The sequence below is a fragment of the Dactylosporangium sp. NPDC000521 genome (genome assembly GCF_042898305.1).
Classification (GTDB): Bacteria; Actinomycetota; Actinomycetes; order Mycobacteriales; family Micromonosporaceae; genus Dactylosporangium.
This window is the reverse complement of sequence record NZ_JBIAYW010000012.1, coordinates 1-57,135: the sequence shown is the minus strand read 5'-3', so window position 1 is coordinate 57,135 and position 57,135 is coordinate 1. Positions and strand designations below refer to the sequence as shown.

Below are 57,135 nucleotides of genomic sequence, written 5' to 3'. Positions count from 1 at the left end.
CGCACTTCGGCGCGGCGGTCACGTTCGACTACTACAAGAACGTCCACGGCCGCAACGGCATCTTCGGCAACGGCGCCGGCGTGCCGTCGCGCGTGCACTACGGCAACGCGTACGTCAACGCGTTCTGGGACGGCGCGCAGATGACCTACGGCGACGGCTCCGGCAACAGCCGGCCGCTCGTCGCGCTGGACGTCGCGGGCCACGAGATGAGCCACGGCGTCACGGAGGCGCTCGCCGGCCTGGTGTACTCCGGTGAGTCCGGCGGTCTCAACGAGGCCACCAGCGACATCTTCGGCTCGATGGTCGAGTTCTACGCGAACAACGCCAGCGACCCGGGCGACTACCAGATCGGTGAGAAGATCAACATCAACGGCAACAACACGCCGTTGCGCTACATGTACAACCCGACCCTGGACGGCTCGTCGCACGGCTGCTGGTCCACCACGACCAAGAACGTCGACGTGCACTACTCGTCGGGCCCGGCGAACCACTTCTTCTTCAACCTCGCCGAGGGCACCGGGGCCACCGCCTACGGCACCTCGCCGGTCTGCGGCTCCGCGCCCGCCGTCGTCGGCATCGGCCGGGCCAAGGCGGAGAAGATCTGGTACCGCGCGCTCGACGTCTACTTCACCTCGAACACCAGCTACGTGAACACCAGCAACCCGGGCAACACGGCCCGGGCGTACTCGCTGAGCGCCGCGACCGACCTCTACGGCACCTGCTCCGTGGAGTACAAGGCCGTCCAGGCCGCGTGGACCGCGGTGAACGTGGCCGGCAACGACGCCGCCTGCCCGACCGGCAACGACTTCTCCCTCGCCGCCGCGCCGGCGAGCGGCTCGGTCAACCCGGGCAGCTCGGCGACCAGCACGATCACCGCGACGCTCACCAACGGCTCGGCTCAGACCGTGGCGCTGACCGCGTCCGGCCTGCCGTCGGGCGCGACCGCCAGCTTCAGCCCGGCCTCGATCAACTCGGCCGGCGGCACGTCCACGCTGACGATCGCCACCTCCGCGTCGACCCCGTCCGGGACCTACGCGGTGACCATCACGGGCACGGGCGCCAGCTCGACCCGGACCACCACGTTCAGCCTGACCGTCAACGGCGCGCCGGGCTGCACCGGGACCAACGGCAACGACGTCGCGATCCCCGACAACACCACGGTGACCAGCACGATCACCATCAGTGGCTGCAACCGCAACGCCTCGGCCACCAGCTCGGTGAACGTGGCGATCTACCACACCTACCGTGGTGACCTGGTCGTCGACGTCGTCGCCCCCGACGGCTCGGTCTACAACCTGTCGAACCGGTCGGGCGGCAGCGCCGACAACATCATCCAGAACTTCACCGTCAACCTGTCCACCGAGGCCGCGAACGGCACCTGGACCCTGCGGGTCCGCGACGCCGCGAGCCTCGACACCGGCAGGATCGACACGTGGACGCTCACCCTGTAATACTGATTCGCCATCGTCGGTGACACAGCGTGGTCGACAGTGACGGAAACGCCCACAACGGCGCAGGCGGGCATTCATTGGTCCGCCTGCGCCAATGTGAGACCGGGCCGTGATCGATTCGATATGGGTACGGGGCAGCGCTAACGCTCCGTGACCTGTAGAAAATCCGCATGTCCAAGGTTGTTAGATTTGGCGTCTCCATCGTTGTGCTCGTCGTCCTGGCCGGGATCGGTTGGTACCTCAACCGCGACTCCGCCGAGAAGGCCAACGTCGGTGACTGCATGCACAAGGTCTCGGCCAACGAGCTGAAGATCGTCAAGTGCGGCGGCAGCGACGCGGACTTCAGCGTCATCGGCAAGGTCGCCGACAAGAAGGAGTCGGACGCGATGTCCGACGACACGACGGTCTGCGACCCCTTCCCGGGGACCACCACCCTGTACTGGTGGGGCGAGGCCGGCAAGAACGGCGACGTGCTCTGCCTGAAGGACCTCAAGGCCGCCTGATCCGCTGATCGGCCGCGGTGGCAAGGTCCGGCACGACCGCCCCGCCGCGCACGGCCTCATTTCAGCTTTGCCGCTCGTCCCCCCACCCCTTGCGACCCCGGCCCGGAGTTCCGGTGCCGGGGTCGCGCTATGCATGGGCGAGCCGCCGGTTCAGTACCCCGGGAAGACGGCGCGGAGGTCGTCGAGGGCGATCGGGCCGGTGATCTTCACGTCGGACGGGGTGTACTGGGGACCGAGACGGCCGGCGGCCAGGCGCAGGAACGCCTCCAGGGTCAGGCTCAGTTCGCCGTCCGGCGACGCCGGGGCGGGGCCCAGGGTCACCGGGTCGGCCAGGCGCAGGCCACGCTGCTCGCCGAGGTCGGTCAGCGTGACGAGCAGGTCGGCGGTGCGGCCGTCGAGGTACGCCGGCTTCGCGATCCAGCCGAACAGCCCCTCCACCCGCTCGTCGATGAGCGCCGCCGCCTCCGGCGCCAGGGTCGCCGACGGGTCGAGCGCGACCCGGACGTCCCAGTCGTGGTAGCCGAACTCGGTCAGCCGCAGCACCGCCGACGTCGCCACGTCGACGGGCTCGGGCATCCAGCCCACGTCGATGCGGTGCGAGGCGCGCTGCTCGGCGTCGAGGGCCTCGTAGGCCTCGACCAGTCGCTCGTTCGCAACCGGGAACTCGACAGCCCGCTCGGCCGGGGTCATCCCGTCCCACCGGGCCCACACGCCCTTGTTGAACTCGAACTCCGGGGCGGGGCGGCCCTCGAGGGAGGCGCGCACCACCTCCAGGTTGATCTCGGCCCCGCTGCCCAGGTGGCTGATCACCTGGGAGATGTCCCACTCGCTCGCCGCCGAAGGGCTGGTGAGCTGCTCAGACGTGAGCCCGCGGACGACGGTGGTGAGATCCTCGTGCCCCTTGCGCAGGGCGGCGATCGCCTGGTCGGCTCGGCTGCTCATCGTGCTCCTTCGATCTTTGGACATCGACAATTTCCTTGAAGCATAAACAAGTTTGTGACGCACAACATGACGAGGACTGCCCGATCGGCAATATTGCCAGGTTGGCAACATCAGGTACGTTGTCGATCGTGAACACGGGGCCCGGGTTGCGTGAACGGGACAACGCCGCCACGCGAACCACGTCCCAGCCGCGGACGCGGGTGCGTCCCCGTGCCTGGGCCGAGCTGCTGCTCATCGCCGGACTCTTCCTCGCGTACAAGATGGGCCGGCTACTCGTCGACGGGCGGGTCGGGGAGTCATACGCCAACGCGAAGCTGGTCTGGCACGCCGAGCGGGCGCTGTGGCTACCCGGTGAGGCGGACGTGCAGCACCTGCTGCTCACCTCCGACGTCGTCATCCGCGCCGCCAACGTCTACTACGCCGTCGTGCACTTCCCGGCGACCATCGCGTTCCTGCTCTTCATGTACATCTTCCGCCCCGAACACTACCTGCGGTTCCGGCGGATCCTCGCGTGGCTGACCGCGGCGGGGCTGGTCATGCACCTCGGGTTCCCGCTCGCGCCGCCGCGGATGCTGGCCGGCATCGGGATGATCGACACCGCCGCGAAGTTCGGTCCGTCGGTGTACGGGCCGCCGCAGACCGACACGCTCAGCAACCAGTACGCGGCGATGCCGTCGCTGCACGTCGGCTGGGCGCTCGTCATCGCGCTCGGGCTCATCACGGCGACCGGCAGCCGGTGGCGGTGGCTGTGGCTGGCCCACCCGGTGATCACGATGCTGGTCGTCGTCGGCACCGCCAACCACTACTGGCTCGACGGGATCATCGCCTCGATCCTGGTGGGCGCGCTGATGCTGGTCGTGGGGCGCACCAGGAAGCAGACCGGCAGCCGGCCCGGGAAGCGCGCCGCGAAGCGGGCCGGGACGTCGGCGGGCGAACCGGTGCGGGCCCCGGCGCCGGTCGCGGTCCCCGCGCAGCTGCGGCGCAACCTGGACTACCTCGCCGCCGGCGAGGCCGCCTACCTGGCCACCTTCGGCGACACGATCACCGACGCCGGGCATCCGCAGACCGTAGGAAAGCCGACCTGACCGACGCGGGACCGACCCGCCTGCGGTACGAATAGCGCGTGGACTGGAATCTACGCACCTGCGCGCGGCGCGGGCACGTCACCTACGCCCCGGACGAGGCGCCCTTCCGGGAGCGGCTGCACGCCACGACCCCCGTCGGCGCGGCGTGGCGCTGCCTGCGGTGCGGCGACTTCGTCATCGGCGAGCCGCAGGCGCAGGGCCCCGCCGAGGACGCCCCGATCGTGCTGCGGGGCCGGGCGCTGCGGGACGCGCTCGTGCTGCGACTGCTGTCGATCGAGCGGTTCGCGAAGGGCATCGTGGTGCTGCTCGCCGGCTACGGTGTGTACCGCTTCCGCACCCACCGTGACGGCGTCGAGCGGGCGTTCAACGAGGACCTGCCGCTGCTGCGCCCGTTCACGGACCGGATCGGCTGGGAGTTCGAGGACTCCGCGATGATCCACACGATCCGGACCGTCATCGAGGCGGAGTCCAGGACCCTGCTGTGGGTCGCGATCGGCCTGATGGTCTACGGCGTCCTGCAGGTCGTCGAGGGCATCGGCCTGTGGATGCTGAAGCGCTGGGGCGAGTACTTCGCCGTCGTCGCCACGTCGCTCGGCCTGCCGGTGGAGATCTACGAGCTGTCGGAGAAGGTCACCTGGCTGCGCATCGGCGCGCTCGTGGTGAACATCGTCGCCGTGCTCTACATCCTGCTGTCGAAGCGGCTCTTCGGGCTGCGCGGCGGGCACGCCGCCTACGCCGCCGAGCGGCACGAGACCAGCCTGATCGAGGTGGAGATCGCCGCCAGCGAGCCGACCCTGCCGAAGGGCCTGCGCAACCCGAAACCGCCGATCGAGCTGGGTGACGACCACTCGACAGAATTGCCCACTGGCGGGAAACGTGCGGGCGTCGTATAGTTGAACGCGAGACCGGCATCTTCCCCCGTGGATGCCGGTCTTCTTATTTGTCCCGACCGGCCCTGATCGCCCGGATGGTGTTGAGGTTGTGCTCGCGGGCGCAGGCCTCCAGCACGCACGCGTCGTCCTCGCCCCGCTCGAGCCGGTCCAGCAGCTCGTCGTGCTCGTCGACCGCGGCCCGCACCCGCAGCCGGGGGTACAGCGACGCCAGGACCCGCGACGCGTCGATGCGGTCCCAGATCCATTCGAGGGCCTCGATCACGTGCCGGTTGCCGCAGCAGCCGTAGATCGTGCGGTGGAACTCCCGGTGCAGCGCCATGACCCGCTCGTTCGTCTGCTCCAGGCGCAGCTGGGCGTTGAGGTCCCGGGCGGTCCCGATCCGCTCGCCGGACATCTGCGGCGCCGCGGCCGCGAACGCATAGCCGTCCAGCAACGCCAGCATCTCGACCAGCTGCACCCAGTCGTCGTCGCCGAGCGTGGCGACCCGGGCGCCGACGTTGCGCTCGAAGCTGACGAGGCCTTCCGCCTCCAGTCGCCGGATCGCCTCCCGCACCGGCACAGGGCTGACGTCCAGCTCTCTCGCCAGGGTGCTGAGCACGAGGCGATGCCCCGGCCGGTACCGGCCGTCGAGGATCCGCTGGCGGATGCGGCGGTACGCGAGCTCGTGCTTCGAGGGTGCGGACGGCGCGTCATGGTTCGCGGGCCCGGACGGCCCGGTGCTGCTGTGCTCAGGCTGCACGTGCGAGTTCCGCTCTTGACAGGGGCCGGGCGCCCACACGATCATATACGATCGGATGGAGGGCAGAGTAATCCTCACATTCCCGCAGCTGGTTCGCCATCGGCGGTGCGGCTGATGCGAGACGGGGGCGGCCGCACCCGCCGGTGGCGCACTGGTGCGGCGCACGACCAGGATTCTCTGCGTACGCTGGTCGGGTGGGTGAGGCGGCCTGGTCGATGTCCGACGAGTCCGAGGTGAGTCGCGACCTCGGCGCGGTCGACTGGGCAGCGACCCCCCTGGGTGAGCCCGCGGGCTGGCCGCAGAGCCTGCGCTCGGTCGTGCGGATCCTGCTCGGCTCCCGGTTCGCGATGTGGATGGCGTGGGGCCCCGAGCTCACGTTCCTGTGCAACGACGCCTACCGGCGCGACACCCTCGGCAAGAAGTACCCGTGGGCCCTGGGCAAGCCGGCCCGCGACGTGTGGGCCGAGATCTGGCCCGTGATCGGCCCGCGGATCGCCGCGGTCATGCAGACCGGCAACGCCACCTGGGACGAGGCGCTGCGCCTGTTCCTCAGCCGCAGCGGCTACACCGAGGAGACCTACCACACCTTCTCCTACAGCCCGCTCACCGACGACGACGGTGTCATCGCCGGGATGCTCTGCGTGGTCAGTGAGGACACCGACCGCGTCGTCAGCGAGCGCCGCATGACGACCCTGCGCGACCTCGGCGCCGACACGGCCGGCGACAGCGAGGAGGACCTCTTCCGCGCCGTGACCCGGCACCTCGGGGCCCGCGCCGACGATCTGCCGTTCACCCTCACGTACCTCTTCGACGATGCCGCCGCCACCGCCCACCTCGCCTGCAGCACCGGCGTGCGACCCGGCGCGCCGGCGGCACCCGCGGTGCTCGACCCTGACGCCGAGCCGTTCTGGCCCGTGGCGGAGCTCGCCCGGGGCGGCGCGCTGACCCTCGGCGGCTACACCGACCTGCCGACCGGTTCGTGGGACGAGCCGCCGACCGAGGTGCGCCTCGTCCCGCTGCCGAAGCCCGGCGGCGGACGCCCCTACGGCTTCCTGGTCGTCGGGCTCAACCGCTACCGGCCGTTCGACTCCGCATACGCCGGCTTCATCGACCTCATCGCCGGGCAGCTCGCGGCGAGGATCGGCACCGCCCGCGCCTACGCGGCCGAGCGCCACCGCGCCGAGTCCCTCGCCGAGCTGGACCGGGCGAAGACGACGTTCTTCACCAACGTCAGCCACGAGCTCCGCACGCCGCTGACGCTGCTGCTGGGCCCGGCCGAGGACGCCCTCACTGACCAGGTCACGCCGCTGCCGCCGGGCCAGCGCGAGCGGGTCGAGGTCGTGCACCGCAACGCCGAGCGGCTGCTGAAGCTCGTCAACACCCTGCTGGACTTCTCGCAACTGGAGTCGGGCCAGGTCGAGCCGCGCTTCGAGCCGCTCGACCTGGCCGCCGTCACCGCCGAGCTGGCCAGCATGTTCGACGCCGCCGCCCAGCGCGCCGGCCTGCGCCTCGTCGTCGACTGCCCGCCGCTGTCCCGCCCCGTCCTCGCCGACCCCGAGATGTGGGCGAAGATCACGCTGAACCTGCTGTCCAACGCGCTGAAGTTCACGTTCGACGGCTCGATCACCATCCGTATCGCCGAGGTCGACGGCGCCGCCGAGCTCAGCGTCACCGACACGGGCGTCGGCATCGACCCCGCCGACCAGGCCAACCTCTTCGACCGCTTCCACCGCGTCATGGGCACGCCCTCCCGCACCCACGAGGGCTCCGGCATCGGTCTCGCCCTGGTCGCCGAGCTCGCCGCCCTGCACGGCGGCACCGCAGACGTCCGCAGCGCCCCCGGCGCCGGCAGCACGTTCACCGTCAGGCTGCCGTTCGCCCCCGCGCCCGCCTCCGGCAGCGCGTCGGACACAGCCACCGGGCCCGCCGCCCGCACGGCTGCCGGCGCCGGTGCTCTCGACAGCGTCGCCGGCGGTGCGGTCGATGCGGTCGACCGGAAGACCGCGGCGGACCGGGTCGTGCCCGGGTTCCTGGCGGAGGTCGAGCGGTGGATGGTCCCCGCGCCGCCGGCCGTCACGCCGGTGCACTCGACGGCGCCGACGGTCATGGTCGTCGACGACAACACCGACATGCGGGACTACATCCGCGGCATCCTCGAGGCCGACTACCAGATCGTCGAGGCGGCCGACGGCATGGCCGCGCTGCGCCTGCTGCGCGAGACCCAGCCAGACCTCGTCCTCACCGACGTCATGATGCCCGAGCTCGACGGCTTCGGCCTCGTCGCGGCCCTGCGCGCCGACAGCACCGCGGCGCTCCTGCCGGTCGTCATGCTGTCGGCGCGGGCCGGCGACGAGGCGACCGTCGAAGGCTTCGACGCGGGCGCCGACGACTACCTCATCAAGCCGTTCTCGCCGCGGGAGCTGCGGGCCAGGGTCCGGGCCAACCTCGAGTTCGACCGGGTCCGGCGCACCCGCGACGAGCTGCAGCGCAGCCGCGAGCTGCTGGACCAGGCGCAGCGCCTCGCAGCCGTCGGCAGCTGGGAGCTCGACCTCGCCACCGGCGACATCCGCGGCTCGGAGGAGTTCCAGCGGCAGATGGGCATGACCGCCGCCGAGCTGCTCGACCCCGCCGCCCGCGAGGCGTCCACCGCCCTCCTGCACCCCGACGACCGCGCCCGCGTCGACGCCGCGATGGCCGCCGCGATCGCCGGCGAGCCGCTGGACTACGAGGCCCGGGTGTATCAGCCCGACGGCACGCTGCGCGTCTTCCGCACCATCGGCGAGCTCGAGTGCGACGCCACCGGCGCCCCGGTCCGGCTGCGCGGATCCAACCAGGACATCACCGAGCAGCGCCGCGCCGAGCAGGCCCTCGCCGCCGCCAGCGGCCTGCAGGAGGCCGCTGCCCGCGAGCACCGCATCGCCGACGAGCTGCAGCGCAGCCTCATGCCACCGCTCACGTTCGACCCCGAGCACCTCGAGGTGGCCACCTACTACCGGCCCGGCGTCGCCGGCACGCAGGTCGGGGGTGACTGGTACGACGTCATCGAGCTCGGCGCCGACCGCACCGCCCTCGTCATGGGCGACGTCATGGGCCGCGGTGTCCCGGCGGCCGCGGTGATGGGCCAGCTGCGGGCCGCGGTCCGTGCCTACGCCCGGCTCGACCTGCCGCCCGCGGACGTCCTGGAGTTCCTCGACGGCGTCGTCCGCGACCTGCGCGAGGACCAGATCGTCACGGTGGTCTACGCGGTGTACGACCCGGGCGAGCGCAGCCTCACGTACGCCAACGCCGGCCACCTGCCGCCGCTGCTCCTGCTGCCCGGTGGCACCGTCCGTCCGCTCACGGTCTCGGGCCCGCCGCTGGGCACCGGCCCGCTGACCCTGAGCGAGGAGCGTGTCGAGCTGCCCGTCGGGGCGCTGCTCACCCTCTACACCGACGGTCTCGTCGAGCACCGCGACCGCGACCTCGACACGGGCATCGACGCGCTCGCCGCCCGCGTCGGCACCCTGACCGGCCCGCTCGCCGACGTCCCGGACCGGCTCGTCGACGCCCTGCTGCCCGACGGCCCGGACGACGACATCACCCTCCTGCTGGCCCGGGTCGTCGCCGAACCCGGCCAGGAGCGGTCCGTCGTCCAGGACATCCCCGCCGAGGAGCGGGCCGTGCGCACCGCCCGCCAGTTCGTCGCCACCACCCTGCGCCGGTGGGAGGCCCCGTCCCGGGTCGTCGACGACCTCGTCCTCGTCGTCAGCGAGCTCGCCGCCAACGCCGTGCTGCACGGCCGCCCGCCCATCCAGCTCCGCCTGCGCAACGGCGGCACCCACGTGATCCTCGAGCTGCACGACACCGCCACGTACCTGCCCCGCAAGCAGCGCCCGACCCCGGACGACGAACACGGCCGCGGCCTCCAGCTCGTCTCCTCGCTGTGCGACCGCTGGGGCACCCGGCCCACCGCCGACGGCAAGGCCGTCTGGTGCATGCGCATGATCTGACGCGCTAGGCGCGCAACGCGCGGCGGGCGTCTTCGAGGCCCTTCTCGTTCTCCGCCGGGTCCGCGATGCCGGTCAGGTCGTCGCCGGCGATGCGGCGGGCGAAGTAGTCGGCCTGCACCGCGTGCCGGAACCGCAGCAGCACGGGGAGCGCGTCGCGGAGCTCGTCGTCGGGGACGACGCCGGCCCGGCGGTACGCGTCGAGGAATGTGCCGCCGGCGCCGCCGAGGTACATCAGCGCGGAGGCCACGTCGTACAGCAGCGGCCCCCGCAGCGCGACGCCCCAGTCGATGAGACCGCGGCCCACGAAGGCCTCCGGCGCGGGGTCGGCGTGCAGCAGCCCCTCGGTGAGCGGACCTTGTGCGTGCAGCGCGTGGACGGCCCCGGCGACCGCCTCCCGCAGCCACGGCCGCAGCCCGAGGTGCGCGGCGTCGGGGTCGACCCAGTCCATCGCGACCTCGCCCTCGACGGTGACGCCCCGCAGCAGGCGGTGCACCTCGGCGAGCTTCACGCCGATCTGGCCGGGGTCCTCCGCGGCGGCGCCGTCGACGAACGCGAGCAGCGCCAGCCTGTCACCGGGCGCGTGCAGCGCCAGCCTGTCACCGGGCGCGTGCAGCGCCAGCCTGTCGCGGGGCGCGACGTCCACGGTCAGCCGGCCGTCGGTGGTCCTGACGTCCACGGTCAGCCGGCCGTCGGTGGTCCTGACCGGGGCGCCGCTGGCGAACCCCCGCCTCGCGAGCGCGTCGGCGACCGCGATCCCGCCGGGAAACCAGTCACCGCCGGCGCACTTCGCGACGTACCGCTCGCCGCCGGCGGTCACGAACCACGTGCGCGAGTTCATCCCACCGTGGTGGTCGACGACCTCGGCGCCGGCCAGCCCCCAGTGCGCCTCGAGGAGCGCCCGCACTCAGCGCTGGATCGGCCGGCGGAGCGAGTAGGTGACGGCGTGGAGCCGGTGCGGCTGCCCGACGACCAGTGCCGCGCGGTCGTAGGCCTGCCAGCCCTCCGCCCCCGCCCGGTTGAGGTGCCGTAGGTCGTTGTACCGCTCGTCGGTGCCCCACCGCTGCACCCCACCCGGGTGGTGGAACACCGCGTCCCAGTCCTCGAACTTGTCCGTGCCCAGCGTCCCAGCCGCCCGATACTCAAGCCGCGCATACTCCCATTGCGTCACGCCATCCATCATGCACCACTACGTTGGTGGATATGGATCGTGATCGCGACGATGCCGGCCGGGCCCGCAGCGCCCGCCCCCGCGACGGCCTCGGCCGCCCCCTTCCGTACGGCGCGCAGGGCATCCCGACGACGCCCGACGACGTCGACGCCACACCCGACGCCGCGCTGACCCTGGCGCAGGAGCTGCTCGACGCGGGCCGCCCCTTCCACGCCCACGAGGTCCTCGAGGCCGCCTGGAAGAGTGCCCCCGCCGAGGAGCGTGAACTGTGGCGCGGGCTGGCCCAGCTCGCCGTCGGCCTGACCCACCTGCGCCGCGGCAACCCCACCGGCGGCCACCGCCTCCTGACCCGGGCCGCCGACCGCATCGAGGCCCAGCTGCCCGCTCCGCACGGCATCGACGCCCCGGGGCTCGTCGCGTGGGCCAGCGGCGTCATCGCCGGCACCGTCCCGGCCGACGGTCCGGCGCCGCGGCTGCGGTGAGCGACGCGCCCGGCGGGAGACAGCGTTTCGCCACCCCGCCGTCAGAGCGCTCCGACCGGCTCCGGCGCTGACAGGTGCAGGACCTCGTAGCGCTCGCCGGCCTGGTCGGCCGGGACCGCGGTGCGCCACAGGGCGAAGCGCAGCAGTTGCCACGAGTGCGGGTCGTACGCCAGGGCGGCGGTGTGCAGGTCCGGGCGGGTGGCCAAGGACCGCAGGTCCGCGACGGCGGACTCGATCGAGGTGTCGGCCGTCAAGGGAATGAGGTGGCGGGACGCCGCCAGCGGTGGGGCTGTCGCGGCGGGGCCCTGGGTGGCGGCGGCAGCCGTCCAGTGGGAGACGGGCGGGCGGCCGAAGTCGCGGACGATGTTCTGGAAGCCGCCGCCGCCGAGGAGGAAGTGGGTCATGGCGGCGGGGGAGTTCCAGAGATAGAACGGGGCGTACTGGTTGACGGGGGAGTCGTCGACGCCGCGGGTGCGGATCAGGTACGCCTTGAGGGCCAGGCCGCGGCGGTCGTCGAGGACCGGGCCGGCCCGGCGGACGCGGGTGCGGATGATCCGCATGTCGTAGTCGGCGGGCAACGTCAGTTCGTACTGCATCGCGTGCATCAGGGAGTCGCCGCCTTCAGCAGGGACAGGGCGCCTCGGACGGCGCGGTCGAACGGTGCTCTGGAGCCGGCCGCCCGGGCCAGGACGTAGCCGCCCTGGAGGGTGGCGGCGATCGTGGCGGCGGTGTCGTCGGGGTCCAGCGCCGGTGAGAGCTCGCCGGCGGTGATCGCCTCGGCGAGGACGGCGGACAGCTCGGCGCACAGCCAGTCGAAGGTCTCGGCGACCGGGGCGTGCAGGGCCGGGTCGGTGAGGACGTCGGGGTCCTGGGTGAGCCGGCCGACGGGGCAGCCGCGGAGCACGTCACGGTCGCGGCGCAGGTAGGCCTCGATGCGGGCCAGCGCCGGGCCGGGGGTGGCGAGCTGGTCGCGGGCCCGGGAGCGCAGCTCGTCGGCGGTGCGGCGGATGGCGGCCGCGGCGAGGTCCGGCTTGCCGCGGAAGTGGTGATACATGCTGCCCTGGCCGGCGCCGGCGCGCTCCTGGATGGCGCGCGGGCTGGTGCCGGTGTAGCCACGCTCCCACAGCAGCGCGCGGGTGCTCTCGACGAGGCGTTCGGCGGCGTCCACCCGTACATACTAGTAGGTACAGCGACCGCGAGGTGAACGGGAGCGGCGTGACGCCGCCCCCGTTCACCGTGGCGTTAGGTTCGGTCGACCGTCAGGGCCTGGAACGTCGAGCGCTCGGCGGCGGCCTGGGCGCGGAGGATCTCGTCGATCTCGCGGGTCTCCTCGGCGGTGTGGCGGCCGATGATCAGGTCGAGCTCGAGGCGCTCGGCCGGCGTGCGGTATGCGGCGATCTCCCGGGCGAGGCTCCGGCGGGCGCGCCGCGCCTCGAAGCGGCTCGTGACGGCGTTGCGGACGCGGTTGACGGTGGTCTGGGCAGGCATCGTGCTTCTCCTCTGGTCTGGTCCCTCTGACGTCTACTGTATCGATTCAGAAAGATCATCGCAGCTGGATGACCGGTGAGGCTCGACACGCGTCGGATGGGCGTCAGACCGCTTCGCGGCGGGTGGCCGGCCGGCTGCGTCGCAGGGCGGTCAGCCGGCTGCGTGGTCGGGCGGCTGGCCGGCTGCTTGGTCAGCCGGTCCTGCGGTGGGCGGTCAGGCGGCTTCGCGGTCGTCGAAACGGGCGGTCGCCTGCCCGGGCACGATCCGCAACGGCCGCCGCGGCGAAGCGCCACCTCGAGAGCCACCGGAGCCACCGGAGCCACCGGAGCCGCGTGAAGAGCCGCGCGCAGAGCCGTCGGACGGGCCCGAGGTGGAGGAGCCGCCGTCGAAGAAGCCGGGGTCGAGGGCGGGACGGGTCAGCGCGATCACGATCGCGTACCCCGCCAGGACGAACGCGTGGCTCAGCAGCCGCTCGGTCTCGACCCGGCCGGCGAGCAGATCGTTGACGCTGAGCAGCGCGAGCAGCCCGACGAACGCCGTCAGCATCGGCAGCGCGCCGGCGGGGCGGCCGCGGCGGCTGGCGATCCAGCCGAAGCCGGCGCCGATCGCGACGTTCCAGGCGGCCGACTCGTGCCACAGGTGGCCCGCGCCGTCGCCGTGCAGGTCGGTGGCGGTGGCGGCGGTCGTCACCTGGGCGATGCCGAGCATGAACTGCGCCGCCCCGAAGCCCCCGAGCAGCACGCGGAGCGCCAGGACGACACGGGCCCGGCCGGCCCGGCCACGGATCCAGGCGGCAGGCCGGGCGAGCCGCTGAAGTCCGGAGCGAGGCGCGGAGGGTACATCCGCCGCTGGAAGCACTCCGTGGGCGTCGAGGGCCGCGAGGAGATCGTCGGCGCCGGCCGGCTGCGCGGGCACCTGCTGGACGCGGAAGAGCCGGGTGGCCGTCACCGCGTCCGCGTGCCAGGCCCGGCAGTCGGCGCAGCGGCGCAGGTGTGCGTCGGTGAGGGCGGCGTCGATCGGCTCGTCCTCGCCGTCGAGGCGGGCCGACAGCGCCTCTCGGAAGGCAGCGCAACGTTCCACGTCCCGATGGTGCCAGACGGAGCCGCCCCGCAGGTCATCCGGCGGCGGCCACGGCGTCCGCGACGGTGTCGTAGAGCGGGAAGACGTTGTCCAGCCCGGTGATCCGGAAGATCCGGCGGATCCTGTCCTCGGGGCAGACCAGGCGCAGCGTGCCGGAGCCGCTCTCGCGGGCCCGGTTGTGGGCGCCGATGAGCACGCCGAGGGTGGTGGAGTCCATGAACGTGACGGTCGTCAGGTCGACGATCACCGTGCCGGAGCCCTCATCGAGCGCGGTCGTGACCGCCTGGCGCAGCCGCGGTGCGGTGCTGACGTCGAGTTCGCCGTCCGCCCGGACCACGGTGTGCCCATCGGACGTCGAGATCGGGAACGTCATCAGGAATCTCCGCATCGTGAGTGGCGGTATGACGGTAGCCGGTCTTGCACCGGGCGATATCGTTGGGCCGGACCACGCCAATTGGGAGGACCCGTGGACGACTCGCCCGCCGGCGTGCCGATCGAGATCCTGCTCGTGGAGGACGACCCGGGCGACGTGCTCATCACGCGCGAGGCGTTCGCCGACCACAAGGTGTCCAACCGGTTGACGGTCTGCACCGACGGCGCCGCCGCGCTGCGGTTCCTGCGCCGCGAGGGTGCCTACGCCGCGGCGCCCCGCCCCGACATCGTCCTGCTTGACCTCAACCTGCCGGGCGTCGACGGCCGCGCGGTGCTCGCCGCGATCCACGCCGACCCGGCGCTCAACGACATCCCCGTCGTGGTGCTGACCAGCTCCCGCGCGGAAGAGGACTTCCTGCGCAGCCACGAGCTGCGGGCCGACACGTACATCACCAAGCCCGTCGACTTCGCCAGCCTCATGCACGTCGTGCGCCGGATCGAGACGTTCTACATCAGCGTGCGGCGCACCGTGAACACCTGATCCTCAGAATCCGGAAGACCTCGTGCACCGATGACTGCACGAGGTCTTCCGGGTCGCGGGAAGGGGGGTCAGGGGGCGTCGATGGCGTTGCGGGTGATGGCCTCGGCGAGCCAGCGGCCCGATGACTTCACGGTGCGGGTGAGCGTGTCGTAGTCGACGTGGATGAGGCCGAACCGGCGGCTGAAGCCGAACGCCCACTCGAAGTTGTCCAGCAGCGACCACGCGAAGTAGCCGCGGAGGTCGACGCCGGCGGTGATGGCCTCATGGACGGCGGCGAGGTGGCCGCGCAGGTAGGCGATGCGCTCGGGGTCGTGGACCACGCCGTCGGCGGCGGGGTGGTCGTCGTAGGCGGCGCCGTTCTCGGTCACGTAGATCGGGCGGTCGCCGTAGTCGCGGCGGATGCGCAGGAGCAGGTCGCGCAGGCCGGTCGGGTCGACGGACCAGCCCATGTGCGTGACCGGGCCCGGCGTCGGGTGGAAGCGGACGCGCTGTGCCGTCGGGTAGGGCGTGCCCTCGTCGAGCGTCCCGTCGGTGGCGGCGCTGACCAGGTCCGGCTGGTAGTAGTTGACGCACACCGCGTCGACCGGCTGCGAGATCACCGAAAGATCGTCGGACCGCACATAGGACATGTCGGTGATGTCGGCGATGTCGGCGACGGTGTCCGCAGGGTACGAGCCGCGCAGGATCGGGTCGAAGAAGATGCGGTTCAGCAGGCCGTCGATCCGCCGGGCGGCGTCCACGTCCGCCGGCGAGTCGGTGAAGGGGCGGACCGCACCGGCGTTCAGGGCCACCGACACCTGCCCGGTGACCCCCGCCGACCGCAGCGCCGCGACGCCCAGGCCGTGTGCCAGCAGCAGGTGGTGCGTGGCGACCAGCGCGTTCAGGTGCCCTCGCCGTCCCGGCGCGTGCCCGCCGGTGCCGTACCCGAGGAACGCCGAGCACCACGGCTCGTTCAGCGTGTTCCACAGCGCGACCCGGTCGCCGAGCCGTGCGGCGACGGCCGCCGCGTAGTCGCCGAAGCGCAGCGCGGTGTCCCGGTTGGTCCAGCCGCCGGCGTCCTCCAGCTCCTGCGGCAGGTCCCAGTGGTACAGCGTCGCGGTCGGCCGGACCCCGGCGGCGAGCAGCTCGTCGACGAGCCGGTCGTAGAAGCCGAGGCCGGCCTCGTTGACGCCGGACCCGCCGGCCGGGCGGATCCGCGGCCACGCGATCGAGAACCGGTACGCGGACAGCCCGAGGTCCTTCATCAGCGCGACGTCGCCCCGGTAGCGCTCGTAGTGCCCGGTGGCGCGGGCGCCGGTGTCGCCGTTGTCGATGCGGCCCGGCTGGGCGGCGAAGGTGTCCCAGATCGACGGGGTGCGGCCGTCGGCGTCCACGGAGCCCTCGATCTGGTAGGCGGCGGTCGCCGCACCCCACCAGAAGTTCGACGGGAACGTCAGGACCTCTGTCGCGGTCCGCACCGCTGTCGTGCTCACACCCACCACCACTTTCCCCGTGCGACAAGTAGGAGGCTTGGAGAGCGCTCTCCAAGCCGTGTGACCAGACTGCGACGTCGCGTGTGCGGGTGTCAAGGTGCGGCGTGGCGCGCTTCTTCACAAACAGGACAATTTGCCCGCGAAGAAGTCCAGCACTCTTGACACGTGGGAAACCGCGGGGCAACACTGCGACCTATCGGAGAGCGCTCTCCAAACCGCCTGCCGCGCCTCCACACCCCTCAGCAAGGAGCTCACGTGCATCCGGCACACGCTTCCGCCCCCGCCTGGCGGAGACTGCTCAGTTCGCGATGGCGCATCATCCTGGTCGCCGCCGTCGTCGCAGCCATCGCTGTCGTGGTCGCGCCCTTCGCGCGCGCCGCGGACAGCCTGATCTCGCAGGGCAAGCCCGTCACCTCGTCGTCGGACCAGGCTCCCGACGTGGCCGCCAGCTTCGTCAACGACGGCAACGCCGGCACCCGCTGGAGCAGCCAGTGGAGTGATCCGCAGTGGATCCGCATCGACCTCGGCGGCACCGCCACCATCAGCCAGGTCGTGCTGCAGTGGGAGGGCGCCTACGGCAAGTCCTTCAAGATCCAGACGTCGGCGAACGACAGCACCTGGACCGACATCTACACCACCACGACGGGCGCCGGCGGCACGCAGACGCTCAACGTCTCCGGCACCGGCCGGTACGTCCGCATGAGCGGCACCGAGCGCGGCACCGGCTACGGCTACTCGCTGTACGAGTTCAAGGTGTACGGCTCGCTCGACGGCAACACCAACCCGGGCACGTGCAACACCGGGACCAACGCCGCGCAGGGCAAGACCGCCACCGCCTCCAGCGTCGAGGGCGCCGGCACCCCGGCCTCCGCCGCGGTCGACGGTGACGCCGGCACGCGCTGGAGCAGTCAGTTCAGCGACCCGCAGTGGCTGCAGGTCGACCTCGGCAGCACGCAGAGCATCTGCCAGGTCGTGCTGCAGTGGGAGGGCGCCTACGGCAAGGCCTTCCAGATCCAGGTCTCCGACAACGCCACGAGCTGGACCGACGTCTACTCCACCAGCACCGGCACCGGCGGCACCCAGACCATCCCGGTGACCGGCGCCGGCCGGTACGTGCGGATGTACGGCACGGCCCGCCCGGGCGGCTACGGGTACTCGCTGTGGGAGTTCAAGATCTCCACCGGGGGCGGCACCACGACCACCCCGCCGACCAGCACCAGCCCGACGCCCAGCACCCCGCCGTCGCAGGACCCCAACTGGACCACGGTCTGGAACGACAACTTCGACGGTGCCGCCAACACCTCGCCGAACGCGGCCAACTGGCTGCTGCGCACCGGCACCCAGTTCCCCGGCGGCGCCGCGAACTGGGGCACCGGTGAGGTCGAGACCGCCAGCGCCTCCACCGCCAACGTGTACCTCGACGGTGCCGGCAAGCTGAACATCAAGGCGATCCGCGACGGAAACGGCGCGTGGACCTCGGGCCGCCTGGAGACCCAGCGGACCGACTTCCAGGCCGCGGCCGGCGAGCAGGTCAAGTTCACCGCCGTGCTCAAGCAGCCCGACGTCGCCAACGCCGCCGGCTACTGGCCGGCGTTCCGGGCGACCGGCGCCGCGTACCGCGGCAACTACACCAACTGGCCGAGCGTCGGCGAGACCGACATCATGATGGACGTCAACGGCCGCAGCCAGCTGTCGCAGACCCTGCACTGCGGCACCGCCCCCGACGGGCCGTGCGGCGAGTACAACGGCCGCACCTCGGGCCTGGCCAGCTGCACCGGCTGCCAGACCGGCTACCACGAGTACACCCAGGTCATCGACCGCACCAAGACCGACGAGGAGATCCGCTTCTACCTCGACGGCAAGCAGTCCTGGATCGTGCGCAAGAGCCAGGTCGGCGTCACCGCGTGGAACGCGGCCGTCAACCACGGCTTCTACCTGCGCCTCGACCTGTCCATCGGCGGCTCGCTGCCCAACGCGATCGCCGGCTTCACCACCCCGACCCCGGACACCACCTCCGGCGGCGTGCTGTCCGTGGACTCCGTCACCGTGTCCAAGCAGACCGGCACCGTGCCGGCCGCGATGACCGACCCGGCGACCCCGGCCGGCCCGAGCGTCGTCAAGGTCACCGGCTCGCAGGGCAACTGGCAGCTGCAGGTCAACGGCCAGCCGTACGAGGTCAAGGGCCTCACCTACGGCCCGCCGCAGGCCGCCGCCGACGGCTACATGCGGGACCTGAAGAACATGGGCGTCAACACGATCCGCACCTGGGGCGTGGACGACGCGAACACCCCGACCCTGCTCAACCGGGCCGCGCAGCAGGGCATCAAGGTGATCGTCGGGCACTGGCTCAACCAGGGCGCCGACTACGTCAACGACACCGCGTACAAGAACGCCACCAAGACCGAGGTCGTGAACCGGGTCAACGCGCTCAAGAACAACCCGGGCGTGCTGATGTGGGACGTCGGCAACGAGGTCATCCTCACGATGCAGGACCACGGCCTGGCCGCGGACGTCGTCGAGGCCCGCCGGGTGGCGTACGCGAAGTTCGTCAACGAGCTGGCGGTCGCGATCCACGCCGCCGACCCGAACCACCCGGTCACCTCGACCGACGCGTACACCGGCGCGTGGCCGTACTACAAGAACAACGCCCCGGCGCTGGACCTGCTCGCGGTCAACTCCTACGGCGCGATCAACAACATCAAGCCGGACTGGATCGCCGGCGGGTACACCAAGCCGTACGTGGTGACCGAGGCCGGCCCGTCCGGCGAGTGGGAGGTCCCGAACGACGTCAACGGCGTGCCGAGCGAGCCGACCGACCTGCAGAAGCGGGACGGCTACACGGCCAGCTGGAACGCGATCAAGGGGCACCCCGGCGTGGCGCTCGGCGCGACCGAGTTCCACTACGGCCTGGAGAACGACTTCGGCGGCGTCTGGCTCAACACCTACGGCGGCGGCTGGCGCCGGCTCGGGTACGGCGCGCTGAAGCAGGCCTACACCGGCACGCCGCTGGCCAACACGGCGCCGCAGATCACCAGCATGACGGTCAGCAACCAGACCGCCGTGCCGGCCGGTGGCACGTTCACCGTCAACGTCGCCGCGACCGACCCGAACAACGACACCATCCGGTACAACGTGATGATCAGCGACAAGCACATCACCGGGAACACCGGATTCCGCAACGTCAACTTCACCCAGAACGGCTCCAGCTTCACGGTGACCGCTCCGGAGACGCTCGGCGTGTGGAAGGTGTACGTCTACGCGTTCGACGGCCAGGGCAACGTCGGCATCGAGACCCGCTCCTTCAAGGTCGTGCCGCCGGTCATCGCCGGCACCAACATCGCGCAGGGCAAGACCGTGACCGCGTCGACCTACCAGCCGACCGGCACCAACGGCCCGCAGCTGCCGTCCTACGCGACCGACAACAACTACGGCACCCGCTGGGCGTCGGAGTGGGTCGCCACCGCGTGGTGCACGGTCGACCTGGGCAGCAAGCAGACCTTCAACAAGGTCTTCCTGGCCTGGGAGGCGGCGTACGCGACCGGCTACCAGATCCAGACGTCCGACGACGGCAACACCTGGACCACGATCTGGTCGACGACCACCGGCAACGGCGGCTTCGACGAGATCAACGTCAACGGCAACGCCCGCTACGTGCGCATGAACGGCACGGCGAGGGCGACCACGTACGGGTACTCGCTCTGGGAGTTCGGCGTGTACCGGTAAGTCACGCGACTCGGGCGGGCGGCGTCTGCCGCCCGCCCTTTCGTCTGTATTTTTCGAGGAATTTCATGCTATGTAGTGGAGAGCGCTCTCCATGCTCCGTGCTATAAAACCGGCCATGAGCGATCCGCGTTCGGCCCGCAAGCCCACCCTTGAAGACGTCGCGGAAGCCGCCGGCGTCTCCCGGGCGACGGTCTCGCGCGTCATCAACGGTGTTCGCAACGTCGACCCGAAGCTGCACGAGATCGTGTGGCAGGCCGTCGACGCCACCGGCTACGTGCCCAACCGCGCCGCACGGTCGCTCGTCACCCGCCGCAGCGGGACCGTCGCCCTCGTCGTCTCCGACGCCGTCAGCCACGACGACGACCCGTTCATGCGCCGGTTCTTCGCCGACCCGTTCTTCGGCCGGATCGTCGGCGGCGTCATGTCGGTCCTGCGCCCCCGCGGCATCCAGCTCGCGCTGCAGATCGTCGGCACCGACGAGGCGCGGGGCCGGCTCGTCGGCGACCTCGGGCAGGGCCAGGCCGACGGCGCGGTCGTGCTGTCGCTGCACCCCGACGACACGCTGCCCCGCCAGCTCTACGAGGCCGGCATCGCCGCGGCCCTCGTCGGCCGCCCCGCCCAGCCGGTGCCGATCAGCTACGTGGACCTCGCCAACGACGCCGGCGGTGTCCTGGCCGCCGAGCACCTCATCGGGCGGGGCTGCACCCGTCTCGGCATGATCACCGGCCCGGCGCACGTGCCCGCCAGCCAGGACCGGCTCACCGGCTTCCGGCAGGCCCTGGCGCGGCACGGACACGCCTGGTTCCCGACCGTCGAGGGCGGCTTCACCTACGAGTCGGGGGAGGCCGCGCTGCTGGAGCTGATCGACCAGCAGCCCGAGCTCGACGGCGTGTTCGTCGCCAACGACGTCATGGCCCAGGCGGCCGTCATGGCGCTGCGCGGCCGCGAGCTGCGGGTCCCCGACGACGTGGCGGTCGTCGGCTTCGACGACAGCAGCGCCGCGCTCGACGCCCGGCCGCAGCTCACCACCGTCCGGCACCCTCTGGAGGACATGGCGGCGGAGAGCGCCCGCCTGGTCCTCGCCCGCATCGACGACCCCTCGCTGCGGGTCGAGTCGGTCATCTTCGACCCGAAGCTCGTCGTCCGGCAGTCCGCGTGATGGCCGGCACCCCTGCCGCCGAGGTGGAGGTCTCCGAGTCGTTGGTGGCGGCGTTGGTACGGACGCAGCACCCGGCCTTCGACGGCCCGCTGCGACTGGTCGCCAACGGCTGGGACAACGCCGTCTACCGCCTCGGCGCCGCCTGGTCGGTGCGGCTGCCACGGCGCGCCGTCGCGGTGCCGCTGCTGGTCGGCGAGCAGCGGTGGCTGCCGCGCCTGGCGCCGCTGCTGCCGGTGCCGGTGCCCGTCCCGGCGGCGGTGGGGGAGCCGGCCGGGTCGTATCCGTGGCCGTGGAGCATCAACCCGTGGCTGCCCGGGCGCCCCGCCACCGCGGTGCCCGTGGCGGAGCGGGTCGCGTTCGCCGCGGACCTGGCCCGCTGCTTCGCCGCGCTGCACGTCCCCGCGCCGCCGGACGCGCCGCCCAACGCCTTCCGCGGCGTGCCGCTGTCCGACCGGACCGAGCCGGTGCGGGAACGGCTGGCCGGTGGCGGCTTCCCGCCCGGCCTCTCGAAGGTATGGGAGGAGTCCCTGGAAACGCCGCCGTGGACCGGGCCGCCGGTGTGGCTGCACGCCGACCCGCACCCGGCGAACCTGCTCGCCGGCGACGACGGCCGGCTCGCCGCGCTCATCGACTTCGGCGACCTGACCTCCGGCGACCCCGCCACCGACCTGGCCGCCGCCTGGATGGTGTTCGACGCCGCCGGGCGGGCCGTGTTCCGGGAGACCTACAACTCGCTGGTGCCCTATGAGGATGCGACAGGGGACGCGACGTGGCGGCGGGCGCGCGGGTGGGCGCTGAGCATCGGCTCCGCGATCTCGGCGAGCTCCGCCGACAACCCGGCGATGGCCGCCATCGGCGCGCACACGCTCGACCAGGTGCTCCAGCTGTCGTAGCGGTGGTGACCGGGGCGCGCCACGACCCTGGTCAGTGACGCGCGCCGGCAGCTCACCGTCTTGGAGAGCGCTCTCCGAGACGGTTCGAGTGTGCCCGTCCGGATCTTCTTCGTCAACCCGGCGCAAGCTGTTGACACCGCCCGGTACCAGCGGGAAACTTCCCTTACGGAGAGCGCTCTCCGGCCGGGTCGGGTGCCGGCGGGGAGCAGCGCCGAGGTGGCCGGCCACACGATTCGAACGGATCGACGGGGGTTGGCTGGGTCACCTGACCGACGCCGTAGGACAGGCTGTTCGGGCTGGTCGTCCAGGCGGGGGCTGCTCGAAGGTCGTCCGACGGGCCCGCGGTGCCGTTTTCCCGGCCCGCGGCGAGCCCACCGGTGCCGGCCAGGTGCGCCGTCCGGGTCGCGCCGCGCAGGCCGGCCGGAAGGCCCGCCAGCACGTCACCGACGGCGACCGGGTTGGGGTCGCCGCCGGCGGGACGACCGCGCGAGCCGCCGTCCCGTTGCATCGATCCCGCAGTCGCGGCCGGTCGCTCCGGGCTCTGGGCGCCCTGACCGCCGTGACTGCGGGATCGGTCCCCGACGAAGGGAGCCCGCCCGTGCCACCCCGCCCCGCCACGAAGCTCGCCGCCCTGCTCGCCGCCGTCCTGGCCCTCGGGTCCGCGTGCGCGAGCGACCCGGTCGAGCAGCCGCAGGCCGTGAAGGCCACCACCACCGCGCCGGCCACGACCGACTTCGGCGGCACCGACATCGCGTGGGTGCAGTTGATGATCCCGATGGACGAGCAGCTGCTGCCGGTCCTCGACCTCGCGAAGCAGCGAAGCGCCGACCCGAAGCTGGTCCAGCTCGCGGGTGAGCTGCACACGCGGTACACCGGCGAGATCCAGCAACTGAAGACCTTGCGCACCAGGGCCGGGCTCGACGAGACCAACCCGCACGCCGGGCACAGGATGCCGGGCCTCGTCGACACCGACAGCCTCGCCGCGATCGGCGGGACCAGCGGTGCCGAGTTCGACCGGAAGGTGGCCGAGTGCCTGCGGGAGCACCTGACCCAGCTGGCGAGCCTGGCCCGCTCCGAGCTCACCAACGGCACGAGCGCCGCCGTCAAGGACCTCGCGCAGCAGGTGGAGGCGTCCCGGACGGCAGGCCTGACCCGACTGCCCGGTGCCCCGTGATCCGGCTCAGCGGCGCAGCAGGCGGCGGCCCGCGAGGGCGGTGACCAGCACGATCACGATGGCGAAGCCCAGCAGCGCCAGCCTCGCCGGCAGGACCTGCGTCGCCACGCCGAGGCCGAGGACGGGCAGGGCGAGGCCGAGGTAGCCGCCGAGGAACACCGCGGCCAGGGCCTCGCCGCGGGTGGCCGGGGACGCCAGGTCGACGACCGTGGAGACCGCGCCCTTGAGCAGGGCGCCCGCGCCGCCGCCGGCGACCATGCCGCCGAGCAGGAACACCGGCAGGCTCGCCGCCCACACGCCGGCCGTCACGGTGAGCAGGCCGGCGGCCATGAGCGCCACACCCGCGGCGACCTGCCGACGGACCGGCTCGCGGCGCAGCAGGATCTGCGTGGCGGCGCCGCTGGCGAACACCATCGACGCGACCAGCCCGGCGAGGGCCCGCGACGGGTGGTGCAGGGTGCCCGCGACGAAGGCCGGCGCCAGCGACGTGAACAGTCCCAGCACCGACAGCGCCGCGAACGCGCCACCGCCGGCGGCGAGGTAGCGGGCAGAGATCCGCTGCGGGCGGTACCGGCGCGGCCGACCCACGGCGGTGACCGTCTCCGGGACGCGGGCGACCACGGCCGCCGCCGCGAGCAGGAGCACCACGAAGACCGCGTAGGACGTGCGCAGCGGCGCCGGACCGAACTGGGCCAGCAGGCCCGCGAGGAGCGGGCCGGCCGCGAAGCCGCCGAGGTTCGCCACGGTCGCGACCAGGTCGGCCCGGGCCCGGCCGGCGGACGGCCGGGCGGCGGCGTGCAGCTCGGACAGGTGCGCGGTGGCGGTCGCGGTGAGCATGCCGACGCCGAGCCCGGACAGGACGCGGGCGGCGACGACCACGCCGAGCGACGTCGAGGTCAGGAACAGCGCGGCGGCCGCCGCCTCGAGCAGGATCGCCGGCAGCAGGACCCGGCGCCGGCCCCACAGGTCCGACAGGTGGCCGGCGAGGAACAGGCTGACGATGACGCCGATCGCGTACGCGGCGAACGCGAGCGTGACGTCGATCGTCGAGTAGCCGTCGTGCCGCTGGTAGATCGCCCACAGGGGAGTCGGCACGACGGTGAACGCCAGGGACACCGCGAACGCCACCGCGACGGTCCAGAACCCCCGCTCGTGCCGTGCCGTCGACGGGGTCGCCGTCGACGGGGCGGCCGTCGACGGGGTCGCCGTCGCCGGAGTTGATGGAGCGGAGCGGGTCAGCACACTGGTCATGAGCACGACTGTGCCGCGGCGGAACGAGCACCAGCGACGAATGTTCGTGCTCGCAGCTATCATCAACGGTGATGGAGCTGCGACATCTGGTGTACTTCGTGACCGTCGCCGAGGAGCGCAACTTCTCCCGCGCGGCGCAGCGGCTGCGGGTGGTGCAGTCGGGGGTGTCCGCCGCGATCCGGGCGCTGGAGCGGGAGCTCGGCACGGCGCTCTTCGAGCGGACCTCGCAGCGCGTCGCGCTCACCGACGCCGGCACGGCGCTGCTGCCCGCGGCCCGGGCGACGATCGACGCGGCCCAGGCCGCCCGGGACGCCGTCGACGAGGTCCGCGGCGGGCTGCGTGGTGCGCTGCGCATCGGCACCCTGATCTCGGTCGGCTTCGTCGACCTGCCGGGGCTGCTCGGCCAGTTCCGCGCCGAGCACCCGGGCGTCGACCTGCGGCTGCGGGCGGCGCCGAGCGGTTCGGCGGGGCTGGCCCGGTCGCTGCTGGACGGGGAGCTCGACGTCGCGTTCGTGTCGCTGGCCGGGCGCCCGCCGGCGGGCCTGTCGGTGCGGGTCCTCGTCGCCGATCCGATCGTCGCGGTGCTGCCGGCCGGGCACCGGCTCGCCGGCAGGGCCGCGACGGACCCCGCCGGCCGGGCTTCCGTGAGCGCCGCCGGCACGGCTTCGGTGAGCGCCGCCGGCAGGGCTTCAGAGAGTGCCGCCGGCAGGGCTTCAGAGAGTGCCGCCGGCAGGGCTTCAGTGAGCCTCGCCGACCTGGCCGACGAGCCGTTCGTCGACTCGCCGCCCGGCTACGGCAACCGCACCGAGGTCGACCGGGGCTTCGCGGCTGCGGGCCTGCAGCGGCGGGTGGCTCTGGAGGTCGCCGACATCGGCACCGTCGCCGACTACGTGCGCAACGGCCTCGGGGTGGCGCTCATCCCGCGCTTCGCGGTCGGGTCCGGTGACGGGCTCGTGACGCTGCCGGTCGCCGGGGCGCGGCTGCGCTGGACGTTCAGCGTGGCGACGGCCTCCGCGCGCCGTCCGAGCGCGGCGGTCCGTGCGCTGCTCGACATGCTCGACGCCCACCGTCTCAAACAGTGAATCGCCTCAAGTGCGCGCGCCGTGGGCCGAACGGACGGCAAACGGGTTCTCTCCGATGAGGTGCCATGACGGACACGACGCCACGCAGCGCGAGCAGTCCCATCCGGTGGTTCGGCGACATCCGGATCGGGGTGAAGATCACGGCGGCGCTGGCCGTCGCGCTCCTCGCCGGCGGCCTGGTCGCCTGGGCCGGGCTGGCCGCGCTGAGCACCGCCAACGACAACGCCACCGCGATCTACACCGAGAACCTGCTGCCGACCAGCATGCTCAACACCACGCAGGGCGCGCTCGACGACGAGATCAACAGCCTGGCGATGATGGCGATCGCCACGACGCCGGCGACGACCGAGGCGCAGCGCCGGCGGGCCCTCGACGCGGCGAAAACGCTGCTGGACGGCATCGACCAGTACCAGGCGCTCGGCGTGAGCGGTCCACAGGAGCAGCTGCTCGCCGCGCTGCGGCAGGCCGTCGGCGGCCTGCACAAGGTCCGCGACGAGCGGCTCGTCCAGGCGGCCGCCGCCAATGAGGCGGACGTCTACGAGCAGGCTTACCAGACCGAGGCCGCACCGCTCGTCGACGCCGCCAACAAGGCCCTGGACGGGCTCGCCGCCTACGAGCGGACCTCCGCGGCGGAGGCCGCGAAGCACAACGCGGACCAGTACTCCAGCAGCCGCGGCGTCATCGTCGCCTGCCTCGTCGCCGGCTGCCTGATCGCCGCGGCCCTCGGCTGGGCCACGGTGCGCCGGATCGTCGGGCCGATCCGCCTCGTCGGCGGGGTGCTGGCGCAGATGGCCGACGGCGACCTCACCGGCCGGCTCGACCTCGACACCCGCGACGAGGTCGGCACCATGGCCCGAGCGCTCAACCGGGCGACCCACAGCATGCGCGCGGCGGTGCGGACGCTTGGGCATACCTCGTCGTCCCTCGCGGCCGCGGCCGAGCAGCTGTCGGGGGCCAGCACGCAGATCGCGGCGAGCGCCGCGCAGACCAGCGACCAGGTCGCCGTCGTGGCGAGCGCCGCCGACGAGGTGACCCGCAACGTGCACACCGTGTCGGCGGGCTCGGAAGAGATGAGCCTGTCGATCCAGGAGATCTCGCGGAACGCCAACGAGGCCGCCCTCGTCGTCGGCGAGGCCGTGTCCGCGGCGCGGGCGACCGACGCCACCGTGTCGAAGCTCGGCGAGTCGTCGCAGGAGATCGGCCACGTCGTCAAGACGATCACGTCGATCGCCGAGCAGACCAACCTGCTGGCCCTCAACGCGACGATCGAGGCGGCCCGTGCCGGGGACGCCGGCAAGGGCTTCGCCGTCGTGGCGACCGAGGTCAAGGACCTCGCCCAGGAGACGGCCCGGGCCACCGAGGACATCTCCCGCCGCGTCGCCGGCATCCAGGCCGACACCGGCACCGCCGTCACCGCGATCCGCGACATCGGCGAGATCATCGCGAAGATCAACGACTACCAGCTGACCATCGCGTCCGCGGTCGACCAGCAGACCGCGACCACCGGCGAGATGAACCGCGGGGTCGCCGAGGCGGCCGGCGGCATCACCGAGATCGCCGCCAGCATCGGCTCGGTCGCCGCCGCGGCCCAGGTCACGACCGAGGGCGTGGCCGAGTCGCGGCGCACCTCGGCGGAGCTCGCCCGCATGTCGCACGAGGTGCAGACCCTCGTGGCGGGCTTCCGGGTCTGAGACCTCCGGCACATCCATTTGCGTCAGCGCGCGGCAATGTTTTTAGACTGACTGGTCAGTCTAAAGTCAGGAGGCCGCCATGAGCGTGGTGGAAGCGCGCGGGCTCGGTGCCCGGACCCGGCGCGGCTGGGTGTTCCGCGACGTCGACCTCGACGTCGAGGCGGGGGAGCGGGTCACCGTCACCGGCCCGGCCGGCAGCGGCCGCACGTCGCTGCTGCTCGCCCTCGCCGGCTGCTTCAGGACCAGCGCCGGCACCGTCCGGCGGGAGGGCGTCGTCGCCCTGGCGCACGTCCCCGGCGTGCACGAGCCGGAGCCCGCGCTGACCGTCGCCGAGCACGTCGAGGAGCGCCGGCTGCTGCTCGGCAAACGCCGCTCGGTCGCCGTCGACCTGCCGTTGGACCCCGGCACGCTGGGCCGCGACCTCGACGTGCTCGGCCGGCACCTGCTCGGCCTCACCCTGGCCTGGGCCGCCGGCCCCGCCGCGGTCGTGGTCGTGGTCGACGACGTCGACAGCGGGTTGTCCGCCGAAGAGCGCGCGCTGCTGGACGAGGCCCTGGACGCCCTCACCGCCGACGGGATCGCCGTCATCGCCGCCGCCCGCGAGGCCGGGACCGGCCGCGTGTTCGAGCTGGAGGGGCACCGATGAGGCTCGCCAGGTTCGAGCTGCGGCGCTTCACCCGGGCACCGATCACCGTCGCGGCGCTGGTCGTTCTCGCGCTGATCCCGCTGCTGTACGGGGCGCTGTACCTCTGGGCGTTCTGGGACCCGTACGGCAACATGCGCCACATCCCGGTCGCCGTCGTCAACGCGGACCGGCCCGCGACCGCCGCCGACGGCAGCACCGTGCACGCCGGCGCCGACCTCACCGCGAAGCTGCTGCGCCGGGACGTCTTCGGCTGGCAGCAGACCACCGAGGCCGCGGCCCGCAAGGGGCTCGCCGACGGGCGGTTCCAGCTCGTCTTCGAGATCCCCGCCGACTTCTCCGCCGCCCTGGTCACCCCGCCGGACCCGGACCGCGACCCGACCGGCGGGCGGCTGCTCGTGGTCAACGACGACGCCACCAACTACCTCACCGGCCAGCTGTCCCGCAGCGTCTTCACCGAGGTCCGCGCCAGCGCCGCCGCGTCCGTCGCCGGCGGCTACTTCGACCGGATGCTGATCGGCTTCACCGACCTCAAGTCGCAGACCGCCCAGGCCGCCGACGCCGCCGGGCAGCTCTCCGCCGGCGCCACCCAGGCCGGCGCCGGGGCCGGCTCGCTGGTGGGCGGCCTCGACCGGGCCGCCGGCGGCGCCGGGGACCTCGCCGCCGGCCTCGACGAGGCCACGAAGGGCTCGCAGCGGCTGTACGACGGGCTCGTCGCCCTCGACCAGGGTGCCGCGCAGCTCGCCGACGGCACCGCCCAGGCCGCCGCCGGCGGGCGCCTGCTCGCCACCAAGGTCGGCGCCGCCGCCGACACGGTCGAGCCGGTGCTGCGCGACAACGCCGCCCTCATCGAGGCCGCCGCGACCAGCATCGCCGACGGCGCCGACCTGCTCCGCGAGCACCTCGACGCGCTGCCCGACCTCGCCCGGACCGCGACGCAGCGGGCCACCGCGACCCGCGCCGCCCTGGAGAAGCTCGGGTCGCGGTACCCGCAGATCGTCGACACCGCCGAGTACAAGACGGCCGTCGCCGCCGCGGACGCCGCCGTCACCGCGGCCCACTCCGTCGAGACCCGCCTCGAGACCGGCGACCTCGCCGACGTCCGCGCCGACCTGGACCGCGCGTCGAAGCTCGCCCGGCAGGTCGCGGCCGCCGCCCCGCACCTCGCCGACGACGTCGCCGCCGCCCGGGCCCAGGTCGACCGGCTCGCCGACGGCCTCGACCAGCTCGCCGGCGGTGCCGCCCGGCTGCACGCCGGCACCGGTCAGGCCCGCGACGGCGCCCGCGACCTGTCCGGCGGCATCTTCCGGCTCGCCACCGGCGCCCAGCAGCTCGACGACGGCCTCGGCACCCTGTCCGACGGTGGCCGCCGCCTCGCCGGCGGCCTCGGTGAGCTGTCCGACGGCGCCAGCCGGCTCGCCTGCGGCCTGTCCGACGGCGCGGCGAAGATCCCCGGCTACGACCCGGACACCCGCGCCGAGCGGGCCGGCGTCCTCGGCGACCCCGTCGCGCTGGACCGCTCGACCGAGCACCCGTCCGCCACCTACGGGGCCGGGTTCGCGCCGTACTTCCTCGGCCTCGCCCTCTGGGTCGGCGCCATGATCAGCTACATGGTGCTGCGCCCGCTGACCCGCCGGCACCTCGTGTCGGGCGCGCCCGCCCACCGCGCGGCCCTGGCCGGCTGGCTGCCCGGCCTGGCCGTCGGCGTCGCCCAGTCGACCGCGCTGTTCCTGGTCGTGCGGTTCGCGCTCGGGCTGCACCCCGCGCACCCCCTGGCCATGTACGGGTTCCTGTGCCTGACGGCGGTCGCGTTCACCGCGATCGTGCAGTGGTTCGGCGCCAGGCTCGGCGCGGCCGGCCGGCTCGTCGCCCTCGCGGTGCTGATGCTGCAGCTCACGTCGTCGGGCGGCACGTACCCGATCGAGACGACCCCCGGTGTGCTGCAGGCGATCCATCCGTTCCTGCCGATGACGTACGTCGTGTCGGGGGTCCGGCATCTCGTCAACGGCGGCCCGGGCGGTACGGTCGTCACCGGGGCACTGGTCCTGGCCGGGTTCGCCGCCGCGGCGTTCGCGCTGACGACCCTGGCGGCGTGGCGCGGCCGCCGCCTGACGACGTCCAAGCTGCACCCGGATCTCGTGATGTAGGGGGTTTCGCACGTGGCGGAGGACGGCCGGACCCGGCGGCGCACCGACACCCGGCAGCGGCTGTACGACGCGGCGATGGAGCTCATCGCCGAGCACGGCTTCTCCGCCACGACCGTCGACGACATCGCCCTGCGCGCCGGCGTCGCGAAGGGCACCGTCTACTACAACTTCCCGTCGAAGAACGCCCTCTTCGAGGAGCTGCTGCGGCACGGCGTCGGCCTGCTCACCGCCGACTTCCGTGCCGCCGTCGCGGGCGTCGCGCCCCCCGAGGCCGTCCTGGCGCTGATCAGGGCGGAGCTGGCGTACATCGAGCGGCACCGCTCCTTCGCGCAGCTGCTGCTCTCGGAGATGTGGCGCACCAACCGCGAGTGGCACCAGACGCTGCAGCTCCTGCGCAGCGAGGCCGTCGACGTCATCGCCGGCGCCCTGCGCCGCGGCGTCGACGAGGGCCACTTCGACGCCGCGCTGGACGTCCGGATGGCGGCGGCGGCGCTGTTCGGCGTCTGCCTCGTCGTCGCCGTCGACTGGCTCGTCTTCGAACCCGACCGCTCCCTCGCCGATGTCCAGGAGGCTTTGATCACCGTGATCCGGGCCCGGGTGGGTGTGTGACGCCGTCTGGCGGCGGTGACCGGCGGCCCGGCCGCCGGCCGTGCGAGGCGGGCCGGGTTGTGTCAGGGTAGGCCGTGGTCGAGGTTGTGCTGGGCGGTCGGTATGAGCTCCGGCGGGTGCTGGGCCGGGGCGGCATGGCCGAGGTGTGGCTGGGATTCGACCGCCGGCTGGGCCGTGCGGTGGCGGTCAAGGTCCTGCCCGAGGCCGAGGCGGCGGACCAGGTGGCGCGGGAGCGGTTCGACCGGGAGGCCCGCACCGTCGCCCGGTTGTCGCACCCGAACATCGTCGCGATCCACGACGTCGGCGTCGACGCCGACGCGCACTTCGGCGGTGCGGTGTCGTTCCTGGTGATGGAGCTGGTGGAGGGCGGGAGCCTCGCCGACCGGCTCGCCGCCGGCCCGCTGCCGCCCGCCGCTGCCGCCGCCGTCGCGGTGCAGGTCTGCGACGCCCTCGAGGCCGCGCACGCCGCCGGGGTGATCCACCGGGACGTCAAGCCGGCCAACATCCTCTTCACCGGCGCCGGCACCGACCGGGTGAAGGTCTGCGACTTCGGCATCGCCCGCGTCACCGGCGCCGGGCAGGCCGAGCTCACCGCGTCGGCGCAGGTGCTCGGGACCACCGCGTTCATGGCGCCCGAACAGATCACCGGCGAGCCTGTCGACGCCCGCAGCGACGTGTACGCGCTCGGGTGCGTGGTGTACGCGATGCTGACCGGGCAGCCGCCGTTCAGCGGCGAGACGCCGATGCGGATCGCCTGGCAGCACGTCAACCAGCCGGTCGTGCCGGCATCCAGGCTCCGGCCCGGCCTGCCACCTCGGGCGGACGAGATCCTCGCGACGCTGCTGGCCAAGCGGCCGGACGACCGGCCGGCGTCGGCGGCGCAGGCCCGGGCCCTGCTGCAGCACCTCGGAGACGCCACGGCACCGGCCGCCACCGCGGCCACCGCCGCCCTCCCGGCCGCCACCGCGGCCACCGCCGCCCTCCCGGCCGTTCCCACCGCCGCCGTCCCCGCCGCGCGGCAGCCGGTCCGGGCCACCGCGGCCGTCGTCGCGCCGACCCAGTCGATGCCGGTGACGCCGGCCGCGGAGGCGGCTCCCGCGGGCCGCCGCACCGGGATCGGACCGATCGGCGTCGCGCTCGCCGCGGTCGTCGTCCTCGTGGCGGTCATCGCCATCACGGCCGCGATCATGGCCGGACGCGACGACCCGCAGTCGTCGTCAGGTGCCGCCCCGACGAGCTCGGCGCCGGCCGCCGCGCCCCCGACGTCCGGTGCCGCGCCGACCAGCGGTGCTCCGTCCCCGGCCCGGCCCGGTGACGCGCTCGCCGCGGCGCGCGCCACCGTCAGCGAGCAGGCGGATGCCGGGCAGCTCTCCGCCGAGTCGGCACGGGAGCTGAACAAGCGGCTCGCCGAGATCGAGCGGTACCTCGCCAAGGGCGACGAGAACAAGGCGGCGGGGAAGGTCGCCGAGCTGCGCAGGAAGCTCGGCGAGCAGCGCAAGGACGGCAAGACGCAGCAGGCCGGGTACACCGCCGTGCTCGCCAGCCTGGACCGGCTCGCGGCGAGCCTGCCACCGCCCCGCACCGAGGATGACTGAAGCGGTTGCGGATGGTGCGCTCGCCGGTGGCGCGTCAGCGGACGACGCGGCGCTGAGGGCGGGGTGGCGGGGTCGTGACGGCGTCCGGCTCCAGGACGACCGCGACGCGGGCCCCGCGCAGCGGGCTGCGCTCGACGACGAGGCGGCCGCCGGCGGCTTCCGCGACCCGGCGGACGATGTCGAGGCCCAGGCCGGTGGAGCCGGCGCCGCTGGAGCCGCGGCGGAGGGCACGCGCGGGATCGGCGATGCCGGGGCCGGCGTCGTCGACGGTCAGGCCGCGCGGGGAGACGTGGACCTCGAAGCCGGTGCCTTCCGGGGTGTGCTGGAAGACGTTGCCGAGCATGCAGTCGACCGCGGAGACCAGGTCGGACTCGGCGACCGGCACCCACACGGGCTCCTGACCGCCGACGACCCGCCAGGGGCGTTGCTGGTCCTCGGCGAGCACCGACCAGAACGCGAGGCGGTCGGCGACGACCTCGACGAGGTCGGTGCTCTCGGGCACGCGGTCGGCGGCGGAGCGGCGGGCGGTCGTGATGATCTGCTCGATCTCGTCGTCGAGGGCGTCGAACGCCTGACGCATGCGTTCGCCGATCGGGCCCGGCGGCATCGCGTCGGCGTCCAGGCGGAGGGCGGTCAGCGGGGTGCGGAGGCGGTGGGAGAGGTCGGCGGCGAGCTCGCGCTCGGCGTCGGCGAAGGCGACCATCTGGTCCGCCATGCGGTTGAAGCTGCGCGCCGCGTCCCGCAGCTCCGGCGGGCCGTCCGGCTCGACGCGGGCGTGCAGGTCGCCGTCGCCGAAGGCGCGGGCGCCCTCCGCGAGGCGCTTCGTGGAGCGCACGATCTGCGCGCCGAGCCGGTCCGCGACCAGGATCGAGCCGCCGATGAGGACGACCGCGAGACCGGCGAGGGCCAGCCAGGCGGCGCCGACGCCGCGGCCGAGGTCGGCGTCGGACACGTACACCTCGACGACCGCGGTCCGGTCACCGTCCAGGACGACCGTCTGGAGGTAGGCGACGCCGCCGGGGGCGTCGACGGTCAGCGACCTGCCCTGCGTGGCGGCGCGGTCCACCTCCGCGGCGGCGGCGTGGCTGGTGCCGACCGTCGGCTCGCCCAGCAGGTGCACGGCGAGCCGGCCGCTCTGCCCGGCCGGCACCGTGGCGACGGCACGGTCGAGGGCGCCGGATCCGTTGCCGGAGGTGGACGCCAGGGCGGCCACCATCGCGTCGGCCTGGTAACGCGCCTCGGCCAGGGCACGGTCGTGGGCGATCTCCTTGGTGACATACGCGAGGGGCACCAGGAAGGCCAGCGCGATCATTGAGGTGATCGCGAACGAGAGGCGCATGAGCGCGTTTCTCATCGGAAACCTCCGTGGAAACCCCCGGCTTTGGCCGTGGGGAGGAAACGGAACCCCTGCGGAGCAGGACAGGCAACGCCGATCCGCCGCCTGGGCGGACCGGCGTATGACCGCCTGTCACAGCGAGGTTCACCGATGCGTGTGTTAGCTTGCGAGCCGTGGCCAGGGTGGTGAAGCGGGCGTTCAGATACCGCTTTTACCCGACCTCCGGGCAGGCGGCTGAGCTTGCCCGGACGTTCGGGTGTGTCCGACTGGTCTACAACCTGGCGTTGCAGGCCCGGACCGAGGCGTGGACGCTGCGTCAGGAGCGGGTGAACTACAACGCCACCAGCGCGCTGCTGACCGGGTGGAAGAAGACCGGCGAGCTGGCGTTTCTCAACGAGGTGTCCTCGGTGCCGTTGCAGCAGGCGCTGCGCCACCTGCAGGTGGCGTTCACCAACTTCTTCGCCAAGCGGGCGAAGTATCCGACGTTCAAGTCGAAGAAGCGTTCGCGTCGTTCGGCGGAGTACACCACCAGCGCGTTCCGCTTCCGGGACGGTCGGCTCACCCTGGCCAAGATGGCCGAGCCTCTCGACATCGTGTGGTCGCGGCCACTGCCGGAGGGAGCATCGCCGTCCACGGTCACCGTGTCCCAGGACGCCGCGGGCCGCTGGTTCGTGTCCCTGCTCTGTGAGGACCGGGTCGAGCAGGCCCTGGCCTCGGCGGCGGTCGGTGTCGACGCCGGTCTCGACAGTCTGCTTACCCTGTCGACCGGCGAGAAGATCACCAACCCGAAGCATGAGTGCCGGGACCCGGCCGCGCTCGTCCGCGCCCAGCGCAACCTGGCCAGGAAGGAGAAGGGGTCCGCGAACCGGGCGAAGGCCCGGCTGAAGGTGGCCCGCGTGCATGCCCGGATCAGCGACCGGCGCAGGGATCACCTGCACAAGTTGAGTACTCGGCTCGTTCGTGAGAACCAAACGATCGTGGTCGAGGACCTGACCGTCCGCAACATGATCCGAAACCATCGCCTGGCCCGCGCCATCAGCGACGTGGCCTGGCGGCAGTTCCGCACCATGCTCGAATACAAGACCGACTGGCACGGCCGCACCCTGGTCGTCATGGACCGTTGGTTCCCGTCGTCGAAGCTGTGCTCGGCCTGTGGTGCGCTCGCTGCGCGGATGCCGTTGCACGTGCGGTCGTGGACCTGCCGGTGCGGGCAGGCCCACGACCGTGACGTGAACGCGGCCCGCAACATTCTCGCGGAGGGGCTCTCCGTGATCGCCTGTGGAGGCGGTGTAAGACCTCAACGAGAGTCCTCTCGGACGGGGCAGTCGTCGGTGAAGCAGGAAACCCGGCGGGCGACCGCTGGAACCCCCCCCGCCCGTAGGCGCGGGGAAGATGTCAAGGCTGTGCGGGGACCTGGTCCGGGTCGACGAGCATGACCCCGACCCCGCGGAACGTGCGCAGGTACCGCGGCTGGGTCGCGCTCTCGCCGAGCTTGCGGCGCAGCCAGGACACGTGCACGTCGATCGTCTGGTCCTCGCCGGAGCTGTCGGGCCGCTGCCACACCTCGGTCAGCAGCTCCCGCCGGCTGACGACCCGGCCGGCCCGCTGGGCGAGGTACGCCAGCAGGTCGAACTCCTTCTTCGTCAGCTGCAACGGCTGGCCGCCGATGGACGCGAACCGCTGCTGCGGGTTGACGTGCAGCGTGCCGATCGTCACGCCGGCCGGCACGGCGGCGGGGCCGGTGGTGCCCTGCCCGCGGCGCAGGACCGCGTTGATCCGCGCCGACATCTGGGCGCTGGAGAACGGCTTCGTCACGTAGTCGTCGGCGCCTGCGTCGAGCAGCCGGATGATGTCGCGCTCCGAGCGCCGGGCGGTGGCGACGATGACCGGCGCGTTGGAGATGCCGCGCAGCATCCGCAGCACGTCCAGACCGTCCATGTCGGGCAGCCCGAGGTCGAGGATGACCAGGTCGGGCGGGTCTGTCGCGATGACCCGCAGCGCGGACCCGGCGTTGCCGACCGGACGCACCACGTGACCGGCGTCGGTCAACGCCCTGGACAGGGCGCCGGAGACGGCGACATCGTCCTCGACGAGCAGGATCAGCGGCATGGCAACACGGTAACCGCCGGGTTTGCCATGTGGAGCGGGGCGGGTGAGAAGATCTGCCGGTGCGGGTCAGACATGCGGCGGTGCCGGTGCTGCTGTGGTGCCTGGCGACCACGGCGAGTATCGGCGTCGCGTCGCTGGCGCTGCGCCCCGTGCTGCGCACGGCCGTGCCGTCCGACTCGCTGCCTGTGCCGGCCGCGGAGGCGCGCGGGCCGGGCGACCTGATCCCGCAGCCGGGCCTGCCGCCGCTCACCACGCCGGTGTCGCCGCCCGCGGCCACCGGCGCCGCCACCACGCCCGGCGCGACCTCGGCGGTGCCGCGCACGTCGGCGGCCGCCACTCCGAGCGTGAAGGTCACCACCGCCGCCCCCGCCCGCGTCGTCGACGGCTGGACCGTGACGACCGGTGCCGACGGCGTCGACACGTACCTGCGCTCGTTCCGGTCCGAGGGCGGCGACGCGGTCATCCGCATCCGCGACGGCGTCGTCTCCGTCGTCACCGCCACGCCCCGGGGCGGGTACTCCGTGTCGCGGGCGCAGACCGAGCCGAGCCGGCTGGTCGTCCAGTTCATCTCCGCCGGTGGCGAGGCCGCCTACCTCGTCGACGCGATGTGGTGGCAGGGCGCCCCGCACGGCACCGTCACCCGCATCGGCACCTGACCGCCTCGACCGGGCGTGCTACACAGGTTGTCATGGTCGATGTCGGCGAGGTCACCAGCGCGGTCGTGCCGTTCGTCTCGGCCGCGGTCGGCGCGTACGGCACAGCGGTCGTCCAACGCGTCGTCGACCAGGCGGGCGACGCCACCGCGGAGGCGGGCATCGGTGTCGGGCGGCGGGTGCTGCGGCGGCTGTTCCGGTCCGGCCGCGGCCAGCAGATCGAGGAGGCGGTGACGGACCTCGGGTCCGCGCCCGATGACGAGACCCTCGCCGACCTCGTGCGGGCGCAGGTGCGCGCCGCGCTCGGGGGCGATCCGGAGCTGGCGGCGGAGATCGCCGCGATGCTGCCCGCCCGCCCCGGCGTCACCATCACGAACTCCCGCGGTGTCCAGGCCGGCGACCACAACGTGCAGACCAACCACTTCAGTGCGTGACCGGTGCGTGATCTGCCGGAAAACTGTTATCGGCGGCCCCGGAAAACGTCGCAGCGATCAGGGCAAATCTTAAAGTTCGTCTAATGCTCCCCGCAGGTCCGGGCGCTTACCGTCGATGCGTGACCACCGCCCGGACGGTCGCGGGACCGCCACCCGCCACCATGCCGCCGCTCGCCCACCGGGCCCGCGGCGGGGGCGTCGTGTCCACGGGTCTGCCGGGGATGCGCCCGCACCCCGCAGACCACACCGCGGCTGCCCCCAGCGCCGCGGCGCCGTCGGCCGGGGCCGCCACCCCGACCGCGGCGGACCTCCCTCCCCGCCGCGGCAAGGGTGGTGGCCGATGATGTCGAACCAGCCCGCCGAGGCCCCGCAGGCGGAAGCCGCGGAAGCACCCGCCACCGAGGCCCCGCAGACGGAAGTCGCGGAAGCACCCGCCACCGAGGCCCCGCAGACGGAAGTCGCGGAAGCACCCGCCACCGAGGCCCCGCAGACGGAAGCCGCCGAAGCACCCGCCACCGAGACGCCGGCGGAGGAAGCCGCGGCGACAGAGGCAACGGAAGCCCCGAAGGCTTCTGAGAGCGCGGATTCCACCAGTACCGCGGAAGCAGCGGCAACCGGGGAGACCGAGGAGCGCGGGCGGGACGCCTGGCGCCGGGTCGGGGCGGTCCTCATCGTGCTGGTCGGCGCGTTCGCCGTCGTGGTGCTCTGGGCCAGACCCGCGCACGAGCCGGCGGCACCCACGGGCCAGCGCAGCACCGCACCGGTCGCGGTGACCTCGCTGAACCCCACGGACATCGCGTACCTGCAGCTGATGATCTCCCTGAACACCAGCGCCGGGCAGCTGTTCGACCTCATCATCACCGGCGGCGACCCGGTGCTCACGCCGATCGCCAGGACGGCGGCCGACGGTCACCGGGCCGAGCTCGCCGCGCTGCGCAAGGCCCTCGCGGACGGCGGCGCCGTCGAGGACTCCAGCATCCATGCCGGGCACGACCTGCCCGGGATGGTGGTCGACGCCGACATGGCGGCGATCCGCGCCGCGCCCGCCGCCCAGCAGCCGGCGAAGGCCCTCGAGGTGCTCCGCGACCACCTGACCGGCACCACCGCGCTGTGCGGGTCGGAGGCGAAGAACGGCGCCGACCCGGCGACCAAGGCCGCCGCCCAGCAGGTCCTGGACGCGCACGGGAAGCTGCTGGCACAGCTTCCCACGATGTAACTTTCGCCCGTCACGCCCGGCTGACCTGCGGTTTTCCTCGTACCGTGGCGACGGCGACGACACGTGCGAGCGCCCGCTCCTAGCGTCTGCCTGCACTGCCACGACTCCCGTCCTGGTGGCAGTGCCGACTGAGGAGGGTGTGGTGAGAAGACTCTGGGCCGCCGTCGCGGCCAGCAGCTTGGCGGTCGTCGGCGCGGTCGCCGTCATCGGGCTCAACAGCACGGCGTCGGCGGCCGTGGGAGGCACCGGCACGGGCTACCTGAGCACCCGCGGCAACCAGATCATCGACGCCGGCGGCAACCCGGTGCGCCTGACCGGGATCAACTGGTTCGGCATGGAGACCGACAACAAGACGTTCCACGGCCTGTGGGCCCGCCCGTGGCGCGACCACATCGACCAGATGGCGAGCCTCGGCTACAACACGCTGCGTGTGCCCTTCTCCGAGGACGCCCTGAAGCCCGGCGCGACCGCCAACAGCGTCGACGGCTACACCAACCCCGACCTGCAGGGCCTGACCCCGCTGCAGATCCTCGACAAGGTCGTCGCCTACGCCGGCACGAAGGGCATGCGCATCCTGCTGGACCGGCACCGCCCGACCAGCGCGGGGCAGAGCGCCCTCTGGTACGTGTCGGCGACGCCGGAGTCGACCTGGATCAGCAACTGGCGTTCGCTCGCCCAGCACTACGCCAACAACCCGACCGTCATCGGCGCGGACCTGCACAACGAGCCGCACGCGGACGGCACCGACCCCAACGGCACCGGGTCGTGCTGGGGCTGCGGCGACGTGAACCGGGACTGGCGCCTGGCCGCGGAGCGCGCCGGCAACGCCATCCTCGAGGTCAACCCCAACTGGCTCATCGTCGTGGAGGGCGTCAGCTGCCCCAGCGGCGGCAACGCCAACGCGTGGGACAACATCCCCGACGAGCCGTGCGGCTGGTGGGGCGGCAACCTGTCGAAGGCCGGCCAGTTCCCGGTCCGGCTCAACAAGCCCAACAAGCTCGTCTACTCAGCGCACGAGTACGCGAACTCCGTCTACCACCAGGCGTGGTTCGACGACCCGTCGTTCCCGAACAACCTGCCCGCGATCTGGGACCAGTTCTGGGGCTACATCGAGAAGCAGAACATCGCGCCGATCCTGGTCGGCGAGTTCGGCTCGACGCTGCAGAACCCGCAGGACGTGGTGTGGCTGAAGAAGCTCATGGAGTACATGGGCACCGGCGTCACCGGCATGGACTTCACCTACTGGTCCTGGAACCCCAACTCCGGCGACACGGGCGGCATCGTCGGCGACGACTGGAAGACGGTCAACCAGCAGAAGCAGTCGATCCTGCAGCCGTACCTCATCCCGCCCGTCGGCGGCACGAACCCGACCGGCTCGGTCTCGCCCTCGGTCTCGCCGTCGGTCTCGACGTCGCCGTCCGGCAACACGGGCACCGGCTCCTGCACCGCCACCGTCCGCATCGACAACGCGTGGCAGGGCGGCTACCAGGCGGCCGTCACGGTGAAGAACACCGGCAGCGCCGCGGTCAACCCGTTCTCCATCACGTGGACGGTCCCGTCGGGCGTGACCCTCGGCAGCGGCTGGAACGCCACGGTGACCCAGTCGGGCACCACGTTCACCGCGGCCGGCCCCTCGTGGTCGCCGTCCCTCGCGGCGGGCGCGTCGGTCTCGGTCGGCTTCACCGCCAACGGCCCGTCGACCCCTGGCCCGAGCAACATCAAGCTCAACGGCGCGGCCTGCTCGTAGAGCGGCCGGCATTCAGGCGGGGCCCGGAGATCGTCTCCGGGCCCCGTCGCCGTTACCGCCCGGCTTCCAGCCGAAGAACGCGCGAATCAGGAGCCGGCGCCGGCGCGTCAGGAGTGGATGCGGTAGCGGGCGACCAGGTCGTCCATGACCTTGTCGAGGCGGTCGTCGACGGTCTGGCGGGCGGGGTCCTCGTCGAACCAGGCGACGATCTCCCGCGCCCCCACGTGGAAGGGGACGGTGGCGACGTAGTCGGGGACGAGGGCGCGCAGCTTGCTGTTGTCGAAGACCATCGAGTGGGCCTTGTCGCCGAGGAGGCCGGCGCCCCAGTCCGGGTCGGCGGCGGCGATCGCGTCCGACGGGACGTGGACGAGCTTCGCGGTGACGCCGAGCGCGGCGGCCATGTGCTCGGCGATCTGGTTCCAGGTGAGGACGTCGTCGCCGGTGATGTGGAAGACGTCGCCGATGGCGCGGGGGTGGCCGAGCAGCGGGACGAAGCCCCGGGCGAAGTCGGTGTGGTGGGTGAGGGTCCACAGGGACGTGCCGTCGCCGTGGACGACGACCTCGCGGCCGGCGCGCATGCGGGCCGGGACGGTCCAGCCGCCGTCGAAGGGCACGAGGGTGCGGTCGTAAGTGTGCGAGGGGCGCACGATGGTGGCGGGGAACCCGGACTCCCGGTACTCCCGCACGAGGAGGTCCTCGCAGGCGATCTTGTCGCGGCTGTACTGCCAGAAGGGGTTGCGCAGCGGGGACGACTCCACGACGGGCAGCCGGGCCGGTGGGGTCTGGTACGCCGACGCGGAGCTGATGAACACGTACTGCCCGGTCCGGCCGCGGAACAGCTCGATGTCCGCGCGCACGTGCTCGGGCGTGAAGGCGACCCAGTCCACCACCGCGTCGAAGGACAGGCCGTCGAGCGCGGCGCGGGCGGACGAAGGGTCCCGGACGTCGCCGCGCAGGACCGTGACGCCCGGCGGGAGCGGCCGGGTCGTGCTGGTGCCGCGGTTCAGCACGTGCAGGTCGATGCCGCGGGCGACGGCCAGGTCGGTGCAGGCGGAGCTGATGATGCCGCTGCCGCCGATGAAGAGGACCTTCATCCTCAGCTCTCCACCCAGCCGTGGGTCCGCGCGAAGCTCACCAGGTGCTGGCGCGCCTGCGAGATCTGGCTGCCGGTGAGCGACGGGACGTGCTGGATGAGCAGCTCGGTCACCTCGGCGGAGAACTCGCGGCTGCTGAGCACGTCGCACAGGCCGTCGTCGTCGCCGGGCTCGGCGTCTTCGTCGTCGTGGTGCACGGGGCGCGACGGCCGGGCGTGCTCACGGCGCGCGGGAGCGTCGAGGATGCGCACGGTGGCGACCTTCAGCCCTCGCTCGCCCTCCTCGACCTCGTACTCGACGCGCATCCCCGGATGCACGAGGTGCCGCTGCTCGCCGAAGTCGTTGGCGTGGACGAACACGTCCTCGCCGCCCGCGTTGGGGGCGATGAACCCGTAACCACGCACCTCGTCGAACCGCAGAATTCTGCCTGTCTCCACCACGACCACCACCAGCCATCGAACCGGCCCGCGTCCGCTGGGGTCCGGCACATCAGAGCATAGGACCACCGAGGAGCTTCTTCTGCACCTTGCCCATGGCGTTGCGCGGGAGCGCCTCGACCAGGTGCACGACGCGCGGCCGTTTGTGCACGGAGAGTTGCTTGGCGACGAAGTCGACGAGGTCATCCGGGAGCAGCGCCGCGCCGGGGGCGGCGACGACGTAGGCGGTGACCGCCTCGCCGAGGTCGGCGTGCGGGGTGCCGATCACCGCCGCCTCGCGGACCGCGGGGTGCGCCAGCAGGGCGTCCTCGACCTCGCCGGCGCCGATGCGGTAGCCGCCGGACTTGATGAGGTCGGTGGAGGCGCGTCCGACGATCCGGTGCCGGCCGTCGGTGGTCTTGCGGGCGATGTCGCCGGTGCGGAACCAGCCGTCCACCAGGTCGGCGGGCTGGTGCACGTACCGCCGCAGCAGCATCGGACCGCGCACCCACAGGTCCCCGATGTCACCGTCCGATGCCTCGACGCGGGTCTCGACGCCGCGGACGGGGACGCCGACGTCCCCCGGAAAGCGGGCTCCGTCGAAGCGGCCGCTGATCGTGATCAGTGTTTCTGTCATGCCGTACCGCTCGACCGGTGCGTGGCCGGTCAGTGCGCGCAGGCGCTCGAAGACTGGCACGGGAAGGGCGGCGCTGCCGGAGACGAGCAGCCGCGCGCGGGACAGCGCCCGGGCCGCGGCCGGCTGCGCGCAGACCCGCGACCACACGGTCGGCACGCCGAAGTAGAGCGTCCCACCGGCCGCCGCATACCGCTCGGGTTGCGGTTTCCGCGTGTGTACGAGCGGCGAGCCGGCCCGCAGCGCGCCGAGCACCCCGAGGACCAGGCCGTGCACGTGGAACAGCGGCAGGCCGTGCACGAGCCGGTCGTCGGGCGTCCAGTCCCACGCGTCGGCGACGGCGTCCACGCCGGCCTCCAGCGACGCGTGCGTGTGCACGACGCCCTTGGGCGCGCCGGTGGTGCCGGAGGTGTACATGATGAGCGCCGGGGACTCGGGCGCCGGCGTGGGCAGGCTGATCGACGAGCGCCGGGTGACGTCGACGGCGTCCAGGACGACCGACGCGCCCGAGTCGGTGAGGATGTGCGAGCGCTCGGCCGGGCCGGCGTCGGACGGCACCGGCACGACGGCGGCGCCGGCGAGGAGGCCGCCGACGACCGCGACGACCGTCTCCAGGGACGGGGTGGCGTCGACGGCGACGGTGGCCGCGCCGTGCACGTCCGCGGCGACCGCGAGGGCCGCGCCGAGCAGGGCCTCGGAGGACAGGGCCCGGCCGTCGACGGTCACCGCGTCGGGCCGGTCGGCGGATCCCGGGCCGGTGGTGCCGGCGAGCAGGCGCATGACAACCATCCTCCCATTTCGTGATCCGACGGTGTCTTGACACCTTCATTTGTGAGCGTTAACACTGTCCCGGAGCAACACCCCCGCCGCGGACTTGAAACGATTCCCTGTTTTCAAGTCGCTCCATGACCAAGACACCCACAGATTTCCGCCGCCACCGTTGATAGCGCTCACACGAGCCGTCACCGGGCGCTGCACCCTGCGTACACCGTGGAGGACACCCCAGATGAAGGTCACCAGAGCACTGGCCGCCGCGGGCCTCAGCCTCGCCGTCGCGCTCAGCGTCACGGGCTGCGGCTCCGCCGAGAAGACCGCCGACAAGGAGGCGGGTGCCGCCGCCGGTGCGGGCAGCCTCATCGGCGTCACGATGCCGACGAAGTCCTCCGAGCGGTGGATCGCCGACGGCAACAACGTCAAGGCGGCCCTGGAGAAGCTCGGCTACAAGGTCGACCTGCAGTACGCGGAGAACGACATCCCGACCCAGGTCAACCAGATCGAGAACCAGATCACCAAGGGCGCGAAGCTGCTCATCATCGCCTCGATCGACGGCACCGCCATCACGACCCAGCTGCAGCAGGCCGCGGACAAGAAGATCCCGGTCATCGCCTACGACCGGCTCATCCGCAAGTCGCCGAACGTCGACTACTACGCCACCTTCGACAACTACAAGGTCGGCGTGCAGCAGGCCACGTCGCTGCTGGTCGGCCTGGGCCTGAAGAAGGAGGACGGCTCCGACGGCACCGCCACCGGGCCGTTCAACATCGAGCTGTTCGCCGGCTCGCCCGACGACAACAACGCCACCTTCTTCTTCAACGGCGCGATGGACACGCTCAAGCCGTACATCGACAAGGGCACGCTGGTCGTGAAGTCCGGGCAGACCGACTTCAAGACCGTCGCCATCCTCCGGTGGGACCCCGCCACGGCGCAGAAGCGCATGGAGGACATCATCACCAAGACCTACACCGGCGGCACCAAGGTCCAGGGCGTGCTGTCCCCGTACGACGGCCTGTCGATCGGCATCCTGTCGGCGCTGAAGAGCAGCGGCTACGGCACCGCCGGCCAGGCCTACCCGATCGTCACCGGCCAGGACGCGGAGAAGGCGTCGGTCAAGTCCATCATCGCCGGTGAGCAGTACGCGACGATCTACAAGGACACCCGCAAGCTCGCCGACGTCACCGTGAAGATGGCCGACGCGGTCCTCAAGGGCGGCAAGCCGGAGACCAACAACACCAAGGACTACGACAACGGCGTGAAGGTCGTCCCGTCGTACCTGCTGGAGCCGGTCGTGGTCTACAAGTCCAACTACAAGGCGGTCCTCGTCGACTCCGGCTACTACACCGAGAGCGACCTCAAGTAGCCATGTCCCAGGCTCAGTCCGACGTAATCCTGCGGATGCGCGGCATCACCAAGACGTTTCCCGGCGTTGCCGCGCTGCAGGATGTGAACCTCGAGGTCCGCCGCGGGGAGATCCACGCGATCTGCGGTGAGAACGGCGCCGGGAAGTCGACCCTCATGAAGGTGCTGTCCGGCGTGTACCCGCACGGCTCGTACACGGGCGACATCCTCTTCGAGGACGAACCCTGCCACTTCGGGGGAATCCGCGACAGCGAGCGGCGCGGGATCGTCATCATCCACCAGGAGCTGGCGCTCATCCCGCACCTGTCGATCGCGGAGAACATCTTCCTGGGCAACGAGCGGGTCCATCGCGGTCTGATCGACTGGAACCGCACGAACGCCGACGCCGGCGCGCTCCTGCGCCGGGTCGGCCTGCGGGACAACCCGGTGACCCCGGCGATGGACCTCGGCGTCGGCAAGCAGCAACTCGTCGAGATCGCCAAGGCGCTGTCCAAGGAGGTTCGCCTGCTCATCCTGGACGAGCCGACCGCGGCGCTCAACGAGTCGGACTCCCAGCACCTGCTGGACCTGCTGCGCGAGTTCCGCGAGCGCGGCATCACCTGCGTGATCATCTCGCACAAGCTCAACGAGATCGAGGCGGTCGCCGACACCACCACGATCCTGCGTGACGGCCGCACCATCGAGACCCTCGACATGCGGGGCAAGGGCGTGACGGAGGACCGCATCATCTCCGGCATGGTCGGCCGGGACCTGTCGCACCGCTTCCCGCCGAGGGTGTCGCATGAGGTGGGCGACGAGGCGCTGCGGATCGAGGACTGGACCGTGCACAGCCCCACCCAGCACGGACGGGTCGTCGTCGACCGGGCGTCGTTGTCGGTGCGCCGCGGCGAGATCGTCGGGCTCGCCGGGCTCATGGGCGCCGGCCGCACCGAGCTGGCGATGAGCGTCTTCGGGCGCAGCTACGGCGTCGGCATCAGCGGCCGGGTGTACAAGGACGGCGTCCCGGTCGAGCTGCGGACCGTCGGCGACGCGATCGCGCACGGCATCGCGTACGCCACCGAGGACCGCAAACGGTACGGCCTCAACCTCATCGAGGACATCCAGCGCAACGTCTCCGGCGCGGCGCTGCCCCGCATCGCCAGGGGTGGCTGGGTCGACGAGAACCGCGAGTTCCGGGTCGCCGAGGACTACCGGCACGGCCTCAACATCAAGGCACCCGGCGTCGGCACCGTCACCGGGACGCTCAGCGGCGGCAACCAGCAGAAGGTCGTGCTCGCCAAGTGGATCTTCACGGACCCTGACGTGCTGATCCTCGACGAGCCGACCCGCGGCATCGACATCGGCGCCAAGTACGAGATCTACACGATCATCAACCGCCTCGCCGACGAGGGCAAGGCGATCCTGGTCATCTCGTCCGAGCTGCCGGAGCTGCTCGGCATCTGCGACCGCATCTACGCCCTGTCGGCGGGCCGGGTCACCGGCGAGCTGCCCCGCGCCGACGCGACCCCCGAGCGGCTCATGCAGCTCATGACCAGCGTGAAGGAACGTTCATGACGACCATCGTGGAGGCACCCGACACGGAGACCGTGGCGCCGACCCGCTTCTCGGTCAACCTGCGCCAGAGCGGCATCTACATCGCGTTCGCCGCGATCGTGGTCCTGTTCGAGGTCCTGACGTCCGGCTCACTGCTGGAGCCGCAGAACATCTCGAACATCGTCGTGCAGAACTCGTACATCCTGATCCTCGCCATCGGCATGATCCTGATCATCATCGCCGGGCACATCGACCTGTCCGCGGGCTCGGTCGTCGCGGTCACCGGTGCCGTCGCCGCGGTGCTCATGGTCGACCTGGACGTGCCGTGGCCCGTCGCGATCCTGGCCACCCTCGCCGTCGGGGCGCTCATCGGTGCCTGGCAGGGGTTCTGGATCGCGTACTTCGGCATCCAGGCGTTCATCGTCACGCTCGCCGGCATGCTCGTCTTCCGGGCACTCACCATGACCGTCCTGGGCAACCAGGGCATCGGCCCGTTCCCCGACGACGTGCGGACCCTCGCCAACGGGTTCACGCCCGGCTTCCTGCGGAACGTGGGCCTCGGCGTGCTCGGCGGCGCGGACCTCTTCACGCTGCTCGTCGGGCTGGCGTCGGTCGCCGGGATCGTGGTCGTGCAGTGGCGGGCCCGGCGCGGCCGCATCGGCTACGGGCAGGCCGTCGACAGCCTTCCGGTGTTCGTCGCGAAGATCGCCGGCGCCTCGGTCGTGCTGATGTTCATCATCGTGCAGCTGGCCCGCTTCAAGAACCTGCCGTGGGTGCTGGTCCTGCTCGCCGCGCTCGTCCTGCTGTACACGCTGATCTCCCAGCGCACCGTCTTCGGCCGGCACATCTACGCCGTCGGCGGCAACCTGCAGGCCGCCGGGCTGTCCGGCGTCAAGGTCAAGTCGGTGACCTTCTGGATCTTCGTGAACATGGGGCTGCTCGCCTCGATCGCGGGCATCATCTTCGCCGGCCGGCTCAACCAGGCCGGCCCGACCGCCGGCAACGCGTTCGAGCTGGACGCGATCGCCGCGGCGTTCATCGGGGGCGCGGCGGTGCAGGGCGGCGTCGGGAAGGTCGTCGGCGCCATCACCGGCGGCCTGATCATGGCCGTCATCAACAACGGCATGTCCCTCATCGGCTCCCCGAGCGAGCGCGTCATGCTCGTGAAGGGTCTGGTGCTGCTGGCGGCGGTGGCGTTCGACGTCTGGGCGAAGCGGCGCGCCGGCCGCTCGCGCTGAGGTTCCCCCGGTCCGCGGCCTGGGCGGGACGCGAACCGGCGGATGGGAGGCCCAGGGGACGCTGACGGTCCCCTGGGCCTCTTTGCCTCTTTGCTTCACCCGGGTTTGATTCACCCGCGTGCTGGCGGGCATGAAGGAACGGGTGAAACGACACGACGTTGATCGGATCGCCGACCCGTGGGGGCCGCGCACTCCGTACCGGGCCGGCGGCACCTGGCCGGTCAGGGTGGACTCGTACCTGACCTCGCCGGAGGTCGACTCGTGGCACCAGTCCGCGCGGAGTACCCGCTGCTGCTGACGACCGGGCGCAGCGCCTACCAGTTCCACACCCGGACGAAGACGGCCCGCGCGCCGCAGCTCAACGAGGCGGCCCCGGACCTGTGGGTCGAGGTCAACGCCGCCGACGCCATGGCTTCCGGCATCCGCGACGGCGATCTGGTCGCGGTCACCTCACCGCGCGGCACGGTCCGGGCGCCCGCCCGCATCTGCGGCATCCGGCCCGGGGTGGTGTTCATCCCGTTCCACTACGGCTACTTCGACGCTTCGGGGTCCTTCGACCGGGCGGCCAACGAGCTGACCGTCACCTCCTGGGACCCCGTCTCCAAGCAGCCGCTCTTCAAGGTCACGGCGGTCCGTCTCGAGAAGGTGGTGTGATGCATCTCGGTCACTATCTCGGCCTGCTGCACCGCTCGCAGACCTGCCTCGCCGACGCCTTCCGGGAGGTCGCCTCGGAGCACGGCGACGAGCCGGACGTGCACGCGCTGTGCACCCGGCTGGCCGCCCAGTGCGACGCGCACGCATCGCAGCTCGCGCCCTTCGCGTCACGGTATGCGGCGGAGGCACCCGACGAGCCGGACCGGCTCCATTCGACCCTGTTCACCGGTACGCGCAGCGGCGGGCTGGGCCTGCTGCGGGACCTGCACGACCTGTACCTCATGGCGGCCGAGTGCGACATCAGCTGGACCGTCGTCGGCCAGGCCGCCCGCGGCGTGCGGGACGAGGACCTGCTGCGGGTCGTGGAGCGCTGCGAGGGCGAGACCGCCGTGCAGCTCAAGTGGCTGCGGACGCGCATGCGCCAGGCCGCGCCGCAGGCGCTCGTGGTCGCCTGATTCTCAGTCCACCGTCCACACGATCGCGGGCGGGCGGACCCGGGCACACACCGGGTCGCCCGCCGCGTCGGTCAGCCTCAACCGCCCGTGCAGCGTGCCGGCCCCGTCGTGTGCCGCCCGCAGCACCTCGGTCGGGACGTCGCCGAACATGAGCTTCGCCCGGCGGAACATCGCGAACTCGTCGCCCGTCACCGCGCCCCAGCTCAGGTAGAGAAACCGTGCCCCGGGCCGTCCGTGCACCCACGGCCCGCCGACGTCGAGCAGCCCGTCGACCTCCCGGCTGGTCACCTCCAGGTCCCAGGCCGCGTCCGCCGCGTCGGCCCGGACCCGGTCGACCACCTCGGCCTTCCGCTGCACGCCGACGTGCACGTTGTGCAGCCGCAACGCGTCGGCGCCGGGGCGCCGCCCCGGCAGGTCGGTGCCCTCGATCCGGATTCGCACACCCCTGACTGTATGCCGCTCTTTGTGTTGTACGGCCTACAGCGCCGCTATGGACGCGGGGGCCCGCTCGTGCCGGGTGAGTGCCCTGACCACCGGCAGCGCCCCGTGCCGCCACACGGCCAGCCGGCCGAGCAGCTCCACGGTGGCCGCGGCGGCCTCCGGCGGCAGTTGCGGCGTCGGTACGTCCAGGCTCACCGCCAGGTCGTCCACGTGCACGACGAGCTCCAGCACCCGGGTCAGCAGGAAGTCGTCGACCGCCAGCCCCCACTTCCCGATGTCCACGATCCGCTCCGGATGCTGCACCGGCACGGCCGTGCGCAGCTCGTCCAGCGCCGCGTCCACCTCGGCGGCCAGCTCGGCGGCGCTGGTCAGCGCGGCGGCCTCCTCACCCCGCGTGCGGATGAGCACGTTGTCGTCGCTGTCCCGCCCCGACCCGACCCAGCCCGCGCCGGTGAAGTGGTCGAGCACGGGGACGGCGGACTCACCCGGCGGCCCCGCGAGCAGCGTCAGGGTCCTGGTGACCTGATTGGCGAGGTGCCGGGCCAGCCCACCGACGGTGAACCCGGGCAGCGCGCTCGGCTCGCCCCACCGCTCCGCCACGGCCGGCTCCCGCAACAGCCCCGCGGCGGTGTCACTGGCATCGAGAAACGCGGATCGCATCATCCGCCGATCCTATTCGGCGCCTGGTCGGCGGACTGTCCCGCGACGGCCTGGTCCAGCGCACCACGACCCACGCGCCCGCCGCGCCCGCCTGGTCCGCCTCACTCCCGCCGGCCAACCAGCGCCCGACCGGCCGTGCACCCGACGCCCTGGCGACCGACCCCGGCTTCACCGCCGAACACCTCGACGACCTCCTGCACCCGCGCCTCCGGCCATGACCCCGCCAATGCCCGCCATCCAGTGATGATCTACATTCCGTACCGGCGTGGCGTCGCGGGGAGCGGGAGAGCGCGTGAACAGCTGGCATCATGCGGTCTCGGCGGCGCGCAGGTGGGGCGGCGCCCCCGAGGACTACATCGAGATAGAGGAGTTCATCGATTCCTCAAAGAAGATCATCGGGGACGTCCGGCACCGGTCGCTCTACCACCACACCGAGGGCGTCTGGCTGTGCCAGCGCATCTTCGGCCGCACCATCGAGGTCTCCCGGAGCGGCGGCGGGACGGTGCAGGTGCCCGTCCGGCTGATCGCGGAGCGGCACGTCCTGGAAGACCTCGGCTGGCTCCCTTCGCCGGCCGACTACATCGCCGGCATGCCGATCGCGCCGTGGATGTCCGGCGCGCAACGCAAGCAACTCCCGCTGTCCCACCTACTGCAGGGCGAGCCCCAGACCCAGGAGCCAGTCGAATGACCCACTTCAACTTCCTCGGCATCCCGGTCGCCGGGACCATCACCCCGCCCGACCCCGTGGTGGAGCAGCGCCCGCTGTCGGACCTCGAACCGCTGATCCGCGCGATCCTCGCCGACGACGCGATCGTCGAGTTCGGCTGGACGCAGTACACGCCCTACTTCAACGACGGCGATCCGTGCGTGTTCAGGGTCAACACGCCGTGGTTCCGAACCCCTGAGGACCCGGTGCTCGACCCGCAGCTGACCTACCAGCTCCGGATCGGCGGTGGGAAACACCCGTCGCTCGGCCGCCGGGAGTATTCGTGGGTTGAGGGTGTGCGGACGTACGGCGCGTACACCGGGCCGGACGAGGAGCGGTTCGACCGGGCCCTCGCGCTCAGCCACGCGCTCGAGAGCGAGGCGTTCAATCAGGTGCTGCTCGACGCGTTCGGCGAGCATGCCCACATCACCGTCCGGCGCGACGGCATCACCGTGGACAGCTACTCGCACGAGTAGCACCGGCCGTCACCGGCCCGGACACCGGCGGGTTCCGGCCGGCGCCCTCGATTGCGAGCCGCGGCAGCTCGCCGGGTTCGCTGAGGCTGCCGGTGTGATCCAAGGACGGTTCTGGTCGTGCGGGCGGCCGGATCCGTCCTTCGATCATCCGTTGTGGGGGCGACCTGTGCGGGGTGTGGTGGCTGGGGTTGCCTGAGCGGGCGACCGGGGTGTGCCGCCGGGTCCAGCGGCGTGGCGTCGGCCGTCATGGCTGTGATGGGGTGGCATCGTCGGCGATGCGGGGCCTCTCCTGCTTGATCCGCTGTGCCCGGTCGGCGGTGGTGGAGGTTCGCCCGGGGGCTTGCCGGGTTCGCTGAGGCTGCCGGTGTGATCCAAGGACGGTTCTGGTCGTGCGGGCGGCCGGATCCGTCCTTCGATCATCCGTTGTGTGGGCGACCTGTGCGGGGTGTGGTGGCTGGGGTTGCCTGAGCGGGCGACCGGGGTGTGCCGCCGGGTCCAGCGGCGTGGCGTCGGCCGTCATGGCTGTGATGGGGTGGCATCGCTGGTGATGCGGGGCCTCTCCTGCTTGATCCGCTGTGCCCGGTCGGCGGTGATGGAGGTTCGTCGGGCGTCCGGATGGATGTCGAGGCCCGGCACGATGGGCTGGCGCGCGGTCGCGTGGGTCAGCCGCGGTACAGCTCGACTGCGGAGAGCTGGCCGGCGGGCTGGACCGTGTTGGAGGAGATGAGGATGCGGACGTAACGCTGCTCGCCTGAGCTGACACTGAGCGTGGCGCGCTGGCCGCTGGCAGGGTCGAAGCGGCAGGCGGCGCCCGGGATGAGGACGCTGAAGGTGGCGCCGTCGAGGCTGCCGAGGACCGTGACGGTCTGGGTGCGGGCGGGCCAGGCGGACGACGGGGGCAGGCGCAGGACGATGCGGCGGATCGCGACCGGGGCGCCGAGGTCGACCTGGATCCACTGGGGTAAGGCGTTGTTGCGGCTCTCCCAGTAGCTCATCGGGTCGCCGTCGGTGGTGCGGCTCGCCACGTACGACTCGGTGTGGCTGCTCTCCGTGGCCGGCCTGCCCCGCGCGGCGTCGGTGCCGGTGTCCAACGGCAGCGGCGGCGTGCCCGTGGTCGAGGCCGTGACGCTGGGGCCGGCCGCGGCGGACGCCGACGCCTGGGCGGAGCCGCGGGGCGAGGCGGACGTGCTGGCCTTCGGGGAGGCGCTGCCGCTCGCCGAGGCCACCGCCGCGGACGGGATGCCGGGTGCGGTGCCGGGGGCGGTCGCCGTCTGCGGCTCGGCGGCGCCGGCGAGGTCGGCGCCTTCGCCGCCGCGCGGCCAGAACGCGACCAGCCCCGCGACCGCGAGCAGCACCACGACCACCGCCGCGGCGGCCAGCAGGGCCAGGCCGTTGCGGGTGCGGCGGGCCGCGGCCGGCGGGTCGGGCGGCAGCGGCGCGGGCGGCATGGGCAGCAGGTCGGCGCGCTGGAACTCGCGTGCCTGCCCGTTGGTCACGCCGCCGCCGGGGTGCCGGTCGGCGAGCTCCCGCTCGGCGGCCTCGCCCCACGCCGACGAGGTGCCCTCCACGACGAGGTCGACGGCGGCGGGGATGTCCGACAACAGTGCGGTGAACATCGCCGACAGCGGTGGCCACACCAGGTCGTCGATCGCCTCCCCGGCGCTGCCGACGACGACCCGGTAGGCACCCGGCCGCTCCTCGCCGGCAAACGAAGCCGGAACCGAAGCCGGAACCGAAGCCGGAACCGAAGCCGGAACCGAAGCCGGAACCGAAGCCGGAACCGAAGCCGGAACCGAAGCCGGAACCGAAGCCGGAACCGAAGCCGGGACCGAGGCCGGGGACGAAGCCGGGACCGAGGCCGGGGACGAAGCCGGGACCGAGGCCGGGGACGAAGCCGGGACCGAAGGACCACCGGAGCGACCCGCATCCACAGCGGCGAAGGACTCGGTGACGGCAGCAGCGGCCCCACCGGCAGCCGCCGCGTCAGCCAATGAGGCGCGGCCCTTCGCGGGTGGCGGGGGAGGGCCGGGGAACGCATGGATCCCGCCGCCGCTCAACCGCACCTGCCAGCCCATGTCCATCGCATACGTGGCGGGGGTGAGCTGCCGCAGCGACGCGTGCGGCGGGGACGACGCCAGGACCTCCTCGCCGCCGTCGGGGGTGAGGCGCAGCAGCCACGCGGGCTCGGCCCAGACGGGCCGGCGGTGGACGTCGAGGGCGAAGACCACGATCGACCCGGCGGGCGTGTGCAGAGGCACCCCGTTGACCAGGTGGACGGGCTCGCCGAGGCGGGCCGCGGCGGTCGAGGCGACCACCCGGCCGGCGCCCTGGCCCGCGCCCAGCGGCACGAGGTCGGCGACGCGCCGCACGCGGGTCGGCAGCGCGGCCATGGCCAGCGCGAGCTGCTCGCCGGTGAGGGCCGGGTCGAGCAGCAGCCGTGGCCGGGACGGGTCCACGGCGACGGCGAACTCGACCCCGTCGAACGCGGCCGCCGAGCCCACCGGGCCCGGGGACAGCAGCCAGCCGGCGGGGACGGGCTGGGCGATGACCGTGGCAGGCCACAGCGGCGCGGAGCCCTGCCAGTCGGGGGCGGGCCAGCGCGGGCCGAGGGGCTCGGCGGGCCGGCCGGGCCGGTGCCGCCACCAGCCGCCGCCGGCGTCGGTCGTGGCCATCACCCCGCTGGGCGTCTGCACGACCGGCCCGTCGGGCGCGACGACGGGCCGGCCCAGCTCCGCGGCGAGGTCGGGGCCGAGCGGGCCGGCCGCGAGCAGCACGACGCGCGCGGCGTCAGGCGGCACCGCCGCGGCGAGGTCCGAGGCCGTGACCGAGACGGCGGGGGCGACCACCACGGCCAGCCACCCGTCGGGCACCACGGGGAAGCCCGGCACGTCGCCGGCGAGCACGCACCGATCCACCCTGCGGATCAGGTCCGAGCTCGCCGACGTCATGCCAACAAGCTACCGCGCGGGTATGACAGGAACGCTAACGCACGTAGATGACCGGCGCCGGCGGCGTGGCCATGCCGCTGCCGATGAAGTACGACGGGTGTGGCGGCTGGTTGTAGGCGGTGTTCTGCCACGCGATCGCGCACCGGTACTGCGGGTCGTGCATGAGGGTGAAGAGCCGCGTCGACGTCGGGTCGGGCGTGCTGTAGATGCGCAGCGCGGTGTTGTCCGACGTCGGCCAGATCACCTCCTCCCGCCAGTCGCCGAGGATGTCGCCGGACAGCGACGGTGTGGACTTGGTGCCGTTGTTGGAGTGCACGTTCGACGCGGTGAGCAGGCGGGTGTCGCCGGAGGTGCCGTACTTGTCGATGTGGGTGCCGTCGAGGAGTTCGCGGGTGGTGTCGCCGTCCCACCAGGCGAGGAAGTTCGTCGAGCTGGGCTTGCGGGTGGCCACGACCGTACCGCGCGGGTTGCGGACGCCGTCGGCGGCCGAGGACCAGGATTCGGCGCCGGCGCTGCCGGCCCAGATGTCGCCGGAGACGCCGCGGCCGTTGTCGCCGTTGGCCGGGGTGGTCCACAGGATCTGGCCGGTGCGGGCGTCGGCCATCCAGGAGGAGGGTTTGCTGCCGTCCTCGTCGACCTTGAACTCTTCCAGGCCGGGGCGGGACGGGTCGAGGTCGCCGACGTGCAGGGCGTCGCCGTGGCCGTTGCCGGTGTTCCACAGGCGGTTGCCGTTGTCGTCGACGGCCATCGACCCGTAGATGATCTCGTCGCGGCCGTCGGAGTCGACGTCGGCGACGGAGAGCTGGTGGTTGCCCTGCCCGGCGTAGGCGCTGTTGCCGGAGCTGTTGCTGTCGAACGTCCAGCGCCGCGTGAGTGACCCGTTGCGGAAGTCCCAGGCGACGATGACCGACCGGGTGTAGTAGCCGCGGGCCATGATCAGCGATGGGCGTTGCCCGTCGAGGTACGCGGTGCCGGCCAGGAACCGGTCGACCCGGTTGCCGTAGCTGTCGCCCCAGGACGAGACGGTGCCGCGCGGGACCACGTAGTCCACGGTGGACATGGCGGCGCCGGTGAGGCCGTTGAACATGGTGAGGAACTCCGGGCCGGACAGCACGTAGCCGGAGCTGTTGCGGTAATCGGCGGAGGCGTTGCCGATGACCCGGCCGGTGCCGTCGACCGTGGCGTCCGCGGTCTTCATCGCGACCTCAGCCTTGCCGTCGCCGTCGTAGTCGTACACCTGGAACTGCGTGTAGTGCGCCCCGGCCCGGATGTTGCGGCCGAGGTTGACCCGCCACAGCCGCTGCCCGTTGAGCCGGTACGCGTCCACGTACACGACCCCGGTGACCCCGGACTGCGAGTTGTCCTTGGCATCGGCCGGGTCCCACTTCAGCACGATCTCGTACTGGCCGTCGCCGTCCAGGTCGCCCACGGACGCGTCGTTGGCGGTGTACCCCGAGCCCGGTGAGGAGATCGGCACGTCGAGGTACCCGTTCGCGAAGCGCAGCGACGCACCCGACGCGGTCTGCTCGGTGCCGCCGACCACGGCACGCACCGTGTAGGAGGCGTCCGCGGCCGCACCCGCGTCGAGGTAGTTCGTGCCGGTGGAAACCGTCGCGATGCGGGTGCCGCCGCGGTACAGGTTGAACGCGGTCGACAGGGCCTCGGTGCCGAGGAGGCGCCAGGAGACGAGGTTGCCGCTGCCGGACCGCACGGAGATGAGGCCGCGGTCCAGGTCCTCCATCTGCTTGGCGTTGCCCGTCGGAGGTGGCGGCGCCGAAGAAGAAGGCGGTGGCGCGGACGACGACGTGGGAGCTCCCGTGCAGGTGACACCGTTCAAGGCAAAGGAAGAAGGCGACGGGTTACTGCCCGTCCACGTGCCGTTGAAGCCGAACGACACCGTCGCCCCGGTCGCGATCGGCGCGTTGTAGCCCACATCGGAAGCCCGGGTCTGGCCGCCGCTGGTGGTGACGGTCGCGTTCCACGCCTGGGTGACCGTCTGCCCGGCCGGGAACGTCCAGGCCAGGGTCCAGCCGTTCACGGGGTCGCCGAGGTTGGTGACGTCGACGTTCGCGCCGAAGCCGCCCTGCCAGGAGTTGGTCACGGTGTACGTGACGCGGCAGCCGGACGCGGCGGCCGAAGCCACGGTGACGGCGGCGGCGACCGCCGCCGGTCCGGCCGCGATGACGGCGATGACGGCAACAGCCCGCCGTCGATGGGGGATGAGGCGCACGATCCGCTCCTCGCTGCGAGAAAGCACAGGCGGCCGGGCGAATCGATGTCACAAGTGCCCGACCCGGGACGGCGAGACCGTAGTCCCGGTGTCCAGGGCCGGGCAATGCATCACCACGCGTCAATGCGCGGAGCGGTCCGTGGAGGCCGAAACTTTCAGGACAGCCGGAAGGACTGCGCCGCCGTGCCGTTGCAGGTGTACTGCACGAGCTGCACGCTGTCCGCGGTCGACGCGGCCGGCACGTCCAGGCACTTGCCCGAGAGCCGGCTCACGAAGTGGTACCAGCCGCCGCCCTCGGCCACGGGCTGCCACTGCTGGTTGGTGCCGCCGCCGTAGGTCCATGTCTGGATCGGCGCGTTGTCGGCGCTCGACACGTTGGTGATGTCCAGGGCCTGGGCGCTGTTGCCGCGGTTGTTGATCCGCACGAACCCGCCGCTGGTCGGCTGGAACTGGAACTGCTGCGCGTTCGACCCGTTGCACGTGTACTGCTGGATCGCCGTGCCGTTGGTGGTGCCGGCCGCCCGCGCGTCGACGCACTTCGAGGAGTTCTTGTTGACGACGCTGTACCAGGCGGTGGGCGAGATGGGGCCGGTGCTGGAGGAAGCCGACGGGGTCGGCGACGTCGGCGTGCTGCCCTGCCCCGCCAGCCAGAGGATCCCGTCGATGATCCAGCGGTTCTGGTCGGCGCTGGCGAACGTCGACGACGTGCGGGTGTTGGTGGAGTAGTTCATGCCGTTGTGGCCGAAGTTGGCGTACAGCATCTTGTAGTTGCGGTTCGTCCACAGGATCGGGTAGTAGCCGCTGTACCAGGACTGGTTGGGGTCCGTGCCGACCGGGAAGCTGCTGGGATCGACCGAGGCGAGGATGTCGATGGCCGGGTTCTGCCGCAGGTCGTTGCTCCACGAGTACCACTCGCTGACCGCGGACCGGAACGTGGCCGGCAGCCGTACCGTCGACGGATGCGTCCGGTCCTCGACCTTCAGCGTGACCGCGGTCGGCCCCCACGTGTTGGTCCGGAACGCGCCCGAGCCGAGGAACGTGTTGTAGTACCAGCTCCACGAGCCGGGGTCGGTGGTGAACGCGCTGACGTGGAAGCCCATCCAGGCGCCGCCGCTGTTCATGTACTGCTGGAACGCGGCCCGCTGCCCCGACGGCGGCGCGTCGTCGAGGAACATGATGACCTTGTACTGGGCCAGGCTGCCGGTGTTGAGCCGGCTCCAGTCGGTGGTCGCCTCCCAGGTGAAGCCGTTCTGCGCGGCCTGCGCCGGGAACCAGTCCCGGGCCTCCTTGTCGAAGTCGATGTGGGCCGCGTCCCAGGTGCCGTTGTAGAAGGCGAGCACCTTGAACGGGGCGGCGGCGGCCAGGGCGGGCCTGATGACCAGGCCCACCCCCAGCGCGGTCACCAGGGCGAGCGCGGCGAGCACGAGGCGTCGCGCGCTCAAGGGGAGCTTCTTGAGCACGAGGGGTCCTTCGGTAGGCGGGAGGGGATGGGCGGATCCGCTCCCCTCGCATCATCAGCCATCGATGACGCCGCCACAAGGTAAACAAGCCTAATAGTTAAAGTAAGTCTCCAATTAAGTCGTCGTCGCAGGTGGTACCAGGGTGTCGGGCATGGATGTCGGTGAGCGCCGGGCTTTCGTCGCCGCGGTGGTCGGCGTGGCGGCCGGGGCTTTCGCCACGCTCTGGTACCCGTATGTCATCGTCCTCGGCGTCGCGGCCGTGCTGGTCGCGGTGATGAGGCGGTCGCGCGAACTTAGCCTCGATCCACCGAGGGGCATCGAGATGTGACGAGTCGGCGGGTATGGGAAATGCCCTCTGGGCTGGGATGATGGGAGTTCTCTAGGCTT

At 72.3% G+C, this 57,135-nt stretch carries 52 protein-coding genes (1 of these 52 only partly in view); 31 read left to right on the top strand and 21 right to left on the bottom strand.

Translation table 11 applies throughout. The annotated features are described in order from the left end of the window. Together ACFY3L_RS34305 and ACFY3L_RS34300 are read left to right on the top strand one after the other, a co-directional pair. On the top strand, positions 1 to 1,451 hold the 3' portion of the coding sequence (locus ACFY3L_RS34305) for a M4 family metallopeptidase (protein WP_389333684.1). Its footprint begins 772 nt before the window's first position; only the last 1,451 of its 2,223 coding nucleotides appear in the window; its start codon lies beyond the left edge, outside the window; it ends in the stop codon at positions 1,449 to 1,451. Between the two features lie 170 nt (positions 1,452 to 1,621). Continuing rightward, on the top strand, positions 1,622 to 1,954 hold the full coding sequence (locus ACFY3L_RS34300) for a hypothetical protein (RefSeq protein WP_389333681.1): 333 nt from the start codon (positions 1,622 to 1,624) through the stop codon (positions 1,952 to 1,954). Between the two features lie 150 nt (positions 1,955 to 2,104). On the opposite strand, the gene ACFY3L_RS34295 is transcribed toward ACFY3L_RS34300, so the two are convergent. Beyond that, positions 2,105 to 2,896, bottom strand: coding sequence for a maleylpyruvate isomerase family mycothiol-dependent enzyme (locus ACFY3L_RS34295; RefSeq protein WP_389333678.1), 792 nt, complete (start codon positions 2,894 to 2,896; stop codon positions 2,105 to 2,107). Between the two features lie 128 nt (positions 2,897 to 3,024). Between ACFY3L_RS34295 and ACFY3L_RS34290 the strand changes: the two genes are divergently transcribed. Beyond that, a complete protein-coding gene (locus ACFY3L_RS34290) occupies positions 3,025 to 3,981 on the top strand; it encodes a phosphatase PAP2 family protein (protein ID WP_389333675.1) in 957 nt (318 codons plus the stop codon). A gap of 38 nt (positions 3,982 to 4,019) precedes the next feature. Then, on the top strand, positions 4,020 to 4,874 hold the full coding sequence (locus tag ACFY3L_RS34285; protein WP_389333672.1) for a DUF2127 domain-containing protein: 855 nt from the start codon (positions 4,020 to 4,022) through the stop codon (positions 4,872 to 4,874). 43 nt (positions 4,875 to 4,917) lie between these two features. On the opposite strand, the gene ACFY3L_RS34280 is transcribed toward ACFY3L_RS34285, so the two are convergent. Continuing rightward, entirely contained in the window at positions 4,918 to 5,613 is a 696-nt protein-coding gene (locus ACFY3L_RS34280) for a GntR family transcriptional regulator (protein ID WP_389333668.1), read from the bottom strand. A 194-nt stretch (positions 5,614 to 5,807) separates the two neighbouring features. Here ACFY3L_RS34280 and ACFY3L_RS34275 point away from each other — a divergent pair, with 194 nt between their 5' ends. Beyond that, positions 5,808 to 9,602, top strand: coding sequence for a SpoIIE family protein phosphatase (locus tag ACFY3L_RS34275; RefSeq protein WP_389333665.1), 3,795 nt, complete (start codon positions 5,808 to 5,810; stop codon positions 9,600 to 9,602). Positions 9,603 to 9,606: 4 nt separating this feature from the next. Here ACFY3L_RS34275 and ACFY3L_RS34270 read toward each other — a convergent pair whose 3' ends face one another. Next, positions 9,607 to 10,506, bottom strand: a complete 900-nt coding sequence (locus tag ACFY3L_RS34270) for a phosphotransferase enzyme family protein (protein WP_389333662.1) — start codon at positions 10,504 to 10,506, stop codon at positions 9,607 to 9,609. Then, positions 10,507 to 10,770, bottom strand: coding sequence for a hypothetical protein (locus ACFY3L_RS34265; RefSeq protein WP_344504361.1), 264 nt, complete (start codon positions 10,768 to 10,770; stop codon positions 10,507 to 10,509). Between the two features lie 32 nt (positions 10,771 to 10,802). Here ACFY3L_RS34265 and ACFY3L_RS34260 point away from each other — a divergent pair, with 32 nt between their 5' ends. Beyond that, complete coding sequence (locus tag ACFY3L_RS34260) at positions 10,803 to 11,252, top strand: DUF309 domain-containing protein (RefSeq protein WP_389333659.1); 450 nt, start codon at positions 10,803 to 10,805, stop codon at positions 11,250 to 11,252. 41 nt (positions 11,253 to 11,293) lie between these two features. On the opposite strand, the gene ACFY3L_RS34255 is transcribed toward ACFY3L_RS34260, so the two are convergent. The 5 genes from ACFY3L_RS34255 to ACFY3L_RS34235 all read right to left on the bottom strand — a co-directional run bounded on the left by ACFY3L_RS34255 (position 11,294) and on the right by ACFY3L_RS34235 (position 14,193). Beyond that, complete coding sequence (locus ACFY3L_RS34255; RefSeq protein ID WP_389333656.1) at positions 11,294 to 11,848, bottom strand: DUF4865 family protein; 555 nt, start codon at positions 11,846 to 11,848, stop codon at positions 11,294 to 11,296. A gap of 8 nt (positions 11,849 to 11,856) precedes the next feature. Then, positions 11,857 to 12,420 carry a TetR/AcrR family transcriptional regulator gene (locus ACFY3L_RS34250; RefSeq protein WP_389333653.1) on the bottom strand — a complete coding sequence of 188 codons (564 nt, stop codon included), beginning with the start codon at positions 12,418 to 12,420 and terminating at the stop codon, positions 11,857 to 11,859. 74 nt (positions 12,421 to 12,494) lie between these two features. Next, positions 12,495 to 12,740, bottom strand: coding sequence for a hypothetical protein (locus ACFY3L_RS34245; RefSeq protein ID WP_389333650.1), 246 nt, complete (start codon positions 12,738 to 12,740; stop codon positions 12,495 to 12,497). A gap of 213 nt (positions 12,741 to 12,953) precedes the next feature. Beyond that, complete coding sequence (locus tag ACFY3L_RS34240) at positions 12,954 to 13,820, bottom strand: zf-HC2 domain-containing protein (protein ID WP_389333647.1); 867 nt, start codon at positions 13,818 to 13,820, stop codon at positions 12,954 to 12,956. A 34-nt stretch (positions 13,821 to 13,854) separates the two neighbouring features. Beyond that, complete coding sequence (locus ACFY3L_RS34235; RefSeq protein ID WP_389333644.1) at positions 13,855 to 14,193, bottom strand: STAS domain-containing protein; 339 nt, start codon at positions 14,191 to 14,193, stop codon at positions 13,855 to 13,857. A gap of 93 nt (positions 14,194 to 14,286) precedes the next feature. Between ACFY3L_RS34235 and ACFY3L_RS34230 the strand changes: the two genes are divergently transcribed. After that, positions 14,287 to 14,733, top strand: coding sequence for a response regulator (locus ACFY3L_RS34230; RefSeq protein WP_389333641.1), 447 nt, complete (start codon positions 14,287 to 14,289; stop codon positions 14,731 to 14,733). A 68-nt stretch (positions 14,734 to 14,801) separates the two neighbouring features. Here ACFY3L_RS34230 and ACFY3L_RS34225 read toward each other — a convergent pair whose 3' ends face one another. After that, entirely contained in the window at positions 14,802 to 16,205 is a 1,404-nt protein-coding gene (locus tag ACFY3L_RS34225; protein WP_389333638.1) for a GH1 family beta-glucosidase, read from the bottom strand. A 255-nt stretch (positions 16,206 to 16,460) separates the two neighbouring features. On the opposite strand from ACFY3L_RS34225, the gene ACFY3L_RS34220 reads away from it, so the two are divergent. From ACFY3L_RS34220 to ACFY3L_RS34205, 4 genes are all read left to right on the top strand, one after another. Beyond that, on the top strand, positions 16,461 to 19,928 hold the full coding sequence (locus tag ACFY3L_RS34220) for a discoidin domain-containing protein (RefSeq protein WP_389333635.1): 3,468 nt from the start codon (positions 16,461 to 16,463) through the stop codon (positions 19,926 to 19,928). A 115-nt stretch (positions 19,929 to 20,043) separates the two neighbouring features. After that, complete coding sequence (locus tag ACFY3L_RS34215) at positions 20,044 to 21,087, top strand: LacI family DNA-binding transcriptional regulator (RefSeq protein ID WP_389333632.1); 1,044 nt, start codon at positions 20,044 to 20,046, stop codon at positions 21,085 to 21,087. Continuing rightward, positions 21,087 to 21,980, top strand: coding sequence for an aminoglycoside phosphotransferase family protein (locus tag ACFY3L_RS34210; RefSeq protein ID WP_389333629.1), 894 nt, complete (start codon positions 21,087 to 21,089; stop codon positions 21,978 to 21,980). The genes ACFY3L_RS34215 and ACFY3L_RS34210 overlap by 1 nt, the downstream gene beginning before the upstream one ends. A gap of 598 nt (positions 21,981 to 22,578) precedes the next feature. Beyond that, positions 22,579 to 23,154, top strand: a complete 576-nt coding sequence (locus ACFY3L_RS34205; protein WP_389333626.1) for a DUF305 domain-containing protein — start codon at positions 22,579 to 22,581, stop codon at positions 23,152 to 23,154. Between the two features lie 6 nt (positions 23,155 to 23,160). Here ACFY3L_RS34205 and ACFY3L_RS34200 read toward each other — a convergent pair whose 3' ends face one another. Beyond that, positions 23,161 to 24,405: an MFS transporter gene (locus tag ACFY3L_RS34200; protein ID WP_389333623.1), complete on the bottom strand. Its 1,245-nt coding sequence runs from the start codon at positions 24,403 to 24,405 to the stop codon at positions 23,161 to 23,163. 71 nt (positions 24,406 to 24,476) lie between these two features. Between ACFY3L_RS34200 and ACFY3L_RS34195 the strand changes: the two genes are divergently transcribed. The 6 genes from ACFY3L_RS34195 to ACFY3L_RS34170 all read left to right on the top strand — a co-directional run bounded on the left by ACFY3L_RS34195 (position 24,477) and on the right by ACFY3L_RS34170 (position 32,172). Continuing rightward, entirely contained in the window at positions 24,477 to 25,487 is a 1,011-nt protein-coding gene (locus ACFY3L_RS34195) for a LysR family transcriptional regulator (RefSeq protein WP_389333620.1), read from the top strand. A gap of 65 nt (positions 25,488 to 25,552) precedes the next feature. Next, entirely contained in the window at positions 25,553 to 27,178 is a 1,626-nt protein-coding gene (locus ACFY3L_RS34190) for a methyl-accepting chemotaxis protein (protein ID WP_389333617.1), read from the top strand. 79 nt (positions 27,179 to 27,257) lie between these two features. Beyond that, complete coding sequence (locus ACFY3L_RS34185; protein WP_389333614.1) at positions 27,258 to 27,824, top strand: ATP-binding cassette domain-containing protein; 567 nt, start codon at positions 27,258 to 27,260, stop codon at positions 27,822 to 27,824. Next, on the top strand, positions 27,821 to 29,968 hold the full coding sequence (locus ACFY3L_RS34180; protein WP_389333611.1) for a YhgE/Pip family protein: 2,148 nt from the start codon (positions 27,821 to 27,823) through the stop codon (positions 29,966 to 29,968). The genes ACFY3L_RS34185 and ACFY3L_RS34180 overlap by 4 nt, the downstream gene beginning before the upstream one ends. A gap of 12 nt (positions 29,969 to 29,980) precedes the next feature. Continuing rightward, entirely contained in the window at positions 29,981 to 30,577 is a 597-nt protein-coding gene (locus ACFY3L_RS34175; RefSeq protein ID WP_389333608.1) for a TetR/AcrR family transcriptional regulator, read from the top strand. A gap of 74 nt (positions 30,578 to 30,651) precedes the next feature. Beyond that, positions 30,652 to 32,172 carry a serine/threonine-protein kinase gene (locus ACFY3L_RS34170; RefSeq protein WP_389333605.1) on the top strand — a complete coding sequence of 507 codons (1,521 nt, stop codon included), beginning with the start codon at positions 30,652 to 30,654 and terminating at the stop codon, positions 32,170 to 32,172. Positions 32,173 to 32,206: 34 nt separating this feature from the next. Here the strand turns inward: ACFY3L_RS34170 and ACFY3L_RS34165 are convergent, their stop codons facing one another. Next, a complete protein-coding gene (locus ACFY3L_RS34165) occupies positions 32,207 to 33,526 on the bottom strand; it encodes a HAMP domain-containing protein (protein ID WP_389333602.1) in 1,320 nt (439 codons plus the stop codon). 155 nt (positions 33,527 to 33,681) lie between these two features. Here ACFY3L_RS34165 and ACFY3L_RS34160 point away from each other — a divergent pair, with 155 nt between their 5' ends. Beyond that, on the top strand, positions 33,682 to 34,944 hold the full coding sequence (locus ACFY3L_RS34160; RefSeq protein ID WP_389333599.1) for an RNA-guided endonuclease InsQ/TnpB family protein: 1,263 nt from the start codon (positions 33,682 to 33,684) through the stop codon (positions 34,942 to 34,944). On the opposite strand, the gene ACFY3L_RS34155 is transcribed toward ACFY3L_RS34160, so the two are convergent. Next, a complete protein-coding gene (locus ACFY3L_RS34155; protein ID WP_389333596.1) occupies positions 34,904 to 35,617 on the bottom strand; it encodes a response regulator transcription factor in 714 nt (237 codons plus the stop codon). The genes ACFY3L_RS34160 and ACFY3L_RS34155 overlap by 41 nt on opposite strands. A 59-nt stretch (positions 35,618 to 35,676) precedes the next feature. On the opposite strand from ACFY3L_RS34155, the gene ACFY3L_RS34150 reads away from it, so the two are divergent. From ACFY3L_RS34150 to ACFY3L_RS34130, 5 genes are all read left to right on the top strand, one after another. Continuing rightward, a complete protein-coding gene (locus ACFY3L_RS34150; RefSeq protein WP_389333593.1) occupies positions 35,677 to 36,273 on the top strand; it encodes a DNA mismatch repair protein MutL in 597 nt (198 codons plus the stop codon). A 32-nt stretch (positions 36,274 to 36,305) separates the two neighbouring features. Continuing rightward, a complete protein-coding gene (locus ACFY3L_RS34145) occupies positions 36,306 to 36,704 on the top strand; it encodes a hypothetical protein (RefSeq protein ID WP_389333590.1) in 399 nt (132 codons plus the stop codon). A gap of 119 nt (positions 36,705 to 36,823) precedes the next feature. Continuing rightward, positions 36,824 to 37,048 carry a hypothetical protein gene (locus ACFY3L_RS34140; protein ID WP_389333587.1) on the top strand — a complete coding sequence of 75 codons (225 nt, stop codon included), beginning with the start codon at positions 36,824 to 36,826 and terminating at the stop codon, positions 37,046 to 37,048. Beyond that, on the top strand, positions 37,045 to 37,920 hold the full coding sequence (locus tag ACFY3L_RS34135; RefSeq protein WP_389333584.1) for a hypothetical protein: 876 nt from the start codon (positions 37,045 to 37,047) through the stop codon (positions 37,918 to 37,920). Before ACFY3L_RS34140 ends, ACFY3L_RS34135 begins: the two co-directional genes overlap by 4 nt. Before the next feature lie 139 nt (positions 37,921 to 38,059). After that, positions 38,060 to 39,667, top strand: coding sequence for a cellulase family glycosylhydrolase (locus ACFY3L_RS34130; RefSeq protein ID WP_389333581.1), 1,608 nt, complete (start codon positions 38,060 to 38,062; stop codon positions 39,665 to 39,667). Between the two features lie 107 nt (positions 39,668 to 39,774). Here ACFY3L_RS34130 and ACFY3L_RS34125 read toward each other — a convergent pair whose 3' ends face one another. From ACFY3L_RS34125 to ACFY3L_RS34115, 3 genes are read right to left on the bottom strand one after another with little or no spacing between them, the layout of a single operon-like run. Further along, complete coding sequence (locus ACFY3L_RS34125) at positions 39,775 to 40,761, bottom strand: SDR family oxidoreductase (protein WP_389333578.1); 987 nt, start codon at positions 40,759 to 40,761, stop codon at positions 39,775 to 39,777. Between the two features lie 2 nt (positions 40,762 to 40,763). After that, positions 40,764 to 41,201 (bottom strand): cold shock domain-containing protein, encoded by a 438-nt coding sequence (locus tag ACFY3L_RS34120; RefSeq protein WP_344504391.1) that lies wholly within the window; start codon positions 41,199 to 41,201, stop codon positions 40,764 to 40,766. A 49-nt stretch (positions 41,202 to 41,250) separates the two neighbouring features. Next, entirely contained in the window at positions 41,251 to 42,591 is a 1,341-nt protein-coding gene (locus ACFY3L_RS34115; protein WP_389333575.1) for an AMP-binding protein, read from the bottom strand. A gap of 226 nt (positions 42,592 to 42,817) precedes the next feature. Between ACFY3L_RS34115 and chvE the strand changes: the two genes are divergently transcribed. From chvE to ACFY3L_RS34090, 5 genes are all read left to right on the top strand, one after another. Continuing rightward, the gene (gene chvE / locus ACFY3L_RS34110; protein ID WP_389333572.1) at positions 42,818 to 43,948 is read left to right on the top strand and encodes a multiple monosaccharide ABC transporter substrate-binding protein; all 1,131 of its coding nucleotides are present in this window, start codon (positions 42,818 to 42,820) and stop codon (positions 43,946 to 43,948) included. Positions 43,949 to 43,983: 35 nt separating this feature from the next. Next, on the top strand, positions 43,984 to 45,501 hold the full coding sequence (gene mmsA / locus ACFY3L_RS34105; RefSeq protein WP_389333569.1) for a multiple monosaccharide ABC transporter ATP-binding protein: 1,518 nt from the start codon (positions 43,984 to 43,986) through the stop codon (positions 45,499 to 45,501). Continuing rightward, entirely contained in the window at positions 45,498 to 46,718 is a 1,221-nt protein-coding gene (gene mmsB / locus ACFY3L_RS34100) for a multiple monosaccharide ABC transporter permease (protein WP_389333566.1), read from the top strand. Before mmsA ends, mmsB begins: the two co-directional genes overlap by 4 nt. 261 nt (positions 46,719 to 46,979) lie before the next feature. Then, positions 46,980 to 47,372: a molybdopterin dinucleotide binding domain-containing protein gene (locus tag ACFY3L_RS34095; RefSeq protein ID WP_389333563.1), complete on the top strand. Its 393-nt coding sequence runs from the start codon at positions 46,980 to 46,982 to the stop codon at positions 47,370 to 47,372. Continuing rightward, positions 47,372 to 47,827: a hypothetical protein gene (locus ACFY3L_RS34090; RefSeq protein ID WP_389333560.1), complete on the top strand. Its 456-nt coding sequence runs from the start codon at positions 47,372 to 47,374 to the stop codon at positions 47,825 to 47,827. The genes ACFY3L_RS34095 and ACFY3L_RS34090 overlap by 1 nt, the downstream gene beginning before the upstream one ends. Before the next feature lie 3 nt (positions 47,828 to 47,830). Here the strand turns inward: ACFY3L_RS34090 and ACFY3L_RS34085 are convergent, their stop codons facing one another. Then, entirely contained in the window at positions 47,831 to 48,268 is a 438-nt protein-coding gene (locus ACFY3L_RS34085) for a DUF5990 family protein (protein WP_389333557.1), read from the bottom strand. Positions 48,269 to 48,304: 36 nt separating this feature from the next. Then, the gene (locus ACFY3L_RS34080) at positions 48,305 to 48,931 is read right to left on the bottom strand and encodes a maleylpyruvate isomerase N-terminal domain-containing protein (RefSeq protein ID WP_389333554.1); all 627 of its coding nucleotides are present in this window, start codon (positions 48,929 to 48,931) and stop codon (positions 48,305 to 48,307) included. 289 nt (positions 48,932 to 49,220) lie between these two features. On the opposite strand from ACFY3L_RS34080, the gene ACFY3L_RS34075 reads away from it, so the two are divergent. Both ACFY3L_RS34075 and ACFY3L_RS34070 read left to right on the top strand, forming a co-directional pair. Continuing rightward, a complete protein-coding gene (locus ACFY3L_RS34075; protein WP_389333551.1) occupies positions 49,221 to 49,616 on the top strand; it encodes a DUF6915 family protein in 396 nt (131 codons plus the stop codon). Continuing rightward, positions 49,613 to 50,110: a hypothetical protein gene (locus ACFY3L_RS34070; protein ID WP_389333548.1), complete on the top strand. Its 498-nt coding sequence runs from the start codon at positions 49,613 to 49,615 to the stop codon at positions 50,108 to 50,110. The genes ACFY3L_RS34075 and ACFY3L_RS34070 overlap by 4 nt, the downstream gene beginning before the upstream one ends. 662 nt (positions 50,111 to 50,772) lie before the next feature. Here the strand turns inward: ACFY3L_RS34070 and ACFY3L_RS34065 are convergent. From ACFY3L_RS34065 to ACFY3L_RS34055, 3 genes are all read right to left on the bottom strand, one after another. Further along, positions 50,773 to 53,058 carry a discoidin domain-containing protein gene (locus tag ACFY3L_RS34065; protein ID WP_389333545.1) on the bottom strand — a complete coding sequence of 762 codons (2,286 nt, stop codon included), beginning with the start codon at positions 53,056 to 53,058 and terminating at the stop codon, positions 50,773 to 50,775. Positions 53,059 to 53,092: 34 nt separating this feature from the next. After that, positions 53,093 to 55,288: a cellulose binding domain-containing protein gene (locus ACFY3L_RS34060; RefSeq protein ID WP_389333543.1), complete on the bottom strand. Its 2,196-nt coding sequence runs from the start codon at positions 55,286 to 55,288 to the stop codon at positions 53,093 to 53,095. Between the two features lie 155 nt (positions 55,289 to 55,443). Then, on the bottom strand, positions 55,444 to 56,730 hold the full coding sequence (locus ACFY3L_RS34055; protein ID WP_389333540.1) for an RICIN domain-containing protein: 1,287 nt from the start codon (positions 56,728 to 56,730) through the stop codon (positions 55,444 to 55,446). A 169-nt stretch (positions 56,731 to 56,899) separates the two neighbouring features. On the opposite strand from ACFY3L_RS34055, the gene ACFY3L_RS34050 reads away from it, so the two are divergent. After that, on the top strand, positions 56,900 to 57,076 hold the full coding sequence (locus tag ACFY3L_RS34050; protein WP_389333537.1) for a hypothetical protein: 177 nt from the start codon (positions 56,900 to 56,902) through the stop codon (positions 57,074 to 57,076). Positions 57,077 to 57,135: the final 59 nt, after the last annotated feature.

Excerpts from the sequence above, each read along its gene's own strand:
- ACFY3L_RS34115 (WP_389333575.1), bottom strand. The coding sequence starts at position 42,591 with ATGCGCCTGCTCGCCGGCACCACCGGCCCGGGATCCGCCGACCGGCCC.
- ACFY3L_RS34125 (WP_389333578.1), bottom strand. The coding sequence starts at position 40,761 with ATGAAGGTCCTCTTCATCGGCGGCAGCGGCATCATCAGCTCCGCCTGC.
- ACFY3L_RS34210 (WP_389333629.1), top strand. The coding sequence starts at position 21,087 with ATGGCCGGCACCCCTGCCGCCGAGGTGGAGGTCTCCGAGTCGTTGGTG.
- ACFY3L_RS34180 (WP_389333611.1), top strand. The coding sequence starts at position 27,821 with ATGAGGCTCGCCAGGTTCGAGCTGCGGCGCTTCACCCGGGCACCGATC.
- ACFY3L_RS34135 (WP_389333584.1), top strand. The coding sequence starts at position 37,045 with ATGATGTCGAACCAGCCCGCCGAGGCCCCGCAGGCGGAAGCCGCGGAA.
- ACFY3L_RS34300 (WP_389333681.1), top strand. The coding sequence starts at position 1,622 with ATGTCCAAGGTTGTTAGATTTGGCGTCTCCATCGTTGTGCTCGTCGTC.
- ACFY3L_RS34195 (WP_389333620.1), top strand. The coding sequence starts at position 24,477 with ATGGAGCTGCGACATCTGGTGTACTTCGTGACCGTCGCCGAGGAGCGC.
- ACFY3L_RS34145 (WP_389333590.1), top strand. The coding sequence starts at position 36,306 with ATGGTCGATGTCGGCGAGGTCACCAGCGCGGTCGTGCCGTTCGTCTCG.
- ACFY3L_RS34155 (WP_389333596.1), bottom strand. The coding sequence starts at position 35,617 with ATGCCGCTGATCCTGCTCGTCGAGGACGATGTCGCCGTCTCCGGCGCC.
- ACFY3L_RS34065 (WP_389333545.1), bottom strand. The coding sequence starts at position 53,058 with ATGACGTCGGCGAGCTCGGACCTGATCCGCAGGGTGGATCGGTGCGTG.
- ACFY3L_RS34200 (WP_389333623.1), bottom strand. The coding sequence starts at position 24,405 with ATGACCAGTGTGCTGACCCGCTCCGCTCCATCAACTCCGGCGACGGCG.
- ACFY3L_RS34090 (WP_389333560.1), top strand. The coding sequence starts at position 47,372 with ATGCATCTCGGTCACTATCTCGGCCTGCTGCACCGCTCGCAGACCTGC.
- ACFY3L_RS34215 (WP_389333632.1), top strand. The coding sequence starts at position 20,044 with ATGAGCGATCCGCGTTCGGCCCGCAAGCCCACCCTTGAAGACGTCGCG.
- ACFY3L_RS34050 (WP_389333537.1), top strand. The coding sequence starts at position 56,900 with ATGGATGTCGGTGAGCGCCGGGCTTTCGTCGCCGCGGTGGTCGGCGTG.
- ACFY3L_RS34070 (WP_389333548.1), top strand. The coding sequence starts at position 49,613 with ATGACCCACTTCAACTTCCTCGGCATCCCGGTCGCCGGGACCATCACC.
- ACFY3L_RS34190 (WP_389333617.1), top strand. The coding sequence starts at position 25,553 with ATGACGGACACGACGCCACGCAGCGCGAGCAGTCCCATCCGGTGGTTC.
- ACFY3L_RS34255 (WP_389333656.1), bottom strand. The coding sequence starts at position 11,848 with ATGCAGTACGAACTGACGTTGCCCGCCGACTACGACATGCGGATCATC.
- mmsA (WP_389333569.1), top strand. The coding sequence starts at position 43,984 with ATGCGCGGCATCACCAAGACGTTTCCCGGCGTTGCCGCGCTGCAGGAT.
- chvE (WP_389333572.1), top strand. The coding sequence starts at position 42,818 with ATGAAGGTCACCAGAGCACTGGCCGCCGCGGGCCTCAGCCTCGCCGTC.
- ACFY3L_RS34165 (WP_389333602.1), bottom strand. The coding sequence starts at position 33,526 with ATGAGAAACGCGCTCATGCGCCTCTCGTTCGCGATCACCTCAATGATC.
- ACFY3L_RS34245 (WP_389333650.1), bottom strand. The coding sequence starts at position 12,740 with ATGCCTGCCCAGACCACCGTCAACCGCGTCCGCAACGCCGTCACGAGC.
- ACFY3L_RS34080 (WP_389333554.1), bottom strand. The coding sequence starts at position 48,931 with ATGATGCGATCCGCGTTTCTCGATGCCAGTGACACCGCCGCGGGGCTG.
- mmsB (WP_389333566.1), top strand. The coding sequence starts at position 45,498 with ATGACGACCATCGTGGAGGCACCCGACACGGAGACCGTGGCGCCGACC.
- ACFY3L_RS34295 (WP_389333678.1), bottom strand. The coding sequence starts at position 2,896 with ATGAGCAGCCGAGCCGACCAGGCGATCGCCGCCCTGCGCAAGGGGCAC.
- ACFY3L_RS34235 (WP_389333644.1), bottom strand. The coding sequence starts at position 14,193 with ATGACGTTCCCGATCTCGACGTCCGATGGGCACACCGTGGTCCGGGCG.
- ACFY3L_RS34185 (WP_389333614.1), top strand. The coding sequence starts at position 27,258 with ATGAGCGTGGTGGAAGCGCGCGGGCTCGGTGCCCGGACCCGGCGCGGC.
- ACFY3L_RS34260 (WP_389333659.1), top strand. The coding sequence starts at position 10,803 with ATGGATCGTGATCGCGACGATGCCGGCCGGGCCCGCAGCGCCCGCCCC.